We start from the raw sequence: 57,671 nt of genomic DNA, 5'->3' as shown, positions 1-57,671 counted from the left end.
ACCGCATCAAGGTAGAAAACGGCATATCGGTCGCAAAGCTCATGCTGGCACGGCAAATGAACCTGGACAACAGCGAATTCGACCTGGCCGAAACCTCTCTCGATAAAATCAATCCGCCCGAAGAGTACAAGATGTCCGCCGACGAGGCGGTGGAACGCAGGGCCGAAAGCAAACTGCTCGCCGTAAATCGCGAAGTCGCCGAAAAGGAACGTTCCATGGAAAGGGGAAAAGTTCTCCCCACCGTTGCGGTTGGTGCGAGCCTGTTGTACCAGAATCTGCTGGACGACGATGCCGTAAACGGGATTTTGTTTGCTTCGGTGACAGTCCCCATTTCGGACTGGTGGAGCAACAGTTATTCTACGGCAAAATACTACCTGAAGGCACAAAAGGCGGCAATTGACGAAGCCGAGAACAAGAACCTTATCAAGGTGGATATCGATGCCAAGTGGAATACGCTCGAGGAATCCTTTAAGCAAATTGAAATCAGCAAGGATGCCGTTGCCCAGGCCGAAGAAAACTTGCGGATGCAACGAGAATTCTACAATGCCGGTACCGCGACACTCAGCAACATGCTTGAAGCAGAGACGCTACGGCAGCAGGCAAACGACACTTACACCGAAGCGGTAACCGGCTACTACACCGCTATCTGCGCTTATCTAACCGCAACCGGTCGGTAACTAATTCCCGCTGGACGCTTTCCCGCTAGACGCCTTATCGACAAACAGCGCGCGGGCGTTGCCTTCGAGAATCATGTCGTAATAGGGCGCAAGGTCGGCCAGCGTCAAAACAGAGGTTTGCACCTGGGCCTCGTCCATCCATTTCAGGTGGGCGCTCACGTCCCATTTGGGGAGCGGAAAACCTTCATCCAGCAGAGCGTTATGCTTTTGCAAACTGGCCAAATAATCCGCAGGAATCACGTGGGAATGAACGTCGATGGCACCGCCGGCAAAGGCGGCCGCGGCCAGGAATGCGGTCAAAACAACGCTTGCAGTTAAGTAATTCTTAAAATTCATGGCAATCCCGATGATGGTCGACTATGGGTTACGGGTGCAAAACTTCTTCCAGCCATTCTTCGATTTCTTCGCGGCTGGTGCCGATGGCGAAGCGTTTGCTTTCGAGCCAGGTGGAATTGGGCGTGAGTTCCTGCAGCTGTTTGGCGCTTTGGCCCAGCGGGCTTGAAGCCGACGTGCAGAAGGTGAGCAACGTCTTACCCGAAAAGTCGTAGCTTTCGAGGAACGTGCTTATGATGCGAGGAGCAATCCCATGCCATATCGGGTGCGCGATGATGACGGTATCGTATTCGTCCATGTTCTCGACAGCGGTTGCGATTTCGGGGCGGGCGGATTCGTCTTTCTGTTCGCGGTCGGCGCGGCAGTCCGTATAATAGGCGATGTCTTCGTCGGTGTAAGGGATTTTTGCGGTGATTTCGAACAATGTTGCGCCTAGGTGTTCTGCGGCGTATTCGGCCAGTGGCTTGGTGTTGCCCGTTCTGGAGAAGTAAGCCACGAGCGTTTTGCCGCGGGACTTACTCGCCGATGTCGCGGAACTGGATGTCGCCGAACTTGAATTAGCCGAGCTGCTCGAAACGGTTGATTCTGAACTGGATAAAGCTTCGTTCTTCGAAGTCGCGGAACTTGAAGTCGCGGAGTTTTTGCCGTCTTGCGAGACGCTGGATTCGACAGCTTCCCCGGCGCCTGTCGGCGAAGACGAACTGTCGTCGGAACACGCAGCAAAGAGGCTCAAAAACAGAGCCAGGAGCAAAGTCGAAAACAACGCGGGCGATTTCATAGGGCTACTTCCTGATGAACTTTTCGTCGGTCTTTGGCATGGTGTTGTCGGGCGTGTAGCGTTCGACAGTCATTTTCAAGTCGTACTTGTCGCGGAGTTTCGCAATCGTCTTCATCATGGGCGAAGCGTGGTGCGCGTCGATGGCCGCCTGGCTTTCCCACGCGTCAATCAGCAAGATGGTCTCTGGATCGTCCAGCGACTGGAAATATTCGTAGCGGATATTGCCCTTCTCGGCACGGATTTTCGCCACAGTCCCGCTAGAAACCATCTCTTCGGCGAACTTCTTTGCCGCCCCGTTCTTACCCGTATAGCGCAGGTTTACCGTAATGTTGCTCATGGCACTCTCCGCAAACACGCTCGCAGCGAGCGCAAGGATTGAAAATAGCGTTAAAAACTTGAGTTTCACTTTGCCACTCCGAAATACTTTGCATATAATATAAATTTTTTCGGAGCATGCGCAAAATGCTTAATTTTCATGCTCAGTATGCGCAGGACGCATAGTGGAAACAAACGCTTTTTAATATAAGCAATCCGCAGTAAGCTTAACGGGAATTGATTCTGAATATTGGTTCTTTTTCAAAGGACTTGCCGTAATGAGCGTTTTGAATATTCCCTTGCGGGTTCCGGTTTCGCTCACGAACGCTGCAAAACGGCGTTCCATCTTGTTGAATTCCGATTCGGTAAGGGTGTAATCCGTTTCGGAGTATTTCAATTCGCAAAGGTTTATCATTCCGTCGGCCCGGTCAATAATCAGGTCAATCTGGGCAGGTGTTTTCTTGTCTTTGCTGCGCCAAGAATACTGCTGTGTCGAAATCGCATCAATCCTGAGAGCTTCTTTAATTTGTTGAGTATGGAGCAGGCAGACTTTTTCGAAAGCGAGCCCAAGCCAAGTATTCACGACGGGGGTATTGATGTGGTTCTCCCAAAAGCGGGTGTCGCCCTTGGCTTTGCTGTTGAAGTATAGGTGGAATAAGGTAAACGGATCGACCAGCTGATAAATGCCGCTGTTTTCCTTGACGACCTTCTTTTCGCGCACCATGTATTTTCGGATAAATCCACATTCGATGAGATTTTGAATCTGCTCGGAGAGGGTACCGCCTTTTTCAGCCTTCATTGACGCGATGATTTCCTTGCGGGTCATACCCTGTTTTTTTTGAGCGAGTGTTTCCACAATACGCATGTATGGTTCTGCCGCATTGAAAAGAGTCTTGAAAAGTCGCTTGTATTCGCGCCGCATTTCCCCGTTTTCGGAGAAGTAAAGTCGGTCTATGTTTTGGGCAAGGCTTTCGCTTTCGTCGAAGAGGCTGAGGTAGTAGGCAACACCGCCTGTGAACATGTACGACTGCAAGACCATTTGCCTGGACCAAGTGAAGTTTTTTGAGAGTAGATATTCCTCGGTTTCCTTGAGCGTAAAAGGCAAAAGCTTTATCTCGTGTGTAATCCTGTTGTGCAGCCCGGCCTTGCTGTCGATGAGGTTCTTTATCATCCAGGATGTTGCGGAACCACATACGATAAGTTTAAAGTTGTCTTGGGTCGAAGCCCAACTATTCCAAAAATGCCCTAGGGCTTTTGTAAAACCAGAACCCTGTGTATCGAGGCTTGGAATTTCGTCAATGAAAACGATACAGGGGTTGCCGTTAGAAATTCTGTCCGAAAGGGCTTTGCGCAGTTGAGAAAACGCCTCCATCCAATTTTTAGGACGTTCATTGCTCTTGTAACCGAAGATGTCCATGGCGTCAAGGAACGCGTCTATTTGGTCTTCCTTTTTACCTTCCAAGACTCCGGTCATTGAAAAAGCGAATTGGCCTTTGAAGGTCTGGTTGACGAGGAAGGTTTTCCCTACGCGGCGCCTACCATATAAAGCGATGAATTCTGCATTTTTAGAGGCGATATATCGCTCTAGCAGTTCGATTTCAGAATTTCTTCCAATTATACTCATAATCTTAAATTTACAACATTTTTCGCCAAAAGTCAACAAAAATTTAAGTTTTGGCGAGATATCATCTTTATTTTCGCCAAAAATCGCTCAAACGACGAGTTTTGGCGAAAGAAAAGTAAATTTCATCGTTACCCAAGGTTGTGCACCAGGCGTTTGGCTTAAATTCTCACGCTGAGCACGGCGCCTTTGGTATCGTCGTAAAAGAGCGGGGCGATGGTGACCTTGGGCGGGGTCTGCTTTTCGCCGACTTTTTCCTTGTAGAACACGCTGCCGATGTACCAGCCGATGGAGGCTCCCATCAGGGTGCCCGCGACGGCGTCGGAGAACCAGTGGGCCTCCCCTTTTGCGCCGAGCACCATGCTTGTCGCGATGTAGCCTGCATACAGGGCGCAGCCCGCCACGACGAGGGGCTTGTCGCGGTTGTAGCTTGCGATGCTCATGGCCATGGCCGCGTTGGTCATGGAATGCCCCGAGGGCCAGCCGTAAAAGACGCCGCGCCTGAAGAGCCCCCACTTGAAATCGCGGGAACGCTCGCCGCTATTGAGTTCCGCGTCAGGGTGTTCGCGTGCCGAAATCGCCTTGAGGATGTTGTTGTAGAGGAACGCCACGGCGGTAGCCTGCACGGCGACGGCACCGGTGTTGTTCAGCGCGCGGTTGTCGCTGATAAAGTACATGTAGCCCGGAACAAGGATCGGGAAAAATGTCCCCATCATCATGCCGGGAGTGAACGCAATGCCGTACGCCAACTGGTCCTGACGGGCCGCAAAACGCGCCACCATCAAGTCGTTATTTTCCATCGAAAACTTGTACGTAAGTGCACCGCCGAGCATGTGGAACCCGAGCGGCCAGCCGAACGCACTCAGCAACATGTTATGGCCCAGGTGATCGAACGGGGAAAGCTTAAGCTCGGATGTTTCGCTGGAATGGTCGGCAACATTTACGCTGTCGGGAAATTCGGCAGAGGGATCCGCGGCGTACGCCACGGTCGTGAACACGAGCGAAAGCAATACCGTCTTGAATGTCGTCAGAACTTTTTTCATCGATTATCTACAAATTCCCAAAATTTAACAGCCTTGTCAAGCCACCCTTCCGCAACCGTACCCGTTCCTAGGCCAAAACCATGGGAAAGACCCTTTTTTCCCGCATTCCTCCCCCTATTCCGACTTTGCAGAGAGAATATACCTGACAACTTCGGGATTGTTATGGTCGATGATTTCGCTATGGCCTATGTCCAGAGCGTCAATCTGCTTCATATCCTCGGCGGAAAGCGTAAAGTCCCAAATGTCAATATTCTGTTCCATGCGTTCCTTATGAACGGATTTCGGAATAATGGAAACCCCGCGCTGGGCATTCCACTTGAGGGCCACCTGGGCGGCGGTCTTGCCGTACTTTTTGCCAATGGCACTCAGGAGCGGGTGCGTGAAAATGCCGTGTTTGCCTTCGGCGAGCGGTGCCCAAGCCTGCGGGACGGTGCCGTAGCCCTTCATGTTTTCGATGGCGGCATACTGCGAAAAGAACGGATGCATTTCGATCTGGTTCACGTGCGGTTTCACGTCAACGATTTCAGCGAATTCCGTGAACTTGCCGATGCTAAAGTTTGCGACACCGAGCGCCTTTATTTTTCCTTCGTTGTAAAGTTCGACCATCGCCTTCCATGCCCCATAGACATCGCCGTAGGGCTGGTGGAGCATGAACATGTCCAGGTAATCGAGCATGAGCTTTTTCAGGGAACGTTCAAAAGCGACCTTTGCACCCTCGTAGCTCATATCAGACGGCCACAATTTCGTGGTGATAAAGAGTTCCTCGCGCTTGACAAGGCCCGTATCGATTGCTTCCTTGACGGCATCGCCCACGGCTTCTTCGTTCATGTAGATGGCCGCCGTATCGATAAGCCTGTTGCCCACGCTGATCGCATCGAGCACGGCCTGCTTGCATACCGCAGCGTCAGGGACCTGAAACACGCCGAATCCTTCCAGCGGCATCTTGATTCCATTAGAAAGCGTTACATTTTCAACTGTCATATTTTTACCTCTTGTTTATTGTTCTCCCTAAATTTACCTTTGCGCCTTTGCTTGCACAATACAGAAAATACGGCTCTACTTTACAGTTTCTCCGAAAGGAGTACCTGAGCACTAAAGCAGAGGCGGTTGAAATCTGCTTGTTTGCAAACAACTGTTTGCAAAATGAAAAAATTTTGCGAAACAATACTTTTCTACAGAATTGTTTGCTATATTCTACACGACCAGCAAATAGCTGGCCAAGCTCACAAAAGAGCCGTTTTCTATATCGTATTATTTTATATGACATAGGAACGGCTCTTTTTTTGTTTTTTTTACCGCGCGGCGCATGCCGCGTAAAGGAGCATTATGGATCCAAACCACGTTCCGTTCGAGGAACTGCCCATCACGAACCGCTTCATGTTCGCGCTGGTATTCAGCCATAAGCATATCGCGAAGCCTTTCCTGGAAGCCATCCTCGGAATCAAGATTTTTGACCTGCAGGAACCGGAGCCGGAGAAATCCACCGAAACAAGCCCCTTCAACAAGGGCGTCCGCTACGACGTGTTCGTAAAGGAACAGGGCCCCGATGGCGAGATCATGCGCACCTTCGACATCGAGATGCAGATTGAGGACACCCACGAGCTTCCGAAGCGAGCCCGCTACTACCAGGCACTGTGCGATTCAGAAGCCCTGAACAAGGGCGAATCTTACCGCAACCTCAAGGAACAGTACATCATCTTTATTTGTCCTGACGACATCTTCAAGCAGGATCGCGCCGTCTACAGGTTCAAGAATCTGGAAAAAGGGCATCCCGAACATGAATTGGGCGACCTCTGTTACAAAAATTTTTGAGCTTCGCTCCAAATTCGCTGCGGCTCGGAAATGCCAAACAAGTTTGTCACTTCTCTCGCCTTGCAGAATTTATTATATTCAATAAGTACAGGGATGTCGCCGAGCAGTCGGTCAAGGAGTATCTTGAATACTTTGCGACCAACAAGGCAACATCCAAGGGAACAAAGAACATCGAACTTCAGCGGCAATGGTATCTTTCGGACAACGAAACGAGGAAGCGCTATATGACTTGGCAACAGGAATTGGATGACTTGGTGTACGATGAGCGCCAGCGCACTAAGGCCGCCGAAAAGCGCGCCAGCGAGGCTGAAACTCGTGCGGATGAAGAGAAGTCTCGTGCCGACAAGTACGAGAAGATTCTCAAGGAACACGGGCTCCTTTAACTAGGGCCTTTTCAAGAAAATAAGCCCAAAGCCGGTCCGCAGGGGCCGGTTTTGCTGTTTTAGGTCGTTTTTTTTCAACAAAAACGGCAAGTGTCACCTTTTGCCATTCCAAAAATCTATATTTCCTTGCAAATAGAGTTTTCTCTTGTTCTCTACTTGAAACTTCGACAATTTCTGCAACGAGAACAAGGCGACGCTCACGTCTGCGACCGGCTTAGGCCAGCCGCATCGTTTTGGTACATGCATATTTGATAAATCTGCCTGTAGGCAAACGGCCATTTGGGGCGTGAGTTGTTTGCGTTTATTCGTTGCGGGCAGTCGAAGGCCTCAAGTAGGTAAATGCATTCAACTCCACGCCTTTTTTGTATCCAAAAATGACTGGACAAGTGCAGAACGGGGGTAGACTCGCTGAGTTTTGCTCTTGTCCTCTACTTGGAACTTCGACACTTTCAGCAACGAGAATAAGACAATGACTCGCCACAGCCCGTGTATTGCATGGGCGTAGTGTACCCTGGGCGTAGTGTATGTCTTGGGGAATTGTGCCGCGTTATTGCGAGCCTGTCATTCTGGAGCCCTGGAGCGTAGCGATAGGGCGATAGAATCTGGCGAAGCAATCTTCGGCTGGCATGTCGCGAGTATTGTATTCTTTTGAAAATGTCGCGTTTTTAGGCGAGGAGTGAGTCGGCTCCCCGCCCTTTCTTTTTGTCCGCACTCCGGCCAAGCGAATCGGCCAGAACCGCTCCCGCGAGAGTGAACTCGTTCACTTTCAACACGGAGCGAAAAGTGCCGAGTAAAAAGGTTGTTAAGGACGATAAAAGCAAACCGAAGTTCAAGTTCATCGATTTGTTTGCTGGTATCGGAGGGTTCCATTTAGCAATGGAATCTGTTGGCGGTGAATGTGTTTTTGCGAGTGAAATAGATAAATTCGCTCGACAAACTTATCAAACAAATTTTGAACGAAAATCTCCTGAACTGTTTAGCTCAGGAATGTTCAACGAAGATATTAATAAAATCGCTCCTAAAGATATCCCAGACTTTGATTGTTTGTGTGCAGGTTTTCCTTGTCAGCCGTTCAGTTATGCTGGACAGAAAAAAGGTTTTGAAGACAAAACAAGAGGAACGCTCTTTTTTAACATTAAGGAAATCTTGAAAGAAAAGAAACCAAGAATGTTCTTCTTGGAAAATGTCAAGGGACTGGTTTCGCATAAAGGTGGAGAAACGGTTGCCACCATTCTTGACATTCTGGAAAATGAACTTGGATATCATGTATTTTCAACAGTCCTCTCTTCCTTAGATTTTGGACTTCCTCAAAAAAGAGAACGTTGGTACTGCGTTGGTTTTCGTAAGGATGTGAATTTTGAATTTCCTAAGCCTTTAAACAAAAAGGCCGTATTACGAGACATTGTCGATATTGATAATAATGACCCGACATTGAAATTGACTCAATTTGAATTAGATCGAATCAAATATCACTTTGATCATGCTAAAGATGAAGTCAGGGTAAAGCACGACAACTCCAAGTATAAGCCAAATACTAAAAAAGGGAAATACGGCATCTATTCATTCCAAAAGGCTGATGGTTCTTTGAGATTTCATGTTGGCGACCATGCAAAGACGCAGATACAAGAAGCGTTCTACTCTTGCCTGGATACATATGCGTCAACCATAATTGCAAATAGAACACCAAAACTTTGGGATTTGGGTCGAAAACTATCTGTTAGAGAATCACTTCGTTTACAGGGTTTCCCAGAATCATTCAAAATGCCTGTTTCCGATATGCAAGCGTTTAAGCAACTTGGGAATTCAGTAAGCGTTCCTGTTCTTAAAGCAATTGCTCGACAAATGCTAAAGGCATTAGAAGGGGGTAAATGATGATATTGAGTCAGCAAACCGTTCAAAGAGCCTTTGATGAAATTGCTCAATTGGGAATTGATAATAAATTTTGGGGCGTTCTGACAATTGTAAAGAATGTTAAAAAATATTTGAAATTGCCTACATCAATAGGAACCATGAGTCTCATTGTTTGTGATAAAAATGGTGTTCAAAATGATTTAAAAAATTTCTTCTCTCTTCAAAATACAATAGATAATAATAAACAGACAAATGATGATGATTGGCTGTTGTTGCGAAAAGATTTTGCTTCTTGGGTTTCTTATGAATTACTAGCCAATAAAAAGATAAATTTTCTTTCTTTGGCTGTATTTTTATTTCGAAATATATCTTTTCAAGAACGACTTACAAGTGATTCATTAATACAAAAAGTTAAAGACTTTTTGAATATTCCCAAAGAATGGGAAAAAGATTGGTTTAAAGAACTCGCTTCATTTGATATCGAATATGAAGATTCTTTTAATCAATCTTGGAATTACGATTTTTCTGTTGGATGGCGTAAATATAAATTTGACAAAACGCATGGTTCTATTGTATTTAAACCATCTAAAGATATTTATTCTGTTGTTGCAAAACCAGATGAATTAAGTAGAGGGCCTTTTTATCAACCTTTGTATGCCGCTCAAGGAAATGCAATTTTATTTATAAAAAAGGATTTCTTTGAAAATATTGAGGAAATAAAGAAAACTAATGAGAATGTTGGTGAGGTTAAGAAACAGAATAATACATCTTCCTTCACCCCCTCCCAAATCATCTACTACGGTGTTCCAGGGTGCGGAAAGAGCAATAAAATCAGGGAGCAACTGAAGGACGTTTCTGAGAAAAATAAGGTTCGTGTCGTATTCCACCCGGAATACACCAACGCCGAATTCATCGGGCAAATCTTGCCGAAAGTCAACGGTCACGTCACCTATGAATTTACTCCCGGGCCGTTTACGCAAATTATCAAGCGGGCGTACCTTAATCCTAATGAACATTTTTACCTAGTTATCGAAGAAATCAACCGTGGTAATGCGGCTGCCATTTTCGGTGACACCTTCCAGTTGTTAGACAGGCTCAAGACAGGCGAAACGGACTCTCTCGGCAATGACCCTGCAAATGCTTCTGTAAACACGTTTACAGAAGGCTGGAGCCAGTATTTTGTCCAGAATGATGATGTCAACGCCTATATTCGGGGAACTGAAAATAGCATTCAGATTGGGAATATTCGCTTTGATTCGAATACGGCTATCCGCTTGCCGCCTAACCTTTCCATCTTGGCGACGATGAACACCAGCGACCAAAATGTGTTCACCTTGGATAATGCCTTCCAGCGTCGTTTTGACATGGAACTAGTCCGCAACGAATTTGACCTCACTAAGCCTGCCGTCAATGCTCAGTACAACGCAGAAATTGACGATACCGGCATTAAATGGGGACAATTCTGGGGATGGATCAACGCCAAAATTACAGCCACCCTCAAGGGTCTTTCCAGCACCGAAGACAAGCGGCTTGGAGTCTGGTTCGTGAGCAACGTGGGCGGCATTATAGACGACAAGGTCTTTGCCGAAAAGGTCCTGAAATTCCTGTGGGATGACGTTTTCAAATTCAAGCGTCCGCAGATTTTTGCAGATGGTATTGATACCTTGGAAAAGTTGATCAACTCCTTTGAAAAACCGTCTGAAGGGAAAGAACGCTTTGACGTTTTCAAGGACAAGTCGAATCTTGTCGCATTTGTAGCATCGCCAACGCTGTAATCCTTGATGCAAAAGCTAAACGAAATATGTTCCTGCGAATCCAAGGCGAATTCGGAGACCGAGTTCGTCGGCATTCGTTGTGAAAAATCAAAGGAAGATGGAGCGCTGGAAACAAGCATCATCTTTCCTTTGGGATATTTCAAGGACGATTCGACTTTGCGCGAACTTCCCGAAGAAGAATTGCGGGAATGTGTCGTCAATCTTTTTACGGTACTTTCTGATCCTTTGCTGCAGGAACAGATTCATCAGGATTCGTCCATTTCCACATTTGCGGAAGAACATGGCGAATCTGGATTTCCGATGGTTTCGTACTTGAATGTTATCCGAAATTTTCTCGATTTCGGTTACCTTGATGAAAAGGAAATTCTGTACAAAAAGGGCGCGAACGGAAAAATCAGTTGGGAACGGACAATCAAGGCCATGCAACCTGTCATTACCGAAGATGCCCAGAATCTTGTGTACCTGGATTTTATCGCCCGTAAAGTCAGTTATAACGAAGATACGCTCATTACGCAAGTCCACAAGTTCTGCGTTCATGACGCTCTTGTGAAACTCGGATTTTTATTCGGCATAGAACCGTCCGAAGAACCGCTGCTGGATTTTGATTATGACCTGTTCTGCAACGCAATTCATTCTAAACTTGCGAAGACGTTTAATGACCGCGATTTACGCTTGCTTGCTGATTTGGCGCGAATTGTGGAGTATCTTGCCGGGCATAGAACCGAAGACGGAAAGATTGCAAACGATTTCTATTTTGGCGTAAATACCTTCGCCCCTGTGTGGGAAGCGATGGTGGATAAGATTTTCGGGAAGTTGCCGCAGGGAGTTGCCAAGGATAAATTTAATCCGCATTGTGAATGGGATCTGAGTTCTGGAGCCCGCGGATACGAAAATCCCAATTATGCAATGCGTCCCGATACGATTATGTGGGATGAGGAAGGCCATCGTCTTTATGTTCTGGATGCTAAATACTATAAGTTTGGCATGACTGGTTCTGCGGCAGATTTGCCTTCATCTGGTTCAATCTGCAAGCAAATTGCTTATGCGGAATATGTGGAAACACATTGGAAAACGATTTTAGGAGTAGATTCTATCGCTACGCCTTCGGCTTCGCCCCAGAACGACACTCTGCCAAAGCCTATCTACAACGCGTTCCTACTGCCGTATTGTTTTGATGCCGACAACTTGAATCTGCCACCGGACGACGGATTTGAAACGCGTCCTTGCAAGATGCGCTTTATAGGCTTTTGCCATGGGAACTGGAAAAATCTTGACGCAATGCCGGGTGAAGACGATTATCGTCCTTACCACCGAATCGCGGGAGTCTTGCTGGATGTAAGGTCCGTGATGGAGAACTATGGTGCGTTTGGTGAGGCTCAAAAGACGTTGGCGACGTGTATTTTGAGGGAAATCACCAATCTTTCTGAGTGAAATAGACGATTTTTTCAAAAAAAACTCTTGCCTTTTTGACCGAAATAATATATAATTGTTAGAAATTAGCGAACATATTACAATTTAAAGCGAGGATACGATGACTTTTGGAGATTTTGTAAGGGAAAAACGCTTAAAAGAGGGGGTAAATCTAAGGGCATTGGCCAAAGAATTGGATATAGCCCCGGCCTATATGAGCGACATCGAAAAAAATCATCGTTATCCGCCTGATAAGGAAAAAATTTACAAGATTGCGGAAGTTTTGAAATTGTCGGAAGATGAAAAAAATCAAATGTTTGATTTGGCTGGCGAGGCCAGAGTCGGGACAATCGCTCCGGATATTTCGGATTACGTCACAAGTCAAAATGCAGCTCGTGTTGCACTTCGCAAAGCAAGGGACTTAAATCTTGGCGAAAAGGAATGGGTCCAGATTTTAAAGAGCATTGAGAAACAAGGACAAAAAAAGTAGATGAATGTGAAAATCTATACATCGTCACAATTGGAAGAATTTGCGTGTGCCAAACGCAAAGAGTTTTCTTCCTGGAGACCGCAGAGAAGTACTGCGATTGATGTGTATGATTTTGTCGATTTTGTGGGATGCGAGCCGGACTGGAAGTATATAACGCCCGATCAAAGTATTTTAGGGTGTGTTTGTTTTAGCGACACTACCTTGCCAACATGGGAAAGCTACGTTAATAAGCAATCAAAAGAGCCTGAATTCAATAATTTTGCTCGTGGCACTATTGTCATAGACCAAGCCTTGAATGAAGGTAAAGACCGGGGAAAAGAGAATTACACTGTTGTACATGAATGCTTCCATTGGTTACTGCATCAATATTATTTTTCTAAAAATGACTCCGATGCGTTTCATTCATGTAGCAAAGACTCATTTACAATTTTTGGTTGCTCCGAAGACGATTCTGCGATAAATATTCTTGAATGGCAGGCAAACTATGCTGCCGCATGTTTCTTGATGCCACAAGAGGATGTTTCGCAGGCTTTTATTAAACGTTTGCGTTTAAAGGGCTTTCCTCAGAAGCCGCTAGAAATGAAGCGCTGGGTGAATGCTCATATTTCTATGTTGGCGAAGCAATTTGGTGTGAACTTTAATCCGATGAAGTATCGGTTGCAGGAACTAAAACTTATTCAAAAATAGGAGAAAACTATGGAGTGGAAAGAAGATGAAACACCTTTATTTGTAGATGTCCCGTTGGATGAAATGGGTCGAGAGGCTCTTGAATACGGATACGATGAAGATGAAACGTATAAGCCTCATTTCAAAAGATTGGTGCTAAATCACCAGGAATTTAATTTAATTGATGCGTTTTTATTGACTTTCGTTGATAAATTCAATGTGTTCATCGATCGAGGCGAATTCTCTACTTTGCTGAATAAAGATGTACTCGCGGCAAAAACTTTGACAGAGAAATATGCTCAACAGCATCCTGAAACCAAAGAAGTCTGCGACAAACTTATAAAGCAATTTGATGTCGCTATTGAATCTGGAAGTGATGTGGAATTCGCGTAGATGGAAATTTTTTATTCAATTTGTTAGAAATTAGCGAACAACAAACGGTAAATGTATGAAACTAGACAAGTATGCTATTGTAGCCAAATTGGAGAAAATACTAAAGGAAAAGGGCGTTCCTTTTGTTGACGGATTTCCAACTATTTCGCAGAATATGCTCGTTCGAGAAATACCAAATGAGATTCTTCCCTTTCCAAATCACTTAAAGGCGAAGAATCCCGCAAGGGCTTTGCTCACGAACTTTTCTAACGATGAAATTTTATACACATCTTTTACACGTATTGATGAGCGTGTGGAAACAGCCAAGAATTTTTTAGGGATGACTGGATTTGATTTCAGCGCAAGAGAGGGAGATGATGAAGTAAATCAAGACTTTTATCTCTATCTAAACAAGTTGTTGGATGCTTATTTTGCTTCGTGTGGTGTTAAAATTCTTCCGAATTTTAGGATTACTGGGGAATTGTCATCCTTAAAAGTTTTTCACATCTATCCGCCTAAAACTTGGTATGCTGTCGGAACGCTAGGATGTGCAAAGGGCCATGTAGCAGAAAACGAAATACTGCTTCGCTATAAACTGATTTATGCACGTCCGGGCCACCTGCTTGTTTATGGTATATTGAAAGATGAATACAGAAAAATCCTTGTATCAAACGAAACCCCATATACTGTTTTCGAGGACTACGCTAGACGTTCTAGAGGAGGAAAAATATAATGGACGCGAAAGGAAAATACACGAGACTTGTTCAAAATGTCAAGGAAAACATTGATAGGAATGCCGCTTTAAAAAAGCGAATCGAAAATAGAAATCAACATCAGTCGAAGAACAAGGATCTTTGGCAAAAGGTCAATTTAGATACGCTTGTAGAAAAGTTTGCTCCTAATTCTGTTCCTGAAATCAATGATAGCGGGAAAATCATTTTCCATACTCCCGGAAGTAATGTTCAGCTGGTGGCAGAAGCTACAATAGGATGTGTCAGAATAGAACGTCTTGATATTTCAGGACAAAGACGATATTTGGATTTGGACGGCGTCCTCAGAAACAACATTACCATTAATGGCAAAACGCGTGGACGAACAAAAGAGGAATATGAATTGGCTACCCATTTTAGAATTATGAAACTCGAAGAAATGGGAAAAGAATGAAGCAATACCAGCATCAAAAATTTCTGCTTCAATGCGATTATGCGAAACTGGATATGAAGAACTTTTTCCAGAGTATGCCCGCCGATACACCGCTGTATTTACGAGAATACAATTTATTTGATTATCCGATATATAGAAGAAATATTCCTCTATCTGTATTGGATGGAAAAGTTGATTCGCAGCAAGATTTTGATGCGGTTGTCAAGAAAGTGAAGTATGTGGATGAACTCTATCTTGTGGATGATAGGAGAAAATCAGAGAGTATTTTTGTTCAGAATCACGCCTCCGCCACAAAGAGAGCTTTTCTTTGGCATTTCTTAAATGCCGGTATCCGGTGCTTTATTGCAAAATGATTCATGGACAACGTTCAAGATGAAATCGCAAAGCTAATTCCTCATTACGTTTTGCCTTGGAATATCCAGACTTTCCATTTTTGCAAGCAAGACTTGCAAAATTTACGGAGGCTTTATGGCTAAAAGAAAGAGAATGTCCCTGCAAAAGCGGTGGAATCGTTGTTCAACAAGGTGTCGAACTTGATTGAGCAGGCCCGCGTGCGTGTGGCTGCGGCAATTAATGTCGCCGAGGTTTACACGAAAATTTCTTTCACTTTTTCGCCCATTTTTCGAAAGTTGCCTGCGCTTTTTCTTCGCTGAGTGCGCCTACGATACTGTGGGGTTTGTAAGGTTCTTCCAGGTAGCAGATATCTTCGCTCGCAAGTTCCAAATCTATGGCCCGTACGGCATCATCGAAATGCCTTGCCTTGGTTGCCCCGACAAGCGGAGCGCAGACGCCCTTGGCGTAATGCCAGGCGAGGGCGATTTCGGTCATGGTCACGCCGTATTCTTCGGCAACCTCGGCAACGCGTTCTACAATCTGCATGTTGTTTTCTTTTTCGCTGTCGTACTTGTCCTTGAGTACGTTATCCGTATTGCTGCGCTTGCTGCCCGATTCCCACGCCCTGTGCGTCAGGTGACCACCGGCAAGCGAGCTATAGGGAATCAGCGATACGTTGTAGCGCCTGCAAATTGGAATCAATTCCCGCTCGTCTTCGCGGTAGAGCAGGTTGTAATGGTTCTGCATGGTCGAAAATTTGGTCCAGCCATTTTCTTCGGCGCATACCTGCATATTGTGGAACTGGTAGCCGTACATGGCGGACGCCCCGATGGCGCGAACCTTCCCCGCTTTCACAAGTTCGTGAAGCGCCTCCATGGTCTCTTCGATTGGAGTGGAATAGTCAAAGCGGTGAATCTGGTATAGATCCAGATAATTCGTCCCGAGCCTTGCAAGCGTTCCGTCGATTTCGGTATGGATAGCCTTGCGCGAGAGTTTTCCTTCGTTAAAATACACCTTCGAGGCTAGCACCACCTTGTCACGGGGAATCCCCAGGTTCTTCAAGGCGCGGCCAATGTAGATTTCGCTTGTGCCAAGGCTATAGCAGTTTGCCGTGTCAATAAAGTTTACGCCAAGATTATAAGCGTGTTCAATCATCGTCTGAGTCTCGGCCTCGTTCAAGGTCCACGGCTGGAACTTGTCCGAAGGCTCGCCGAAACTCATTCCGCCAACGCATATTCTGGACACTTCTATATCGGTGTTCCCGAGTTTCATGTACTTCATAGAAATCTCTCTGCGGTTTTTTCTGTGGTAATTACAGGCCCTTGCTTTCGAGCCATTTTTCGATGTGCTCGGCAATTTCCTTGTTGTTCAGTTCCTGGAACATGAAGTGGGAATTGCCCTTGATGCCGATTTCGGGCAGGTAGATGACAGTTGCGTCGCCACCATCCTTGTTGTAGTGTTCGGCAAAGTCGCGGACCTGTGCAAGCACCATTTTCCAGAATCCGGTGCTCTTGATGTCTTCGGGACCGTTGTCGATGTAGTCACCGAAATAGAAAATCATGGGAACCTTTGCGGCAACGAACTTCTTGTAGGTTTCGCTGCCGACTTCGGGCGCGAAGCCGGGCTCAATCGCGATAACTGCGGCCATGTTTTCGGTATCGGTAGCCCAGCCTACGCGACCGCCCTGGGAATGCGTCATGTAAACGGGCTTCTTGCCGGTCATCTTACGCGTGTCGGCAAGGACTGCACTCATGGATTTGCCGAAAAGTGCCTCGTCGTACTCGCCCGTGCTGGGGGTCATCTGGCGCAGGAACTGGTTAAGCGCCTCGTCGCCTGCGGGGAACTGCGAACCTTCGTAGCGGTTCGGGGTTCCGCGTCCGATGCGGAAATGGGTGTACCACGCCTGATCGCCGGGATTGTATTCCTTGCCCCCGTTGCGGGTATCTTGCGGGTTGGCGACAACATTCACCGTGTTGCCTGCGGCACCCCTGCGGGGTTGGTCCACCAAGAATGCTGCGCGACCTTTCTTGAGGAAGATGTCGCTCCATCCTTCGCGTCCATCGGGAGTCGCCTGCCAGCCTGTGCGGGTTTGACCGTAGCCGTGCAGATACACTATGGGTGACCTGTTTTTGCCTGCGGGAATCTGGAAGAACGTGTTCGCGTGATCTACATGGGCGGTGTTCCCAGCTCGACTAAAATCCATCCAGTTTTCAGTAACGTTGAATTCTCCGGGAATGGGCTCGGTAACGCTTCCGCCCGACGCGAATACGCCTTGCCGTTCAATGACCAGGGCATCCGCTGCGGTGTTGTCGTTGCAGCCCATGACAAAAATTGTAAAGGCCGATACAAGTGCTACAGGAGCGATTTTAAAAAGTTTTTTCATATTTACCTCTTGTTTGTTCTAAAATTACCTTCAACGTGGCGTTTGTACAATATTTAAAGTGCGGTTCAACTTATGCCTTTTTCGCCCCCGAAATTAATTTGGTTATATTTCCAATATGCAAGATTTAGGCCAGTCCGTCATCATCGGCGAGAGCGTTTCTGAAATAGCTTCGGAAAACCGCAGTGAATACATTTCCCACGTCTTATGCGAAAAAGGCGAATGTTCCTTTGTTTTTAACGACACGGAATTCACTCTTGTCGCCGGCGAGAGCATGATTATCACGCTTCCGAGACTGTTCATGCAGGCACGGCAATCCCGCGATTTCAAGGCTACTGTCATCTTTGTGCACACGGACTTTATGCATGCTCTCGAAACCATGAACAACTACGGCATCCAGGGCACATTTAGGCTGTTCCTGAAACCGGTTCTCAAATTGAACGACGAGGAACGGGAGCGCTGCAAGCGAGATTTCGAGAATGTCAAGTGGAGGCTTTCGAACCGGAATCACGAATTCTACACGGAGTCGGTCGGCTGCGCCCTGCAACAACTATTCCTGGATTTTTTTGATTTTCAACTTTCGAAACTTGACGAAAAGGAACGCGTGGCACCGCAAAGTAGCGAACTGGTCACAAGGTACCTGGCCATGCTAGAATCCGGCGAATACCGTGACCATCGCGACCTAACCTATTATGCAGACAAGCTCTGCGTTACCTCGAAGCACCTCTCCGAGACATGCAAAAAAGTAAGCGGGTTTCCGGCCCGCTACTGGATAAACCGCTTTACCGCCATCGAAATTACGGAACTTCTCAAGAACAAGAGTCTTTCCATCTCCGAGATTGCGTACAAGCTTAATTTTTCTTCGCCGGTGCACTTCAACAACTTTGTAAAGAGCGTATTCGGCGTTCCGCCCCAGCAATTGCGGGGCTAGATTTATATTCGGCCTACTCCGTAGGGAGCTTGTTGTATTCGTCTAAAGGCAGACGGTCGAACCATTGCACACCAGGCTTGTCCGGGTTTGCGTTTGCGGCGAGGTGCGCAAATTTTGTTTTGGCCGTTGCCCCGTGCCAATGCTTAACTCCCGGCGGGCAGAGGGCTACATCGCCCGGGTGCAGGATTTCCAACGGCTGCCCCTCGATTTGATGATAGCCGATGCCGTCGGTCACTATCAGGACCTGGCCGCCCGCATGAGAATGCCAGTTGTTGTAAGTTCCTGCGTCAAAGACAACGTTGTGAATGCCCGGTGCTCCGGCTTCGTTCTTGGCATTCAGCACATCGCCGAGATAGACGTTACCCGAAAAATTTTCTGACGGGAATAGCGTCCCGTTTCCGAACATAAATGCGTCCTTTTCGGTCAAAGTGCGTCCTGCATAATCTTCCGTTTCGAGGTTCGCATACCATTCGTCCGTCACCGGTTCTGCACCATGAGCGCTGTGGGCGTCGCCAGCCTCGGGTTTCCATTCGGCATCGTAAATCACAATCTGGCTGAACCAGCTGTCGGGTGCGGCCCCGTGCCAATGCTTGACTCCGGCAGGAATGTGCACCACGTCACCCTTGCGGATTATCTGAGCCTTTTTCCCTTCTTCCTGATAAATGCCCTTTCCTCCTGTTACCAGGATTTCCATGCCGCCGTGAACATGCCAACTGCTACGCGCCCCAGGAGCAAAAGTAATGTGGTTTGTGATAGGAAAGTTGTAAACGGAATCTTTCTGGATAAGGTTCTTGAAAAATACCTTGCCCGTAAAGCGTTCGCTTACATCGTCACCCAGCGGGAACGTGATTTCGGAAGGAACGGCAACGGCCTCATTCTTGGGAATGTTCAAGCCTTTCACCCAATCGCGGACAACGGTTTCGGAATCCTTGACCTTGCTTCCGCGCACAGAAAGGGCGGTTTTCTTGTCAAATGCAGCACCCTTCGCCTGCATCAGCTTTTCGAGCGTAAGTAGGCTCCCGGCACCGTCAGAGGAGCCCTCGTGAGAGAAGAACGCATAGACATTTTTGCCTTGCAGGTTCGCCTGCTTCAGGAATGTCATCACGGGCATCGGCACGTCGTACCACCAGACCGGAAAGCCGACAAACACCGTCTTGTAACGTTTCATTTCTTCGTCGCTCAAGGAGAGGTTTATCTCGGGATAAATATTTCCGTCCTTTTCCTTTTTGGCGACATCGGCGGTCTCGTTGTAGCTAACAGGGTATTCTTCCTTGCGCAAGATGCGGGCGTAATCGGCTCCGACTTCGTCGGCAATCCAGTGCGCCATGCTCCGCAGATGCCCAGACCAAGTAAAATACACGACCAGTACATCGCTTTTTTTCGAGAAATCCACATCGGCGTTCTGGTCGGTCCTGTTGCGTTCGGCACAGCCCACCAAGGAGAGCAGGGTAAGCGCGAACGTTAAGACAAGAGTGTAAATTCTAGCGAGTTTTTTCATGGAATGTTCCTTTTGGGCTATCTTTCTTAAATATAAACTAGATAAAAAAATACTGATTCGCAATAGTAAAAATACGGCCAGGATTAACGGTTTTACGGTTCGGATTTTTTATATTGTCAGCATGAAAATCGTCCCTTACAACCCCAAGTACCGCAAAGACTTTGTCGAAATGAACCTGGCGTGGATTTCGTCCATGTTCAAGGTGGAACCCGAAGACGAACGCGAACTTTCAGGTATCGAGACCGCCATCGCGGCAGGTGCGGAAATCTTTTTCGCCGTTGACGACAGCGACAACGTAATGGCATGCTGCATGGTCGCCCCACGCAGTGCAGGGGAATGGGAAATTATGAAATTCGCCGCCAAGGGCATGTACACGGGAACCGGTGCGGGCAGCGCCTGCCTCAAGGCCTGTATCGAGTACGCCCGCGAAAAACAGGCGAAAAGCATCGTTCTCGTTTCCAACCGAAGATGCACACACGCAATTCACTTATATGAAAAATTCGGCTTTGCGGAAATCCCCGTCGACAAGGAAAAATTCCCCTACGACCGTGGCGACATCTCCTTTGAAATGAAATTATTCGAGTGAGCGCACGTTTTTTACCTTTAATAGTCATGAAAAGTTCACTTTTGGCAGATTTATGGTAGTAAAATCGCCAAAACTAATTCAAAGCGATGATTCACTTGGTTCGCCGACATTAACACAAACTAAATAATCAGGAACTTATAGAAAGATTGTAACCGATTCCAAGAACGATGATTGCCGCCGTAACCGTTCCGAAAAAAACAAATATCAGCTTAAGTGTCATGACCTTTTTCAAAAGCATGGCTTCGGGGAGAGAGAGTCCCACAACGGCCATCATAAAGGCTAGTGCCGTTCCAAGAGCGACACCCTTTTGAACAAGAACCTCGACAATGGGAATAACTCCAGCTGCATTTGCGTACATGGGAACGGCAAGAATTACCGCCAGGGGAACGGCAAACCATTTGTCTTTTGACAGGTATTCTTCAAAAAATCCCGAGGGAACATAACCGTGCATTAATGCGCCGATTGCAATGCCAGCAAGCACATAGGGCAAAACCGAACGCGTTACACCAAGGGCATCCCTTGCTACTTGGGGTATTTTCTGCAGTACTTGAACGCCCCTTTGCTTAAGGCTACATGGCATTGCATCGTTGTTGACGGATTCGTTTGTCCGCTGCAAATTTTTCACCCAATCGCTTAGAAATCTTTCTAGCTTGAACCGTTCCAGGAACATCCCTAAAAATGTTCCAAGAAACACGCCGGAACTTACATAAATCACAGTCACTTTCAATCCGAATGTTCCCGCAAGCATAGCAACAGCGACCTCGTTTACAAGTGGCGATGTTATAAGAAAACTGAACGTGACGCCAAGGGGGATGCCGCCCCTGACAAAACCGATGAACAGGGGAATACTGGAACATGAGCAGAAAGGGGTAACCGCTCCGAAGATTGCGGCGAGGAAATATTGGATTCCGTACAAACGATGCGACGACAAAAAATTGCGAATCGCCTCAATCGGGAAAAATGTATTCAGCAGCCCCATCAGAAAACTAATAAAAAGCAATATCAGGATAATTTTGAGGCTGTCGTAAACGAAGAAATTTATCGTCGAGCCCAAAGGAGACGAGCCATCCAATCCAATGATGTTGTAAACAAGATTATCGGCGAATGATTGTATCATAGAAAGTCCTTACAGCCATGTCGATTTCATCCCTTACACGACGAAATTCCTGCAGAATTTCGGTTTTTGTTCCTCCGAACGCGTCAGGATCATCAAAGCCAAGATGAATTCTGTTCTTGACGCCCCCCAAAAAAAACGGACAACTTTCTTTCGCCTTGTCGCAGACGGTGACAACGTAGTCCCACGATGTATCAAGGTACTGCGACACATTTTTGGGCTTATTAAGGGAAATGTCAATCCCTCGTTCCTTCATCACTTCGATTGCAGTCGGATGCACGTTCTTTGCCGGAAACGTTCCTGCAGAACATACGGTCAACGACGAATCCAGAGCCTTGAGAAATCCTTCGGCCATTTGACTACGGCACCTGTTGCCTGTACAAAGAAAGAGTATCTTCATATTTCTCCTTTGATAAGTTCTTTTATTTTATCTTCGCTAATTTTACCTGTGGACACAAGGCGTTCATCGACAACAAGCGCGGGTAAAGTCATGACATTGTACGGAAGCATTTGGACAACATCGTCAATGCGGGAAACAGAAGCTTCTATGCCCGATTCCTTAACGATTTTTTCAACAGATTCGGCGAAAGCAATGTTACAGCCACACTGGCTCATGAGTATTTTTATGTTTTTCATTTTTCCTCTTTTCTTGTTTGTAGTTCGTAGAATAACGAACATATATAGCAAAATTTTTTAGCAACCGCATTCCCTATCGCAAAAATCTTTATTGAAAAAATCACTGAACAGTGCCTGAGCCTTTTTCCAGTTTTTTTTGTTTATACAGTACTTGACCTTGGGCGTTTCGATTTCACCCTGGATCAAACCGGCCTCTTTTAGCTCCTTTAAATGCTGGCTAACCGTGGCCTTCGCAATGGGCAGTTCTTCGTGGATATCGCCAAAATAGCAGGTATTGCGCTTGGCCAAGAACTGCATGATACTTATGCGTGCGGGATGCGCCAAAGCCTTGGCATACCTCGCCAAGGTCTCGGTTTCTTCACAGTATTTGCTTTTTTTTGCCATTTCGGTTCCTGTTCGTTGTTCGTAAATATACAAACATTATTTTTGAAAAGCAAGAGAATAATTGCATTTTTTTGAGGTGACAAGAAAACGTTTATTCCACCGAGAATGTCGCCTTCACGTTCCCTTGGCCGAGGAATTTTCTTCGAGCGTCGCCGTGAAGGTGGTATCGTTCACATGGATTTTGAGTTTCACGAGAGCCTCCGTTTGAGCGGATGAATTGGCGGACGATTTCGGCGTCTGAGTTTCAGGTTGCGACGGGGGCACCGACTAGAGCACTAGAAGAGAGCCACAACAACCTCGCCGATATCGCCGTCGACGCATAACGAGCGGGTTCCGATATCGTCGGGAGCGTAGGCCTGTCCGTAGTTGATGCAAGCGTAGGTGGCGTTCGAATTCAGGGCGGTCATTTGCCAGAACGGGTACTTGATGATTCCGGGGGTGTTCATGCCTACGCCCAGTTCCAGGAACAGCACGTTTCCGCCGCACATGGCGTTACATCTGTCGAGAAATTCGCGGTAACGTTTTGCAGCACGATGCCAACCGTCGTCTTCTACGAAGGTGGAATCGGAACGCAGGTTCATGGACATGGGGCGGCCGCAAATGGGGCACCTGGGCAACAGTTCCGCAGGGACGGTCATGGCGGCGAACAAGCCCGTCTCTTTTGAAAATCCCTGGGCGTCGAACATGGCACGAATCTGCTTTTCGTTGTCGTAGGTGCAGGGGTGGCACGGCTTACTGCATTGGAAAAGCCCGTAATCGCCCTGGGTGTAAAAAAGCCGATCCTTGTCAAAGCCCGCTTTCTGGAAACAATGGTCCACGTTGGTAGTAAGGACAAAGTAATCCTTATCCCGTAGGATTTTCAGGAGGTTTTCGTAGACGGGTTTCGGGGCGGCCATGTAGCGGTTTATCGTGACATAGCGGCTCCAGAAGGCCCACATTTCTTCGGGTGTGCCGTAAGGGAAAAAGCCGCCGGAATACATGTCCGAAAAGCCGTACTTTACAGAAAAGTCAGCGAAGTACTTGACAAAGCGTTCCCCGGAATAGGTAAATCCCGCCGATGTCGAAAGTCCAGCACCCGCGCCCACGACGACGGCATCCGCCCTTGCCAGCGCCTTTTTCAGTCTCGACACTTCGGCAGAAAAATCATCCGTTAAACTTTTCGAAAATCCGCGCATAGATAGCCTCGTCCTTTTCGCTGAAAACGTTAAAGACAACCTTCATGGGGCTTTGTGTACGGCGCTTCCATTCCAGCACCGTATCCACCGCGATTTGGGCGGCACGTTCCGGCGGAAAACGGAATACGCCTGTAGAAATGCAGCAGAAGGCGATAGATTCCACACCGTTCCGGGCCGCAACTTCGAGACAGTTCCTGTAGCACGATTCCAGCAACTCGCAGTCCCGTTCCGTAAGGCCGTAGCCCACGATTGGCCCCACCGTGTGCAGCACGTATTTGCAGGGCAGGTTGTAGGCCGGCGTGATTTTGGCCTGTCCTGTGGGTTCGGGGTACCCTTGCCGTTTCATCAGGGCGTCGCAAGCGCTACGGAGGCGGACCCCCGCGAAAGTGTGGATGCAGTTGTCGATACAGCTGTGGCAAGGCTGCCAGCATCCCGTCATGCCACTGTTGGCCGCATTCACGATTGCATCTACCCTGAGGGTGGTGATGTCGCCGCGCCACAAAAACAGGGAATCGCCAAACAAGTCCGGCGCACCTGCGCTGAAGCGCCTGCCGATACTTTCAATGTCCGCGATGTCCGTTATTCCGCGGTCACGGATGGATTCCTGCAGGTATTCGTCCTGAATCCTGTAGAATTCATCGCTTGCGGGGGCGGCCTCCCGCACGTTCATCAAGGAACGCAACAGGATTTTCTGTCCTTCGGCGTCCGCGGGGATGGTCGTGCCGCTGTACCTGGGACTTTCCGCCAATAGATACTTTATCAGGAATAGTCTGCGCTCTGCTTGGTTCATGATTCCTCCCGGATGACTCAGGGACGGTCTTGAGTTGTGCGGCGAGTCCGTTCAATGTCGTCTTTTCCAGCTCCCTTTCCAGAGCCGTCTGCGCCGAATTCAGGGCCGGGTCCAGCAGGCGATGGATGTTCCTGCCTACGGGACACAGCGGATTCGGTTCCGGGTGGAAACTGAAGACGATCCGTTCCTCGTCGTTATCGTTGATGGCCTTGTAGACATCCAGGAGCGTTATCTTGTCGGCAGGACGCGCAAGGTGAGAGCCCCCTACGCCAGGAGCCGTCTCTACCAGGCCCGCCTTTTGCAACTGCAAAAGGACCTTGCGGATGATGACCGCATTCACGCCGGTGCTGCCCGATATGAATTCCGAGGTCACCCGTTCCGCACCCTCGAAGAAGTGGATGCAAAGCAAGGTATGGACCGCCGCCGTAAAACGAACGCTGACTTTCATAATCCACAATTTAACAATTGTTGCCTGCGTTCACGCGTGCCTTGGCCTATTTGTAGAACATTCCCGCCGTCATGTCCAAGTAGTTTTCGCCGGAGTAGTTCGCGAATTCCTGCTTCATGGCGCTCTTGAATGCCGCCGGGTTCACGTTCTTGAGGGCGATATTCTTCATCACCTTCAGGTACTGGATTTTAGCACGGGCATCTTCCAGATTTTCCACCGTGTAGTGTGACGTGAGAATCAGGGAAATTCCGCGGTCGATGTAATCCGTGAGCTGCGCGATGATGGCATCGGCGTGCTTGCTCCCTGCCACGATGGAATGGACGTCGTGGCCCATCATGTGGGTATAGACAACGTTGATTTCGGGAAACTCGATATCGAATGCCTCCTGGGTCGCGACAATGCGCATGTCGATGCCCGCCAAATTCAAAGTCTCGCCTTCGATAAAGTCCGTCGTCGCGTAGATGGAAGCGTCGAACGCATCGCCAAAAGCCGCCGTGAAATTCTTGACCAGGGCCGCCCCTCCCCCGTTATGGTTGTAATCGTCGGCATGGCGGGTGCTGTACACGGGAGCCCCCTTCATGAAGGTCGCGCCCGCGCCATGGTAGGCAATCACCGTTCCCACGAATTCTACCGAAAGGCCCTTGATGTAGGCTTCCAGTTCCTTGATGTTGTCGAAGAAACAGGGGGCTTCGACCATGAACATCTTGCCGCCCTTTTCCAGCAAGAAACATTCGTCGGTTATCAGGTCGTTTGTCTTGTAGGCATGCAGCTTGACCGCGCCGAAATCGTAGATTTCCATGACACCCTTGCCAAGATTTACGGTCTTGAAGTTGTTCTTTTCCATTTTGAGTCTCCTTGGGCCATGCCCTTTTTTATTTTTGTTGTTCTTTAATTGTTACAACACTAAATATATCCAATTTTTGTTGTAATGTCAATAGAACAACTAGAAATTTAAAGTAAAAATTTAGTTACAAAAAAAACAAAGGTTAGTTACAGCATTCGCTGTTTATTCCACCGAAAATGTCGCCTTCACGTTCCCTTTGCCGAGGATCTGCTGGAGGCGTTTCTTGTTCACGTTGTCGATACGTGCGAGGCGCGTGAAATTCCAGGAATTCTTGTCGTAGTAGATGGTGATGGAATTGCCCTGGTAAAGGATGATGTCGCCTGCGTCGGTGTCGATTTGCTTGTCGTTACGCGGGAAACTGCGCGGCAGGTCGGCCACCTTCTCGAAGCTGCCATAGTCGCGCATGTCGAGCGTCATGTCGCCCTGTGCGAGAAATTCAGCGAAGGCCTTGGCGGAGGAATTTTCTTCGAGCGTCGCCGTGAAGGTGGTATCGTTCACATGGATCTTGAGTTTCACGGGAGCCTCCGTTTGGGCGGATGAACTTGTTGGTACTGCGCCGGGCGTTTTACTGGCGGACGATTTTGGCGTCTGGGTTTCGGGTTGCGTCGAATGGCTTGCGGCATCGCTGCAGGCTACCAGAAAGAACAACGCTACAAGGACAAAGTTTCGCATATACACAATATAAATAATTGTGCGAGCGATTCAAAATACTTATTTGCTATGACTCACTATGCCTTTTGCGCATAGTGGAACAGAATTACTGCATGTTGGCGAACCGCTCGATAGCCTTGGTAAAGTTGTCTATCTGGGATTGGTCGCCCTGCTCTATGGCATCGCGGATACAGTGGTTGATATGCCCCTGCAGCACTACCTGTCCCGCCTTGTTGAGGGCGGACTTCGCGGCACTAATCTGGGAAAGCACATCTTCGCAGGGCACGTCTTCGCTGACCATACGGTCGATGGCCTTGATCTGGCCCATGATTTTTGCAAGCCTGCGGTGAAGGTTCTCTGAATCCAAGCATTTCTTCATGACTAAAGTTTAGCAAATTCTGGGCGGGAGTCAATGGCTCACATGGGGTTGTAGGTCATGTTCATGTAAAGGAGCAGGCCAGAGAAGAAGATGAGCTGCCCGCCCGACACGGTGGTAACTACGTGGACGGCCGCACCCCACCTGTGGGCGACTCCCGTGCGGTCGATCCCCTTCCGCATGGCGACGGCCGCAATGCCGCATATCGCCTTGGTACACATCATGCCGAGACAAATGGCGAAAGAAGAGACGATCGCCCAACCGGGCATTTCGTTGAACAGGCAGAACAGCACGATGAGCGCCACTGCCGGGCAGGGGACGACTCCTGCGATTGCCGACAGCAGGAGCATCTCTTTGGTTGACGCGTTTTCGCCGAAATGTTCGTGTTCATGGTGCAGTCCATGCTTTACACCGTGACGGATTCCGGCAACGGCGATAACCGCCCCGACAAACATCACGAGAATGTAACTCACCTTTTCGATGCCAGCGCGACCAATTTCAAAGGCGGGGAAAACGGCATTGTGCAGGATTGCGTAAAGAACAAGCAGCAACACCACAGAACTGAACGAGTGGACCACCGTGACACCGGTCCCGAGGAACAGCCCCTGCAACCAGCCGCCCTTCCGGGAAAGGAAATACCCTACGACAACGGACTTCCCGTGCCCCGGGTAAAACGCGTGCAGGAACCCATAGACAAAACTGAAGAACAGGAACGCCAAAACCGTGGTGATGTCGCCGTCCTTAAGGTTCTTTATCTTGTCCGTAACCATTTCGCGGAGGTTCTTCTGGGAAAGGAAGGACTGCGTCGCGGGCTTTTCACTTTGAGCATCTTCTACAACCGCGGGAGCGTCGGCCCCGGCTTGCGAACCTTCGACAGCGAATCTCTTCTTCGATACTTCGGCAAAGAGCAGCACCGAAAGGAGCAACAGCAGCAGTAACGTTTTCTGGGCCATAGGCAACAAGTTACAATTTTTTCCACTTCAAAAGCAGCGCGGAATTCGCGATAACGGCGACGCTACCTGCATTGTGGACCAGGGCTCCGATGATGGGGCTTAGCATGCCCGTGACCGCGAGGGAAATGGCGACAAAGTTCAAGGTCATGGAGAACACGAGGTTCTGCTTGATGGTCCGCATCATGCGTCTGGAGACGGCGAACAGGTGCGGGAGTTCCTTGATTTCGTCATCGACCAGGGCGATGTCCGCCGCCTCTACGGCGATATCGCAACCGTTCTTGCCCATGGCGATTCCAACAGATGCCGTTTTCAGTGCGGGAGCGTCGTTGATGCCGTCACCCACCATGCAGACGGGATTTTTCCACTGGGCGTTGCGGACAAATGTCAACTTGTCTTCGGGCATGCAGTTCGCCTTGAATTCCTTGATGGAAACCTGCGATGCAATGTTCCTTGCGGCACGCTCGTTGTCGCCAGTCAACAGCACCGTATGAACATCTAGGGCAGCCAGCCCCTCGACCATGGAGGCGGACTCGGGACGAACCGTGTCGGCAAGGTAGATTCGCCCGGCGAACACGCCATCTACGGCGACCAGGATGACGGTTCCCGCAAAATCATCGTCGCTGTTTTCGGCGGTGCAGGCTTCGATTGAAACCCCGTTATTCTGCAAAAGTTTCGCGTTCCCCGCCAAGACGCTTTTCCCGTCTACTACGGCAGAAACGCCAAGCCCTACTTTCATCGTAAAATTGCGGACATCGCAGTCGAACTTCCCGAATTTCTTGTTGAAACTACTGACGACCGCCTTTCCTAGCGGGTGTTCCGAAAATTTCTCCGCGGCGGCAACGATTTTAAACAAACTATCTTCCGTAAACTCTTGAGCAGGCTTGACTGCAATAACTTCCGGGAGACCGAAGGTCAACGTGCCCGTCTTGTCAAAGACCACTATGGCCACTTGAGAAAGGCGCTCCAGGGCATCGCCTTCGCATACCAGGAAACCATGCTTTGTCACGTTCCCGATAGCCGCCATGATAGCCGTGGGAGTCGCAAGCACCAGCGCACAGGGGCAGAAAACCACAAGGACGGTAACAGCGCGAATGATTTCGCCCGTAAAAAGCCAGGTAAGCGCCGCCGCAAGGAGCGCAATCACCACAATCCAGGTCGCCCAGCGGTCCGCAAGCCGCACAATCTTCGCCTTGCCCGCATCGGCGGACTGCACCAGACGAATCATCCGCTGTATGGAACTGTCTTCGCCCGCCTTGGTAGCCCGCATTTCGAAAGCGCCGAACTGATTTACTGTCCCGCTGAACACGGTATCGCCCGGAGCCTTGTCCACGGGCAGGGATTCGCCGGTCATCACCGCCTGATTCACCGAAGTCTGCCCCGAGACCACGACTCCATCCACCGGCACCATCTCGCCGGGCAACACCCGCAACAGTTCGCCCACCTTCACCGATTCGGCAGCGACGACCTCTTCGGCATTCCCCCGCAAAACCCTAGCGGTACGGGGCGTCAAGTGCACCAGTTTTTCGATACCCGCGCGGGCACGGGCTACGGTCAAGTCTTCCAGGAGCGCGCCAAGCTGCATGATGAACGCCACCTCGCCTGCGGCAAAATCCTCATGGATGGCGATGGAGGCGATTAGCGCCATGGCCACAAGCACGTCCGCCTTGATGTCGAAACGGGCCAAGAGCCCCACCGTTGCGTCGACAAGAATCGGGATGCCGCAAACAACGATGGCCACCCACGCGATATCGAAGGGCAGCGGGATAAAGTTCCATTTCGAGTTCACAAGGCTAAGCACAAGGGAAATCCCGCCAAGGACAAGCAGGGCGACATCCTTCTTGAACCCGCCGATTTCCATAATCTCTTCCAATTTTTCCAATCGCTTGAACATAATGCTTCCTTTTTTGCCTGGCGGTTTTTAATATACCTATACCCCCATAGGTATAAAATAGAATGAATAAAGCCGAACGTCAAGGGGAGAGATGAAAAAAAAGCACGTTTTAGTGCGACTAATGGCGGGGAACCAGGCCTACTTTGAATAAAATACCGATCCAAGTGTCAACACTGCGCCCACAAGAAGCACGATTGATGCACTCGTGGCGATGTCGCCCATGCCCACCAGCGGAGAGACGATTCCGCCCATCAAGAAGCCCGATGCCCCGATGGCCGCGGCTGCGGTGCCTGCATTTGCGCGTTCCGCATTCAATGCCAAGGCCGTTGCAGGAGGCTGGCTCATGCCGAACATGAACGTAAGCCCCATGAAAGCGACTTGCAGAAGCGGGAGTAAAGCGTGCGTCATGAGGGCGGCAGCAACGGCAATCGCGAAAACGAGCATCCCCGCGCCTGCGATTTTCAGGACCCCGCGTTCACTGCCGACCTTGCCCGACAACGCACAACCGATGGCCGTGAAAACGGCATTCAGCGCAAAGCAGAGACTGAAGCCCACAGGCGAAAGTCCGTAGATTTTCTGGTAAATGAACGGCGACGACGCGATATACCCGAACAAGATGACCATTGGGAATGTGCATACCAAGAAATACGATACGTAAGCACGGTTCTTGAATACTTTTACATACAAGCTAAAACTTGCCAAGACAGACTTTTTGCTGCGGCGTTTTACCGGGAGCGATTCCTGGAATTTCCCTGACATAAAGAGCAGCAGCGCCCCATACAGGAGCAATACCGCGAAAGTCCCTTTCCAGCTCATGAAATTCAGCAAGAAACCACCCAGCACGGGGGCTACAATCGGGGCGACTCCGTTCACCGCGCTCACCATGGCAAGGAACTTGGTGAGGACGGGGCCACGGTAGGAATCCGCTGAAATGGAACGTGCTATCACGATTCCGCCGGATGCCGCCATGCCCTGCAACAAACGAAACACGTTGAAGGTTACGATGTTCGGTGCGACAATGCAGGCGACAGTCCCGCAAACAAAAAGCAACAGACAAACTAGCAGCAACTTTTTGCGGCCGTACTTGTCGCTCAGCGGGCCTACAAAGAGCTGCCCCACCGAAAGCCCAAGCATGCTCATGGTGAGGCTCAGCTGAGCCATCGAGGGGCTTGCCGCAAAGTAATCGGCAAGGCTCGGGAGGGCCGGCAAGTAAAGGTCTGTCACGAAGGGGCCAAACGCCGAAAGCAGCCCAAGCAACAGCATAAGGAAAGTGAATTTCTGTTTTCCGCTCATAAATTCCTCTTGGCGAAGCAGCGTAGAATCGCCATAAAAAAAGCCCGCAAAGCCTTACAACTGGACTTATGCGGGACCGCTACACGTTGATTTCGCAAGCGAATTTAGGAAAAAATTTTTCTGTTGGCAAGTTCTTGACAAAGGCAAAAAAAATTTTTATTTATGGGCACGAAATTTCATTGCGTATAATGGTTCAGCGTGAAACTCAAACATCAGGGTTTTGCGCCTTTTTTATTGCGCAGGGCCCGCAACAAAAGAGGTTAATATGGACTTTTACATGAAACTCCCGCGCGGCAAACGCGAATTCACCCTTTTTCTCGTGACACTTTCGATTATCTCGATGAACATCATCGCGCCGCTCATCACCTGTTTCGAGATGGGCTTTAGCATGGAAAGCTGGGCGCACGTATTCCCGATTATGCCGATACTCTGGCCATGCGTCATCGCGACGGTCCTTGTCACATATAAGCCTGCGGCGTTCCTGACTTCAAGGCTTACGCAGAAGGGCGACAGTTTCCATGCGGTGATTACACTCAACATCATGTGCACGGTTTTCCTGATGTCCATCATCTTGACGATTGTAGGTACCTGGGTCGGAAACCGCGAAATCACAATGGAGCCGCTGGTGAATTTCTTTTACAAGTGGCCTCGCAACTTTGCCATTTCGCTCGCGGTAGAAATCTTGATCGCGCAACCGATTGCCCGCCGCGTGATGCTAGGCCTGCACAAGTACCGCGACGCCCGCCGGGAAGTCGCAATTTCTAACTGAGCCGTAAATAATTTTATCTATCTTTTCGATCGTGACAGGCATCGAAGAACAATTCAATGGCAAGAAACTCCTTGTAAAGAAGCTCATTCCTTTCGGGTTCACGAAGGAAGGGCCAAACTATGCGCTCGTCCGCGAAATACTTGGCGGACAGTTCCGTCTGGAAATCAGAGTGGGACGGGGCAAGAAAGTTTCAGTCAAGGTGTTCGATAACGATTCCGGCGAAGAATACCTACTGTTTTCGGTGCTGTCAGTGCAGGGGGCCCTCGTGGGCCGCATCCGCAAAGAAGTTTTCGCTATTACGGATAAATTTATAGGCGAATGTTTCGAGACGCAGATTTTCAAAAGGAAATCAGCGAGCGACCTGATTGGCTACGCGGAGCAAAAATACGGAGACAAGCCCGAATATCTGTGGGAACGGTTTCCGCAATTTGCCGCCATCCGCAAGCACGGAAACAAGAAATGGTATTGCCTATTGGGGACTGTCGATAAATCAAAAGTTGGCCTCAAGGGCGACGAGATTATCGAAGTGGCGAACTTCAAGATAGTCCCGAAGGAATTGCCGGAACTCCTGAAAAAGCCCGGCTACCTCCCCGCATACCACATGAACAAGAAAAGCTGGGTAACGGTCGTCCTTGACGGGACCGTGCCACTAACCGAAATCAGGAAATTGCTGGATAAAAGCTATACGCTGGCGTGAAAAACGGCCCTAGTTCTAGCTTTTATTTAATATCAATCAAATCAAAATACATCAGACGCGTGTGCAAAGGTTTTTCGCCCAGCGTTTTTACATTGATTCCAAGAGCCCTTGCTTCGTTAATTTCGGAACTATAAAGGAATTTGAAATTGTTTTTCTGATAATAATGGATGACTTCCGGTTTATTAATCGCGTCAACGATGATAAACCGACAACCAGTCTTGTTTTCGTCGCTACGGAACCAAGCTTTAATGAAGTCCATTACTGCAGAGCCAAAACCTTGTTTGGCAAATTCAATATTCGTCCCCAGGCGACCAACCAAAACTCCGGGATAGCGGCGAAGATTCTTCTCGCCATTCTCCGTAACATATTCAATCTTCGCCTTGTCTTCAGGAGCAAGTTGTTTGATTCGAATTGAATCGTTTGATATTGTAAATGCAGCAACGATGCTTTCGGGACGCTCTCTTAGACGAAAGACATAAGTCTTTCCCAAAAGTTTTTCACCGTATAGTCGAAAATCCTCTCTGAAAAATTCGTCAAGGTCTTCATTTCCGCATTTGAAGGGGTTGCAACTTTGCAGCAATTCCGAAGAAAGCCGAGCAAACGAGCATCGGTTCAAAAAATCGGCAAGGGTCATGTCTAGAAACCTTGTTCGCGGAGGAAATTCCTAACGAGCAGGATTTTATCACCAAAATCCTGTTTACGCTCGTTCTTTTCGGCGTATTCGGCTTCCTTGAGAAAGCGTTCAGCGTCTTCCCCTTGAAGCGTTGGTATGGATCTTATTGCCACTGCCATAGTGTTTATTCCTCCGCTTAAAAATAGGTTTTGAATGTCTAATTGTCAATATGACATTTACGCACATATCCCTAAAATAGCATTTAAAAATGGCAAAAAATGACAAAAAGCAACCAAGGTCACATTTGTGACCTTGGACAGCAGCGAGAATCGTCGCGGTTTTGTGTCTTTCGCTTACTTCAAGTTCGTCTTGAAGAATTCGTTCAGCTTTTCGAAAGGGATTTTTTCCAGGTTGTCGTAGAGGTCCACGTGGGAGGCTCCGGGGATAACGAGGAGTTCCTTGTTGCCGACGGTCTTGCTCCAGTTCTTGGTGGCGTCGAGTTTTGCGGGGACGTTCGCCTTCTTGCCGGTCATCTTTTCGAATGCGCCTTCGCCGAAGTAGCGGCTATGGGCCTTTTCGCCGTGGATGATGAGCACCGGGTTACGGATTTCGTCGGCGTATGCGAGGAGCTTGGTGTTCATGAGCGAGGTGCCTGCGGAGGCGGCCCAGCCCTTATTGCTGTTAAGGGAACGCTTGTGGTAGCCGCGCGGGGTCTTGTAGTAGGCGTAGTAATCCTTGACAAAGTAAGGAGCGTCGTCCGGGAGCGGGTCCACCACACCGCCGGCCAGGTCGTAGGTGCCGTTCTTGAAGTCCTTGGTGCGCTGGGCCATCAGAGCCTTGCGGGCCTCGTTGCGGGCGTCGGCGTTGTTTGCCGCATCGAAGTAGCCGTTTGCCGAGACACGGCTCATGTCGTACATGGTCGAGGCAACCGTCGCCTTGACGCGGGTGTCGATTCCGGCAGCATTAATCGCCATGCCGCCCCAGCCGCAAATACCGATGATGCCGATGCGTTCCGGGTCAACGTTGTCGCGTGTTGAGAGAAAGTCCACGGACGCCATGAAGTCTTCGGTGTTGATGTCCGGGCTGTTCATGTAGCGCGGTTCGCCGCCCGATTCGCCAGTGAAGCTCGGGTCGAATGCGATGGTCAGGAATCCGCGTTCCGCCATCTGCTGGGCGTAAAGGCCGCTGGACTGTTCCTTGACGGCGCCGAACGGGCCCGAGATTGCGATGGCGGGAAACTTGCCGTTCACCTTGAGGCTCGTGTCCTTGGGTACGAACATGTCGGCGGCGAGTTCAATGCCAAAGTGGTTCTTGAAAGTGACCTTGGAATGTTCGACCTTGTCGCTCTTGGGGAAAACCTTGTCCCATTCGGCGGTGAGCGTGAGCTTGTTCATATTTTCTTCCTTTGTCTGTTGTGCTGCTTCTGTTGCCGGTGCGGCAGTTCCTTGTGCAGCGTTGTTTTCTTTTTCGGGGGAGCATGCCATCAGGGTGCATGCGGAAGCCACGGCAAGCGCCGCTTTTAAGAATCTGGATTTCATGATTTATCTCCTATTTAAAAATTCAACTCATCTCGTCATGTCCGCGCAGGCGGACATCTTAAGATTCTCGCCTTCGCGAGAATGACGAACTACAATTTCGCCTTCGCGAGAATGACGAAAAGCAATCCAGCCTTCGTGAGAATGACTTTATTGTTAAACTTTTTTTCCCATGGCAAACGCTTTTTTCAGGAGCGCGGAATTCTTCTTGACGTCGCCGGCGCTTTCGGCACCCGTGGCGCAGAGAGCGCCCTTGAGCTTCACGCCGTCAAAGCAGGCAATCCACCCGCCAATGCCGCGCTTTGCGATGTTCATGGCCTTCGCATCGGTGTCGGCGGCAGATGTGAGCAGGTAAATTTCGCGGAACTTGTAATCGCTGGAATAGAGGGAATTGGCGCGGTCGAGCATCGTCTTGAGCTGGCCGCTCATTTCGTAATAATAAATCGGCGTTGCAAACACGATGACATCAGCCGATTCCATCTTCTTGGTGATGGCGGGGGCGTCGTCCTTGATGACGCATTTGCCCTTCTTCTGACAAGCGAGGCAGCCCATGCAAAAACCGATCTTCTTGCCGCGCAGCGACTCGAATTCCACCTTGTTGCCCGCCTCGGCGGCACCCTTCGCGAACTCCTGCGCCAGGGTTTCGGAGTTGCTACCCTTACGCAAGCTGCTGGACAAGACCAATACTTTTTTCATGGGTTCCTCTCGGTTGAAGTCTTTACATGTCCAAATATACCTTCATTTTTCAGATATTGCAAATACTTTGTTTTCATAACTAGATATGCCTATAAGGCATAGATTTAAACAGCATAAAAAGGCGGGGCATTTTTTAGCATCTACTTCTCTTCGATCAATTCTATCAACTGTTCCTTGTTGGGTAACACAGTTTGATACTTGCTGGCAAAAATCTGCGAATTGCCTTCGGGCAAAGTGATTTCTACAAGGGAGTCCGATTTCTTCTTGCAAAGAACGATGCCGATAGTGTTATTTTCGTGCGGAAGCTTTACAAAGCGGTCATAGTAGTGCACATACATCTGCATTTGCCCCAAATCCTGATGCGTGAGTTCGCCAATCTTCAGATCCACCAACACAAAGCACTGCAGAAGCCTGTTATAAAGAACCAGGTCCACAAAAAAATGCTTTTCGTCCAGCGTAATCCGCGACTGCCGCCCCACGAAAGTATACCCCTTACCCAGTTCAAGCAAAAAAGACTCCAACTTGTCGATGAGCTTGCTTTCCAGTTCGGTTTCCGAATATTCGGACTGTTCTGGCAGCCCCAAGAATTCCAAAATATAGGGATCCTTGACAATGTCCGCCGGAGACTCCACGATACACCCTTTTTTAGACAGTTCTCTCACCGATTCCTTATCCTTGCTTACAGCGAGCCGTTCATAAAGCGCGGAATCGAACTGTCTTTTGAGTTCCCGCAGGCTCCAATTCGAGTTTTTCGCCTCAATTTCGTAGAATTTCCGTTCGTCGGGATTATCGATACGCATCAGGAACAAGTAATGGGAGTAGCTGAGGGTGAATTCCGCAGACACTGTCTGCGAAATCTCCTTGGAGTAAATCAAGAAAAACTGACGCATTTGCTCCAGGTTTCTCTGCGAAAATCCCTTACCATAATTTGCAGTAAGTCTGGCAGAAAGATTTTTGAGAATTTCCTTTCCATATTCTGCGCGGATGCTACCCTTCTGCTCGTTTTCGACAATCGAACGGCCGATTTCGTAATACGTGCGCACCATCGCCGTATTAACGGCAACAGCAACAAACTTACGGTTCTGTTCGAGAATCGACGCAATTTGAGAATAAAGAGCATCTTCCCTATGATTAGCCACTTTTTTAGCCATATAGCCTCCGTTTGGTTGCAATTTGCGACGCCGCTTTCGCGGCTGGTTAGTGTTAGAGGCGTCTCTTGTATTCCGAAAACCCAGAATAAAAAAAAGACGCATTTTTCCATTAGACGGAAAAACACGTCGGGCATTAATGTACCTAAATCTATCAAAATTGGCAAGGGGAGCAAGAAAATTTTACATAACCACTGGGGTTATTCGTATTTCAATACTATGAACAACAAAGACCTTGTGGAAGCTCTTGATTTGAACCTGTCGGAATTTCCGACAGGTTTGCCCGAATTTGTAATTTGCAAAAAATGCAAAATGGTATACTGAAGAGAAACAAAATCAAACAAGTTTGATTTTGCTTCGTTCGCCTTGCATGCTTTTCCGCCTACATGCATAAAAAGGCGGGGCATTTTTGTTGACATCTTTAGTTAGTAAGGAAACCTTACATGCTGAGATTACTTCCGATTCATATCCTTTTAGTACTTTCTAGCAGAAATACGATATTTCGTTGAAATGGGCAATCCATTTCGCAACAACTTCCTCATGACGAGCTTCAATAATCCGAAGAATATTTTGCAAGACATGTACCGGTTCCAGAGGAACACCTTCGTTGGACCAGAAATAAACCCAGAAAGATCCTATCTTAAAGATTTGCGGCATTGCTGAACCCACCTTTCTGAGAGAATTCCATTATCAAATGAGCCGTAGATTCAATCACCTTCTTATAGCGATCGATTTCCTCATCTGAAAAACCGAATATATCTTCCCATGTATAGGAGGGTAAATAGCATGTCGCCCGATGGAAGCCGTCTTTTGCGTCGGGCTTTTCGATGTACACCTTAACGCGGCCATCCTTGCCCATTTCGGAATGGACAATTTCCGCGTTGTCGTCAAGTGTCATGAAGGGGTACATCATATTGCTTGATGGCAATATAACATTTTCAGGCCTTGTTTGGCTAGTATTCATCTTTCCTCCCTCCGCCTACATGCATAAAAAGGCGGGGCTTTGATTGTTTTACACCGTGCGCGAAAAGCTGCTTTCTACACACTTGTGCACTAAATATAAATTACTAAATGGCGGTTGTCAAGAGGTTTTGACAAAAAAGTAATTACGCTTTTTTATCGAGTTCTTGCATCAAATTGTGGGTTTCGATAAGGATAGCGATGATTTTGCGGTAATGCGAGATGTCGTCGTAGGTAAGGGTGCGGTTCTTGCGGTCCTTAAGCCACTTCTGCGCGGGTTGGTAGCCACCGATGTAGAAGTTCCAGGCTAGTTCAGGAACGTTGCCGAAATATTGAGTCTTGTTAATGTAGACTTTTTCTTTTTCAAAGCGCAATTCCGTTACGGCGTTATCGCCTTCGATGTCGAAGGATGTCGCCTGCGGAGGAATTTCTTCCATCAGATGCAATTTGCGGAGCTTGTTGCCAATGGAAACGACGCGTTCGAAATCCGCTTTGCTTTCGGGATAAGGAATACGCGGAAAATCGATTTTCAGGAATTCCTTGTATTTTTCACGATAAAACGGTGTATGGAGAACGCCATAGATGTAATCGAAGACTTGTTCCGGAGTCGTTTTGAGTTTGGAGCACTTGTCTATTTTACTCCAGATTTTTTCGTCTAGGTTGGGCTTGCGAGTTTCACCAAGTTTTTCCTCACCTTCTGTTGGGTAAAGGTAGAGAGGGAAAACATAAGACTGTTCCTTCGACTGCAAAGATATAGAATTTAAATCCGAAATATGCGTCGTCACAAAAATATGTTGAAAATCAAACGTACTTAATTGTCGACATATAACAAGAGAAATATTTTCTTTTTGAATAATATTAAAGTTTGTTTTATATCTTGGATAACCCATTATCCCTTTTGTTTTTCCAGTGTAATTTGTAAACCTAATGTCAAATGGTCTATAATCAATTTCATTCGTTAGAACTTTATTTTTTATTAAATCATTTTTAGCCAAGTCAAGTTGCCAATCTCTTCCATCTTTCACATGATACTTTTTTTGTAATTCTTGAATAGGCATATTAACAAAATCATTCTTCAAAGAATCAGCATCTTTTTTTTGATAAAAAATATTCAAATAATCTCTTTTTGTTTGAACACCTGAATTATAGTTAATTATTAATTCAGATAATTTAAACCCCTTTTTATATTCTTCCTGCACAGAAAAATCTTTAGGTACAAAGAAAAATTGCGGTGTGTGTGGAGAAAGTTCTTTCCAAGGAATATCGCTGAACGATGTTTTGGTCAAAAATGCATATTTTTCATAGCGTTTGCCGAAGAGCTCGTAGTGATATACTCTGGCTAGAGATCCTTCGACTTCGCCCTTGCGGGCATCGCTCAGGATGACACTCTGTTTTCTCTTAACAAAGATATTAATGCTTACGCCTAAAGTAATATCAAAGACATTCTCGTCATTTTTTTGAATAGTTTCTCCCTTCTTTTGGCTTCCATGTAAATCAAGAATGTAGATTTCATCAAAAGTATCCATCAATGAATGTCTCATTTGCCGATGCGTTATTCCATCAATGAAACTGTTGTTTGAAATATAGGCAAGAATTCCTTCACCATTCTTTTCTACATAGTGTTGTCCTAAACGAATGAATTTAATATAATCATCATCAAGATTTATTTTTTTCTCATTTAGATTTTGTTTATATATTTTCAGAAGGTCCAAAATCCATTTACTTTTATTAGAACTACTATTGCTATACGGCGGATTACCAATCATCACCATTACGGGTGTATCACGTTTGACAAGGTTCGCCTCGCTCGCTTCCTGTGCAAGCCATTGTGCAAACAGCGTTCCCGTGTCCTGGTCACATTCTTCGAGGGAATTGGTAAGGAATATGCGGAGTCGCTTGTTCTGTTTTGCCTTGTAACCTGTCTGCGCTAACACTATGTCCAATTTCAAGTGCGCAACGGCATACGGAGCCATCATGAATTCAAAACCATTTAGCCGCGGGATTAGGTGTTCTTCCACATAGTTTTGCCAAGCGCCCTTCTGGTTCTCCATGCCGGAATATATCTTGCGGACCACTTCGGCAAGAAATGTTCCCGTTCCAGTTGCAGGATCAAGAATTTGGACTTTATGGTATTCTCGCGTTTCGTATTTCTTGTGGTCTTTGGTGCGATTGTCCGTATATAGGTTTGAAGTTTGGCGAATCGCCACCTTGCTTGTGTCGGCGAGACCATCACTCAAATTGAATCGGGATTTCAGAATTTCATCAACGGCATTGACGATAAAGTGGACAACGGGTTCAGGCGTGTAATAAACGCCGCAAGCCTTTTTCTGCTTTGGGTCATAATAGCGCAGAAAATCTTCATAGAAATGAATCATCGGATCGGCCTGACCAGTAGCCTTTCCAAAATTCTTCATGACCTTCGACATGTCCGTCACTCGGAATGTTTCTGCCAGGTCATCTACAATCCATGCGATGCTGGTATCTACATCGAATGCGGCAACATTCTGGAAAACTTTGCGCAAGAACGGGTTCGTCTTGGGAATAAGGGTCGCGGCCTCTTCACGACTGAAAGTGTCGGGAGTATCATCGTGCAATCTCGCGGCAAACATTCCATAGCAAATCGTCTGGGCGTAAATATCGGCAAATTGCCGCTCCGTCAAATCGTGAATCAATACCTTCTGGAAAGACTTCCATTGCCCCGCCAGTTCACCTGTCTTTTCGCTATCAGTTTCGAGAGTCTTTTCAATCACTTCGGCAAGGAGTCGCGCCTTGGCGGCCATCATCTGCGCCAATTTTGTAGAACTCGTAATTTTTTGCGGTGTTGATTCCGCGAGGTGCACCACCATTTCCAAAAACATCGGGACATTGGTGTCTATCAGCGCAATCTTATTTCCTTTGATTTCCGCAATACGAATGCTATTGATGAATTCGCCGTTTTCATAAAGATGAAAATCAAGGTAATCCGTGAAAAGGATATGGTCTAGTGAGTTCTTGTAGCGGTTGAACTGTTCCTTGTGCTGACGGTTGCCATCCAGGTCGCTATCGCCAATGTCCTTAGCCTCTACGAAGGCAACAGGAATGGATGTTGCACCTTTCCCTTTCGCGATAATGTAGTCCGGAGCTCCGCACTGGATGCGGCTCGGTTCGTTGGTGATGGTGAATTTGGGGAGCAAGTCGCCAAGGAGTTTCGCAAGTGCCGGGCGGTAGCTGTGCTCTGTCGCCTTGCCCGTAGAAAACTGCTTGGAAACCTCGTCGATGTATTGTGCGACGGCTTGAATCTTGCTCTTGTCCAAATCGGCCATGGTGGCTCCAGCGTTGCGAGAGCCGTTCCATTCTAAGCCATGATTAAGCAATGGATTCTATCGCTACGCCTAACGGCTTCGCTCCAGAATGACATTCCACACATTTCCATAAACAAAAAAGGCGTGGAGTCGTAGGCTTACGCTACTGAGGCTCTGGAACAAGCCGACCGCATATAAGCACAAACGACCCACGCCCAATGCGGGCGTGAGCGTTCGTCTTACTCCTAGCGGTCTATTGAAATGTTCCAGATTTCAGTAGCTAGAATAAGAGACGAATCTCAAAATTTCCGGTCGCCCATGGCTTCTATCAAGGTTGGGCCGGCCCTTCGGCAGGCTCAGGGTCCTTGAAAAGTCACGGGCTATGTCTGTGGGAAATATATATAAATATGCGAGAGGAAGATCCCCACCTTGGTGGCCATGCGCACTAAACAACAAGTTGTTAAGTGCTGTCCGCCCGCCTACGCGAGGATGACGAGAAAAGACGCGGGGATGACGCTTGGAATGGAGATGCAGAGTGGATCCTATCGCCGCATTGCGGCTCCAGGATGACTGGGGCATGACATTTGGGCGGGCGGGCGGGGTAAGCCGGGGCGTTGCGGGGCGGCGAGCGCCCGCAGAGGGGGTGCTGGAAGACGGCTTGGACGCGCAGAAAAGATCCTCGCCTACGCGAGGATGACGAGAGAAATCGCGAGGATGACGAGAAAAGACGCGAGGTTGACGAGAGAAATCGCGGGGATGACAATCAGCAGGACACGCGGACAAGGCGGCTGCAAGCAGGGGGAGGCTTCCCCCGTCAAATCAATCAGTTATTCCTTTCGGGCATTATTTTTACAAATTCATACCCGCGGGGCTTGAATTTTATTAGTTTTCAGGTATGGAACTTCGAGTTTTGCGGTATTTTCTGGAGGCGGCGCGATTGGGGAATGTCTCGCGCGCGGCGGATAATCTTTGCGTGACGCAGCCGACGGTGAGTCGCCAGCTCAAGGAGCTGGAGGAGGAACTGGGCGAGAAGCTTTTCGAGCGCACGAATTACGCGATTCGGCTGACGCCTGCGGGGGAACTCTTGCGGGAGCGTGCGGAGGATATCCTTTCGATGGCCGACAGGACAGTGCAGGATTTCAAGTCGCTGAAGGAAGACGAGGTGGTGGGTGAAATTGCCATTGCCTGCGCGGAATCGCGGAACGTGAATTTTCTTTCGAAGTGCATCGGGATTCTCCGGGACGACTATCCGAAGATTAAGTACAACTTATATTCGGGCGACAGCGAGCGCGCCCTGGAAAAGCTGGACAAGGGCATTTTTGATTTCGCGGTGGTTGTAGATAACGTCGATTTGGAAAAGTACAACTGCCTTGCGGTGCGTTCGGTGGACCGCTGGGGCGTGGTGATGCGTCGCGACGACCCTCTGGCCAAGCGGGATTTCATCGAGCCGAAGGATTTGCTCGACAAGCCGCTGTTGGCGTCGCGCCAGGCGATGGTGGCGGATTTGCCGAAATGGTTCGGCGACGATATTTCGAAGCTGAACGTGATTGTGGGGCTGGATCTTTCGTACAATGGTTCGGTGCTTGCCAAAGAGGGCACGGGCTACTTGCTCACTTTCGACGGCCTTGTAGATACGAGCCGCAGTTCGCGCCTGTGTTTCAGGCCGCTCATGCCCGAGCTCACCACCAACATGTACATCATTTGGCGGCGGGGCCAGCAGTTCACGCGGGCAGGCGAACTTTTCCTCGACACGCTCCGGCACGTGCTGGGGGAATAGGCGCCCCCTTCGCCGGTATATGAAACGCACCGTTTCATACAAAGGCATTTTTATCAATTTTTCAAAAATGAAAACACAATTTTTGCTTTAAAATCATTGATTTTGTTTCATAAGCAAGGTATATTTATAAAAAACGCAAGAAGGAGAAGCCTTATGAAAACGAAAATCCTACCCATACTGACAACAGCATTCACGTTGTTGTGTGCCGCATGCAGCGACGACAGCACCAGCAACGCAATTACCGGCAACGATGACGATCACGGCTCCGTAATCGCAGGCAAGGAGACCGTCAACACATTCGAGACTCCCGGCACCGGTAAAGAATATGAGTGGGGCGGCGAGATAAGCGAATCAATTACATCGGATTTCTCATCCAGGGATGCGGATATTGCCGGAGCCGCGCCCTCGACCGACGCGAAGAACTCTTTTGATGTTGCTGAACCTAGCCTCGATCTTGGAGAGCCTGGAGACATCGAAGGGCACTGGGGCGGAGTTTCAAACGAAAGGATGTCGGGCCTGCTCACGGCCGGCGAGTGGAACGACCTGGACAATTGGAACACCTGGATCGAAAAGCTCGACAGCAACAGCTACGAGACCATGCCGGATTACTGGGAATTTTTCCCGAACAAACTAGTTGCCGTGAAGGTCATAGACGGCAGCGAGTCGGGCATCGCGAACGTGCGTGTAGAACTCCTCAAGGGCGACAAGGTGGAATTCTCCACCAAGACCGACAACTCCGGGTTCGCTTACTGCTGGGCAAGTTTGTTCAGCAACGACGCACAGGCCACAGGAGAAGAAGAATTCTCGCTGAAGGTCGACGGCAAGGTTTCTGAAGCAGCAGTCAAGGTGACCAGCAAGGACGACGAAACCATCAATGTCAACATCATCACGAGCGACGCCAAGAAGGCCGAAGCCTCTGCAGACATCGCGTTCATCGTGGACGCCACGGGGTCTATGGGCGACGAGATTGCCTTCCTCAAGTCCGACCTCGAATACATCATCGACCACGCCAGCACCGGCAACAATGTGAATCTGCGCACGGCGGCGCTTTTCTACCGCGACCAGACCGATTCATATATCACACGCGGTCAGAATTTCGCCAGCGACGTCACCACGACCCGCGAATACATTTCCAAGCAGTACGCAAACGGCGGCGGCGACTACCCCGAAGCAGTCCACTCCGCGCTAGAATCTGCACTGCAGGACCTCTCGTGGAACGAATCCGCACGTGCACGCATCGCGTTCCTCATCCTCGATGCACCCGCGCACCACGAGAGCGACGTAATCGAAAGCCTGCAAAAATCCATCAAGGAATTCGCGAAAAACGGTATCAAGATTATCCCGGTGGCGGCAAGCGGTGTCGACAAGGATACGGAATTCATGCTGCGCTTCTTTGAAGTCGCAACGGGCGGCACGTACGTGTTCATCACCAACGACAGCGGAATCGGCAACGACCATATCGATGCCAGCGTCGGTGACCACGAAGTGGAAAAACTCGCCGACCTGATGATTCGCCTTATCAAGAAGTACACAGAATAACCGGAATCTAGCCGCTAGCGGCCGGACTTGATTCCGAGCTTATTCATGCGGTAGTTCATCATACGCGGGGAAACCCCGAGATCACGGCCAGCGGCGGAAATATTTCCGTCGTTGCTTTTTATTGCCTCGGTAATTATTTCGCGCTCGTAGTTTTCCATGAGAACCTCGAGCGTCGCGTTCTTTTCGCCAAAGCGCGCCACGTTGCCCGTACTCAGGCTCGTCTGGAGCGAAGGCGGCAAGTTGTAACTGTGCACGCAATCGTCCGTCGCAGTAAGTACAGCACGTTCCATGCAGTTTTCGAGTTCGCGCACGTTGCCCGGCCAGTGGTAGCTCATCAGCAGGTTAATCGCAGTCGTAGAAAGACGCACGATTTTCTTGCCGTAGCGCAGGTTCATCTTCTCGATAAAATGTTCCGCAAGCAAAATGATATCGGACTTGCGCTTTGCCAGGTCGGGCATCGATATCGGGAAGATGTTCAGGCGGTAGAACAAGTCTTCGCGGAACTTGCCCTGCGCGATGAGTTCCTCGAGGTTACGGCTTGTCGCCGCAAGGAATCGCACGTCGGAACGGAGTTCCTCGTTACTGCCCACACGGCTGAAGGTACGTTCCTGCAAAAAACGCAGGAGTTTCACCTGGGTCTGCATCGTAAGGTCGCCAATTTCGTCAAGGAACAGCGTACCGCCATTTGCCGCTTCGGCACGGCCAATGCGGCGATTCACCGCGCCCGTAAACGCGCCCTTCTCGTGGCCAAAGAGTTCGCTTTCCACAAGGTTTTCCGGAAGAGCCGCGCAGTTGAGAGTAATAAAAGGCTTATCCTTCCTTGCAGACAAGTTCACAATCGCGCGGGCAATCATTTCCTTACCCGTACCGCTACCGCCACGGATAAGCACGGTCGCATCGCTCGGGGCCACCTGGCGCACCTGCTCGTACACATGGCGCATCTCGCTGCAGTTGCCCACGAGGTCGCCCGGGTTGTTCGAGAGCATGTCGCGGAGTTTGCGGTTCTCCTCGAGCATGGCCTCGTGCTCCTTGTGCATCTCGAGGCATTCGTTCGCCGCATCGCCCGTGATGTTCGCGATAATCTCGAGCAGGGCAACGTCGCGGTCCAGGTCAGTCGTGCCGTCCACGGGGCGGTCGATTGATAGCGTTCCGATAACCTCTCCATCGTGAATGAGTGGCACGCAGATGAACGCCACCTGAAAGTCGTAATGGCGGCTCCCCGTGCGGTTCAAGAAGCGGGAATCCTTGCGCAGGTCAGGAATCACGTGACTCACACCGCGTTCGGCAACATGGCCCGTAATGCCCTCGCCCATGCGGTACAGGCCTTTCTGTTTTTCGGATTCGTCAAGACCGCGCGAGGCTTCAATCTTGAGGGTGTCGCCGAACAGGAGCGCAAACGTGCCGCGCAACATGCCGAGTTCCGTTTCCAGAATACCAAGAACGTTTTCCAACAACTTCTCCACGTTGCGTTCGTGAATAATCGCAACGCTAATCTTTTGGATAACCGAGATTTCTGGACCTATGGGTGTTGACATATGTGACATAAGATAGCAATTCCTACAATTTTTGCCGGATTCTCTTGAGGGCCTCGCAGGTGCGTTCGTAGTCGCCGAAGGCGGTCAGGCGGAAGTACCCCTCGCCGCAGGGGCCAAAGCCGCTGCCGGGGGTGCCCACGACTTCGCAGGTGGCAAGCAGGCGGTCGAAGAAGTCGAAGGACTTTTCGCCGTCAGGAATCTTCCACCAGATGTACGGGGCATGCTCGCCGCCGAACACCGTGTAGCCCGCCGCGGCAAGTTCCTTGCGGATAACGCCCGCGGTCTTCATGTAGCCCGCAATAACGGCCTTCGTCTGCTGCCAGCCTACCGGGCTGTAAATGGCCTCGGCGGCTCGCTGGGTCACGTAGCTCACGCCGTTGAACTTGGTGCACTGGCGGCGGTTCCACATGGAATGGAGTTTCGAAAGTTCGTGGGGGATGACCGTGTAGGCGCAACGCACGCCGGTAAATCCGGCAGTCTTGCTGAAGCTCCTAAACTCGATGGCGCAGGTGCGGGCACCCGGAATCTCGAAGATGGAATGCGGGAGACTCTCGTCCTGGATATAGCAGTTGTAGGCGCCGTCGAAGAGTATTATCGCGCCGTTCTCATTCGCGTAGTCCACAAACTTCTGGAGCGTCTCGCGGCTGAGCACCGTACCCGTCGGGTTGTTCGGGCTGCACAAGTAAATCATCTGCACCGGGTTCTTGGGCAGGTCGGGCTGGAAGTTGTTTTCCGCTGTCGATGCAAGGTAGGTGACCTTAGAAAAATGTCCGTCATCTTGCAACACGCCGGCGCGCCCTGCCATCACGTTCGAGTCCAGATAGACCGGATAGACAGGGTCCGGGATGGCAATTTTTACATTTTCTGTAAAAAGTTCCTGGATGTTCGCAACATCGCACTTGGAACCGTCACTCACGAAGATATCGTCCGGATCCATCTCGATACCGCGGGAGGTGTACTCGCCCGCGACAATCGCCTTGCGCAAAAAGTCGTAGCCCTGCTCGGGCCCATACCCGCGGAAACTCCCCTTCTCGGCCATCTCGTCAACAGCCTTGTGCATGGCCTTGATGACCTCAGGGATAAGCGGCGTAGTCACGTCGCCGATACCCAGGCGCACGATGTCGGCATCGGGCTTCTTTGCCTGGTATTCGGAAATCTTCTTTGCGATGGTAGAAAACAGGTAGCTACCTGGCAGCAAGTCGTAGTTTGTATTTATGTAGGAATCACTCATAATTAATGTGAAATGTGGGATGTGAGATGTGGGGTGAGGCAAATGTGAAGCGTGAAATGTGAAATGTCAAATGAGAGATTATTCATTAAACATTTCACATTACACATCACACATTCAAATTACTCCTCTGAATACTTCCTGTGCGGGGCCGGTCATGAGAACCGGGCCATCGTTTTCGTGCTTGATGTGGAGCGTTCCGCCGTCGAGAATCACGTCGGCTTCTACGCCCACGCGGCCCGTGCGCTGGGCCGCAACGAGGGTTGCGCAGCTCCCGGTTCCACAGGCCATGGTGACGCCGCAACCCCGTTCCCAAACCCGCATGCGGATTTGGGTGGGCGCCCCCTGAACTGCTGGCAAAACCTGCGCGAATTCAATGTTGCAGCGGTCCGGGAACTGCCTGTCGCATTCGAGCACGCGCCCCCAGTCTTCCAGCTGAATCTTCTCGATGTCGTCCACGAAAATAACCGCGTGCGGGTTCCCCATCGAAACCGTCTCCGCGGTAAAGTCATAGCAGTCCGCCGTAAGCTTGATGCTCCCGAGAAAATCCCTCGGGTTCCCCATGTCGACGCACACGCGGCCATCGTCCAGGAGCGCAGGCTTCACGAGCCCGCTTCTTGTGTGCAGGTTGAAAACTTTCTGACCCGGCTTTGCAAGCCCGCGGCTCACGATGAACTTCGCGACACAGCGGGTAGCGTTACCGCACATCGCCGCCTCCGAACCGTCGGCATTGAATATGCGCATCTCGAAATCCACGCCGTTCGGAACGGAACCGGATGCCGGCCCCACGTTTGCGCCGACACCCGCATCGCCAAGCACCAGGCAACCCTCGGCATCCATCGGCGTCACGATAACCACACCATCGGCACCTATGCCAAAACGGCGGTCACAGAGGCGAACGACCTCACTCTCAAATGCGGGCCCGAACTCTACCTTCTGACCCGGCTCCAGCAGCACGAAATCGTTGCCCAGCCCGGTCCACTTTGAAAATTCCATAAAGACGTCCTTTTACACTATTTTTGCCCCTATAATGCAAAGAACGTGCCATTTTTACAAAATTTGTTAAAAATTGCGAAATTTTATAAAAATCACCAATTTCTCGGAAAATAAATGAAAATCAAGCATTAGTATGTTTTACATTTTATGTAAAATATATCTCTTTCTTTTACATTTTATGTAAAACATTCCCTTCCAGCAATTCTTTTAAAATCCAGGCACACCGAAGGTGTGCCCGTGCACTTAATCGCCCCTACCCCAAACCCATATCCCTCCTCTAGGTTATTATGCGCGCGTCAGGAGGGTCTTAGGGAGGGGCGTCGTACGACCCCCGCCCTAATCGCTTAGGCAGCGGATATAGCAGGTTGCTGTTTTCGATACTGTGTCGTAGGTGAAAGAGAGGTCCGTAGCCAGGCGCCAGCGGCGCACGGAATTCGCCGTAGGCAGCCCCTTCGAACACATGTACAAGGCTCCACCGGCATAGCCTTCCGAGCCCAGCGAACCCGGAATCACCGCATTAAACCCGAAGTAGTCATTGCCACCGGAAGCCTTGCTCTTAAGCACCGGAGAAAGCGATTCGCCCGAAGGGCGCCACTGCGACACAAAATCGGTGAACGCCTCGAACTCGTCCTTGTCCGGCACATGGAACCCCTTGGGGCACAGGAGCGAATCCTCCTTGACTGCCGCGGCCTCGGCCAGGCGGTACAGGCGACCATACTTGTCGCAATTTTCAGCCGACTCGTTAAAGCACCAGCTACTGTCGGTCGCATAATTCAGGTTGGCCGCAAACCAGAGTTGCGAACCCATGCCGATAAGCGGGTACTTCTGCCCGTCACGAGCATCGGTAACCGTATCGCGGTAGAGCGAATCCTTGTAGTACTTCCACTGCCCACGGCAACGGTAGATCGAGTATTCAATCTTCGCGATTTCGTCGTAATTGTAACTCGTGCAGCCGCGATTCGCCTTCGCCTCCAGGTCAGTTACAGTGCGCAGGTGGCCCGCATCGCACACATACTTGGTCACGGAATCGTTACCCAGCATCAAGTCGGGCACGGTATCGCACTTGAGGCCGTTCGTGTTGTAATACAAGGTGCGTTCAGCATCCGTCAAGGAACGCAGGGTACCGTACTCGCAGTAGAAGGGAGTCGTGGAATCGCTCGCAAATGTGATGTACCTCTCGGCAGAATCGCACTTGATAAAATTCGCGTAGTACTCGTCACGCGGGACATCCAGCCACAAGCGGTTATAGCAATAGTAGAAGGCACTGTCGTTTATGGCTCCGTATTCGCCCTCACGTTCCTCGTAGCACATGCCTATGACGCTTTCTATTTCATCGCATTCCTGCCACCTCTCGAAAAAATCGTGATAATAGAACCACTCGGTGGTATCGAGCGCACCCCTGCGCATCTCGTAGCCTTTCGCAGGCCCGTAAGTGCAGGTATTGCGTAACACTTTCGAAGAAATGTGCCAGCCGAGCGAATCGCAGACGAACTCGCCACCGTCGAACCTACTCAGGGAATCCTTCAGCGTCCTGATTTCACAAAGGTTGTCCTTTTTGCAGGCCCCCAGGCCGAGGATCTTCGCGAAGAACTGCCGCCTAAAAATTTCCCCGGCGACAACGCGCTTTTCTATTGTTCCGTCATCGTAACCGTAAATAAACGAGCTGTGCAGGGAGGAATCTGCAAGATTGTCCGCAGCGCCGGTAAACACGTCGAAATACGTGAAAGAGCCTGTCGAGAAAAAGGCTTCTTCGAACGCAGACTTCACGTCGTCGTACATTTCCGCCGGAATGAACGGTTCAAAGGCCTTCTGGATGACATACGCCGCTTCATTCGCATCGGAATAATTTGCGGACGAAAGTATCGATTCGTTCCCTACGGAATCAGAAACGAAAGAGAACACGTTGAGCAGTTCAGTATTCGCGAGCCTCACCGCAGAATCGGGAGAAACGCCCTGCGCCACAAGGAAACGCGCACGACCGGTCACGAAATGCCCCGCAAGCGATATGAACGCCGGTACCGTATCCGAAAGGTCTACCAGTATGTCGAAGGACAGCTTCCTGTCGGGCTTGTATTCCGCACCGGGTACACGGATGTACCGAATCTCGAAATTCTCGGAACGCAGTAAGGCATAGTCCCCCCTCAGCGGGATGGAATCAACAAAAAATCCCTTACCCTCTTCCTTCTCCATACTGAATTCTCGCCCCGTCTCGTTCAGCAGGGAATCCAGTTCCAAGACATGCACCGAGGCCGTCTGGCCCGAAAAAGAAAGTTCGGACCAAGCCCTGATGCTACGGGCGGGCACCTGCTCGGACACCTGCTTGTCGGCATCCTTGTTCGGGTCGTCGATTTCGGAGGTCACGTCGCCCGACTTTGAGCAGGCCCCCAGACAAAGTAAAATCACTGCCACGAGCGGCAAGACCTTGTTCTGTAAATTCGTCATGTACTTCACCTACTTTGCATCTTCCACACAACGCACAGCGGCACCCCAGTCCGTATCGCCGAACGAACTTTCACCGATATCGGGCTCAGCGTATGTCATGTAGTAATACGGCAGTTTCTTGAATGTTTCGGCAGTGTACCAGAAATAGGCATTCCGGTATTCACCCTCGTAAGTTCCGTCCACCTTGCGACGGCCCGACGGGAGCGCGTCAAACCCGAACGTGTTCAGCGTCGGCGTATGCGCACCGCCGGCCCAGTCCTTTTTGCCCATCAACGTGAGGGCGAGTTTCCCTTCGGGGCCGTACTTCTCGACAAAGGCAAAAAGCGTGTCCCAGTCCGCCTTGGAGGGCACGTGCCAGCCCTCGGGGCAAATACCCCTGTGCGGCAGCTTGAGTTTCACGGTATCGGCCTTGATGTCATCGGGCAAGTCCATCGCCGCAGTCCAGGAATACAACACGCCGTAGGGCCCGGAGCAGTACGATTCCCAGTTCTCGAAGCACCAGGTGTTGCTGGCCAGGTTCGGCGTCTTTACGGAATCCCTGTACCTGAGGTTCGCGCCCATCCAGCGCTGGCTCCCCATGGGTACAATCAGGTACGACTTGCCGTCGCGCGGGTCCTCGACCCATTCATCCAGCGTGTCGGCAGGGATGACCTTCCAGGCACTGTCGCAAACGAAGGAAGAATACCCGACGTGCACGGTATCGCCGCGGGTATCACTGTTGCAGAAGGCTCCGAGATTCTGGTCGAGCTTGGGCATTTTTACCCAGCCGGAGTCAGAGCAGAAATACGCGTCTTCAATCTTGCCCTTGCGGGACTTGATACAACCCACTTCCAGGTCGAGTTCCGCCTTTGTAACATAGCGCCAGCCGCTATCCTTGTCGAACACGTAAGCCTTACCAAGTTCGTCGTACACGAACAGGCCGTCCTCGGCATCGGGGTAACGCAGCGGCATGCTTTCTATCCCGGCAAATTTCCACTTTGTGCCATCGCAGGTGTAATACTTCGGCACTCGCACGGCAGAATTAGTTACGGCAAATTTTGTTTTGTGCACGGAATCCTTCAAGTCGACGGAACATTCCGTTTCGCCCATGAGAGACAGCCAGAGCAAGTGCGCATACGTCCGGAATTCGCTAGATTCCGGATAGAAATCCGACCCATCCATACACCATTGACCGCGACCATAATCCAAGTCAATCGCATACGCGAGGAACCCTAGCGAATAGAAAATCTCGTCATCCGAAAGGTTGTCCAACGTTGCAAAGAGGCTAGATGCGCCCTGGCGGATTTCGCCAAAGTCCAGCGCAGTTGTTGTCGGGAAAAATTTCTCGAGCAACACCGTTGCCGTAAGCAGTTCCACCGAGCGGTTGCTGCCGTCAATGTGGAGAGACTTGAGCGACGGGCTATCGCTCCCAAGCGCGAACCACTTGCGCACGTCCTTCTCCGCCTGTTCCCAGGCTTCCGCAAAAGTCTCGCCCTTGTCCTTCACGAGCTTTTTCGCCTTCGCGGATGCGAGGTCGGTAAACATGTTCAGGTTCACGGAAGAATCCTTCGCGAGATCGACAACGCTAGAAATCGACGACTTGTATTCACGCCGCATGCAGGGCCACTTGGCCATCCCGGATATGACAATCTCCGCATACGGGGAGGTGAACGAATCTGCGACAACCGTATAGTTCCCCGCGGCATCGATATCTCCGGTAACCGACTTGCCAGTCCGTTCCATGTCGTCCGAAAGTTCAAACAATTCTACCTTCGCACTATCAAGGTACTTTTCGCCTTCGACGCTGCCACTGACAGATCCGGCGTAGAACGAAGTCTTTTCCGGATTATCTGGATTCTCGGGAGTCTCGGGATTGTCGAGAACCTTCGTGGAAGCAGAATCGCCGGAACAGGCGGAAAGCGCCGCCGCGGTGAAAAGCGACAAACTAATACATGCAAAGAAACTCTTCTTCATATTCAATCCTCCCTACTTGGCATCTTCCACACAACGTACGCTTATGCCCAGGTCAGGCCCAGCGGACTTACCCACAAAGACATCTTCCTTCGAGTTCCACAGGTAGTAGTACTGGTACTTGTTCTCTTCCTGAGTCACGAACCAGAAATAGGCATGCGACGCGTCGTTCTTGTACGCTCCGTCCAGTTCGCGACGGCCCGTAGCGACAACGTTGAACCCGAAGGTATCAAGGGGTTTCATCGCATCGCTCACGACGCCCCACGAGATACCTCCCATCAGGCTATGCGCGAGCTTGCCCTGCGGGCCAAACTCTTTGGCAAACGCGAAGAGGGAATCCCATTCCGCCTTGGTAGGCATGTGCCATCCCTCGGGGCAAATGCCCCTGTGCGGCAACGTGAACTCGTATGTAGCAGGGTCTGTGCCTTCGGGCAGGTCCATCGCCGCAGTCCAGGAGTAGAACGCAGGCCTCCAGAGATTGCCCGCGAGGTTCGGGCTCGCAGTCGAATCCACATACTTGAGGTTCGCGCCCATCCAGCGCTGGCTACCCATGCGCACGATCGGGTAGCTGTTTCCGTCACGGGAATCCTTCAGCCATTCGTCCAGGGAATCCGGCGGGATAAGCGTCCAGTCATCCCTGCAAAGGAAGGGCGTGAGCCCGGCATACGCGGTATCGCCGAGGGTCTTCTTGGTGCAGTAGCGGCCAAGCTTCTCGTCCATTTCCGTAACCTTGTAAAAAGAACCGCCTTCACACACATAAGCCGCATGTGTAAACCGGCCATAGACCAGCGAGTCATCCGCGACGCATTCAAGACCTTGGGTATCCGAAGTCGATTCGGGAACCGAGACCCAACTCCCGCCCATGCATACCGCAGTCGAAAGGTAAATCCCTTCGCGGGACTTTGTGCAACCGGACTTGTACTGGTCCTCGGAAGGATCCGCATACCGCCATCCTGTTACCTCGTCATAGACATAGGAGTAGCCCTCCCGCCTGAGATAGTCCCCGTCGACCCGACCGGCCGTATCCGTAACATTCATCCTCTCGTAACCGAACGCATAGTGCCACGCTCCCGAGTCACACTTATAGACGGGAAAACTCTCCTGCACGTAAGTGAGCGATTTCTTCGGGTCAAATACCGGGTGGATTTCGCCCTGCCGTTCTTCCGTACATTCTTCCGCGTCAAGTATCGAAAGCCAAAGGGTGTGCATGTAGGCCTGGACCGCCTTTTTTTCAAAGACTTTATTCTTGATGTCGCGGCACCAATCCAGTTCGCCTGCAGAAATGTCATAGAAGAGAGCAACCCCGCCAATAACGCGGATAGTATCGTTCTTGGTAAAATCACCGCCATGCGAGAAGGTTTCGGCAAGTTCGCTGCGCCACTGAGGAGCGCTCTTCGCGATAGCCCTTTCTCCAAGACGATCCATAAGCGCAGAGGCGGCAAACGCTTCAAGAGCCACGTCACCTTCGGGCAAGGCAAAGAGCGTACGCACTTCCTTTTCGGCCTGTTCCCAGGCCTTCAAAATTTCCATATTACTGTTCTTCACGAGTTCCTTCAACCGTTCCGAAAAAAAGTAAGAGAACAGGTTCAAGTTTACGGTAGAATCCTTGGACAGGTCGACAATGACCGATATCTTGGAATCAACTTCCTTGCCGGAACAGGGCTGCACGGACTTGCCGGACACGATGAGTTCTGCATACGGGGAAGTGAAGCCGGTAGTGGAGACCGAGTAATGGTCTTTGGAGTCAAGCATCCCCATCATGGCAGTCCCCGTCTGGACCAGATTTTTATCAAGCTCAAACAGCACAGCACTTGCTTCCTTGAGCGATTCCCCTTGCACGCTCCCTGCAAGAATCGTCACGAGAGCGCCTTCCTTGGAAGAGTCCTTGGGGGCGTCCTTGGATGGTTCGAGTTCTTCGGGAAAATCAAGAGACCCAGGGGTACTGGATTCATCTGAACAAGAAAGAGAGAGAAGTGCCACGAGCAGTGACGGCAACAGATACTTTTTCACAAGTCCTCCTTTTGTAGTACAAATTATAAAATTTTGATTATTTGGGATAGGCGAAATTTTTAAATTGCACACGCAATTGAGGTCTACCCATGAATTTTAGGGATTTTGGAAAGTATAACCAGTTCAAGGAACAGTTCGCCGGCATGTCTCCCGAGATGAAGGAGCAGATGATGAAGATGGCGAAGGAACAGATGAAGGCGAAAACACGCGAATTTGTTCAAAAATGGCTTTCCACGCCCATCCTTACGGCGGTGGCCCTCGTATTTGGCGCCATCGTTGGCGTGCTTACCGCATTTTTCGGGTCAGGGCTGCTTTATCTCAGCAATCTGCGCGATGCGCACCCGCTTTACTGGATTCCGGCACTCGCGATTGCGGGTGTATTGATTGCCTTTGCATACAAGAAGTTCGGCAAGGGAACCGAACGCGGGATGGACATGGTGTTCGCGGTCGCCCATGGCAAGGAAAGCAATATTCCGCTCCGTATGATTCCGATGGTGATGGCGAGCACGTGGCTCACTCACCTGTTCGGGGGCAGTGCCGGCCGCGAAGGCGTCGCGATGCAGATTGGCGCCACTCTCGGGCACAACATCAGCACCAAGTTCCATTTCGAGAACGCGAACCGCGTATTGCTTGTCGCAGGCATGGCGGCAGGATTCGCGGGGCTGTTTCAGACCCCGCTCGCAGCAGTCGCGCTCGCACTCGAGGTGCTGCTCGCCGGCCACCTGGAGCTGGCCGCACTCCTGCCCGCAACGGTCGCCGCATTTGCCGCATGCAAGGTATCGCAGATGTTCGGGGAAGGCATCGCCGTCGCGATGAACGACATATTCCCGGCCGACCTCCCGGGCATCTGGGACGATTACGGCCTCGACATCAACTTCATCCTGAAACTTGCGGTCCTTGGAGCGCTCTTCGGGATTGTAGGTGGCGGGTTTGCCAAGGCGCTCTCGCTCGCGAAATCGTTTGCCAGCAAAAAATTTCCCAACCCCATCAAGCGAATCGCCATCGGTGGCATCGCGATAAGCGTTTTGCTTCTCGTATTTTTCCAGGGGCGCTACGCAGGCCTCGGCACGAATCTCATCGACATGATTTTCTCGGGGTCTGCGGCAACTGCGACAAACGGCATCTACGCGTTTGACTGGTTCCTGAAATTCGCGCTCACGATTTTGACCATCGCCGTCGGGTTCAAGGGCGGCGAGGTAACCCCGCTATTCGCCATCGGGGCGACATTCGGCACATTTGTCGCGACAATGGTCGGCATCCCGCTCCCGCTTGCCGCGGCCCTCGGGTACGCCGCCGTGTTCGGGGCTGCGACCAACACGCTCTTTGCCCCGATGCTCATTGGCGCAGAAGTTTTCGGATTTGAAATGCTCCCCGCATTCTTTGTCGTTTGCGTAGCGGCTTACACCTGCAACGGCGGGCAGTCCATTTACCAGCAGAAGAAGCTGCGAATTCGGTAGGGTTCACTTTAGTATCAGTACTGGCGTCTCTATCGGGAGTTTTCCACGCTCCGCTTCTTCCAGCGGGGCCCTGATGCGATCAAAGAGCGCCCTGAACGCCTGCGGGTTTAAGGATTCGTCCGTCAGCGATTTAAAATGAGCACCGGGCGCTCTACCGGAATCTCCGGCTTTTGCCTGCAGTCCTTCACCTGTTTCTTCAGGCGGTCAAAGAACGCCTTGACCGCCTGCGGATTCGAGGATTCCCAAAAGCCCCCTGCACCGAAGTCGCTTTCGAGAAGGTGCTTTTCGAGACCTTTGCCATCACCGAAGTTTTCCAGGTACAGGATTTCCACGGAATCACGAAACATCCTGACCGTAACACGGGGCAGGCAAAGGCAGCCCCCGGAAAAAGATTCCCTCTTGGTATTTTGCAAAAGCGAAATAAACTCTTGAAGCTGTTCCTCCGTCAATTCCGTTGTCCTGGGGCGAGTGCAGGACAATCCCCAGCTGATTTCCGCACGATCCGCATTCTTGGCAATTTCATAGAGCGGCGTCCTGATAGCGGTATCCTGTTCAAGGATCATGCTTTCCAGCACACCCGACACATCCGTGGAAGAATCCTTGATAGCACAGGGCCTGAAGTTCACGCCCTGGTGACGTATGAACTGGTTTATTTTCCTCATGACAACCGGTCTCTCGGGTTCCCACACGCCGATATCGTCTCCGACACGCCCGATTTTGTCGGCGACGCGCAGTTCCGCTACAGACAAAGTATCGCGAAAGAGCTGTATGCGCACACCCGTCGCACATTCCGTATGGAAGGTATCGAGAAGCGTTTCCTTCGCATCGGCAAGGCGCAGCAGCTGAACAAAGTTCTGGTAGGTACGTCCGCTAATCACCTTGCCCTTCGCATGGTCGCCAAGACCCACCGGGGTCACGAGCATCATGTTCGCGCTGTCGAGCACATCGAAAAGCGGCCTGGTCTCGTGCGGTTCTTCGTCGGCGGAAGCCCCCCGAGCGCATAGCACCGCAAAGACAACCGCCGCAACCACGCAAGCCGCAACCGCAACCGCAATACCGATAAATCTCTTGTTGTTTCGTTTATTCACGCTCAAAATATAACTTGATTTTCGGCCCGTGCGGCCTTCGCACCCCTTCTAAAAAACTATCTTTTACCGAGAAAAAAGAAAACATAAAAGAGGTCTATCATGACGTTCGAAGAAATGTACGCACTGGCGTGCCAGCGCAAGAAGGAAATGCCCGAAGGCAAGGGAACCACGGAACTGTTCAAGAAGGGTCCGCACGCCATCGGCAAGAAGCTCGTGGAAGAAGCCGCCGAAAGCTGGCAGGCCGCCCGCTTCGAAAGCCGCGACGCGCAGTGCCTCGAACTTTCCCAGGTGCTCTACTACGTGGCCGTGATGATGGCCGAAAAGGGCTTAACTCTCGAAGAGGTGTACGCCAAACTATGATCAAGGTAGCTCTCCCGAACAAGGGCATGCTTTTCGAACCCACGCAGGAACTCCTGAAGGCCTGCGGCTACAAGGCATCCAAGCCCTACAAGACTCTGACTCAGCTCGATACCAAGAACGGAATCGAATTCTTCTTCCTCCGCCCGAGCGACATCCCGATGTACGTGGGCCGTGGCATCATCGATGCGGGCATCACCGGCATCGACTTCAACGCCGAAGCGAAGAGCCCCGCGGTGAAGGTTCTGGACCTCCCCTTCGGCGCCTCCAAGATGTGCGCCGCCGTCCCGAACGAAAGCCCGGTGCAGAGCCTCGACGAACTGAAGGACAAGACCATCGCCACCAGCTTCCCGAACATCGTGGAAGGCTTCTACAAGAAGCCGATGGATTTCGTGGTGCTCGAGGGCGCCGTTGAAATCTCCGTGAGTCTCGGCGTGGCAGACGCCATCGTCGACGTGGTGGAAACCGGCACGACCCTCAAGCAGGCAGGGCTCCGCATCGTGGGCGACCCGCTGTTCCGCAGCAACGCCGCCCTGTTCTGCAACCCGCAGAAGACCGAACTCGAAGAAGTCAACACGCTTATCCGCCGCATCGAGGGCAAGCTCGTGGCCCAGTCGTAC

The 57,671-nt window shown here is 50.1% G+C and carries 56 protein-coding genes and 4 pseudogenes (2 of these 60 cut by a window edge); 21 read left to right on the top strand and 39 right to left on the bottom strand.

Going from position 1 to position 57,671, the window contains the following annotated elements:
- A protein-coding gene (locus BUB22_RS06670) for a TolC family protein (protein ID WP_175547254.1) crosses the window boundary here: on the top strand, positions 1-677 show its 3' portion. 646 nt of this gene lie to the left of the window's left edge; 677 of the gene's 1,323 nt are visible here — the last part of the coding sequence; the start codon falls outside the window, past its left edge; it ends in the stop codon at positions 675-677.
- Here the strand turns inward: BUB22_RS06670 and BUB22_RS06665 are convergent, their stop codons facing one another.
- The 6 genes from BUB22_RS06665 to BUB22_RS06640 all read right to left on the bottom strand — a co-directional run bounded on the left by BUB22_RS06665 (position 678) and on the right by BUB22_RS06640 (position 5,748).
- The gene (locus tag BUB22_RS06665) at positions 678-1,013 is read right to left on the bottom strand and encodes a hypothetical protein (protein ID WP_139258799.1); all 336 of its coding nucleotides are present in this window, start codon (positions 1,011-1,013) and stop codon (positions 678-680) included.
- Between the two features lie 28 nt (positions 1,014-1,041).
- Positions 1,042-1,788 (bottom strand): flavodoxin, encoded by a 747-nt coding sequence (locus BUB22_RS06660; protein WP_073114445.1) that lies wholly within the window; start codon positions 1,786-1,788, stop codon positions 1,042-1,044.
- A 4-nt stretch (positions 1,789-1,792) separates the two neighbouring features.
- Positions 1,793-2,125, bottom strand: a complete 333-nt coding sequence (locus BUB22_RS06655) for a putative quinol monooxygenase (protein ID WP_073114497.1) — start codon at positions 2,123-2,125, stop codon at positions 1,793-1,795.
- A gap of 180 nt (positions 2,126-2,305) precedes the next feature.
- Entirely contained in the window at positions 2,306-3,727 is a 1,422-nt protein-coding gene (locus tag BUB22_RS06650) for an AAA family ATPase (RefSeq protein WP_073114444.1), read from the bottom strand.
- Positions 3,728-3,885: 158 nt separating this feature from the next.
- Positions 3,886-4,767, bottom strand: coding sequence for a phosphatase PAP2 family protein (locus tag BUB22_RS06645; RefSeq protein ID WP_073114443.1), 882 nt, complete (start codon positions 4,765-4,767; stop codon positions 3,886-3,888).
- Positions 4,768-4,881: 114 nt separating this feature from the next.
- A complete protein-coding gene (locus tag BUB22_RS06640; RefSeq protein ID WP_073114442.1) occupies positions 4,882-5,748 on the bottom strand; it encodes an aldo/keto reductase in 867 nt (288 codons plus the stop codon).
- A gap of 345 nt (positions 5,749-6,093) precedes the next feature.
- Here BUB22_RS06640 and BUB22_RS06635 point away from each other — a divergent pair, with 345 nt between their 5' ends.
- From BUB22_RS06635 to BUB22_RS06585, 11 genes are all read left to right on the top strand, one after another.
- Entirely contained in the window at positions 6,094-6,579 is a 486-nt protein-coding gene (locus BUB22_RS06635; RefSeq protein WP_073114441.1) for an Rpn family recombination-promoting nuclease/putative transposase, read from the top strand.
- On the top strand, positions 6,576-6,962 hold the full coding sequence (locus BUB22_RS06630; RefSeq protein WP_073114440.1) for a hypothetical protein: 387 nt from the start codon (positions 6,576-6,578) through the stop codon (positions 6,960-6,962). The genes BUB22_RS06635 and BUB22_RS06630 overlap by 4 nt, the downstream gene beginning before the upstream one ends.
- A 783-nt stretch (positions 6,963-7,745) precedes the next feature.
- Complete coding sequence (gene dcm / locus BUB22_RS06625; RefSeq protein WP_073114496.1) at positions 7,746-8,834, top strand: DNA (cytosine-5-)-methyltransferase; 1,089 nt, start codon at positions 7,746-7,748, stop codon at positions 8,832-8,834.
- A complete protein-coding gene (locus tag BUB22_RS06620; protein WP_073114439.1) occupies positions 8,831-10,588 on the top strand; it encodes an AAA family ATPase in 1,758 nt (585 codons plus the stop codon). The genes dcm and BUB22_RS06620 overlap by 4 nt, the downstream gene beginning before the upstream one ends.
- Positions 10,589-10,594: 6 nt before the next feature.
- On the top strand, positions 10,595-12,019 hold the full coding sequence (locus BUB22_RS06615) for an LlaJI family restriction endonuclease (RefSeq protein ID WP_073114438.1): 1,425 nt from the start codon (positions 10,595-10,597) through the stop codon (positions 12,017-12,019).
- Positions 12,020-12,119: 100 nt separating this feature from the next.
- The gene (locus BUB22_RS06610; protein WP_073114437.1) at positions 12,120-12,488 is read left to right on the top strand and encodes a helix-turn-helix domain-containing protein; all 369 of its coding nucleotides are present in this window, start codon (positions 12,120-12,122) and stop codon (positions 12,486-12,488) included.
- 6 nt (positions 12,489-12,494) lie between these two features.
- Positions 12,495-13,175, top strand: coding sequence for an ImmA/IrrE family metallo-endopeptidase (locus BUB22_RS06605; RefSeq protein WP_175547253.1), 681 nt, complete (start codon positions 12,495-12,497; stop codon positions 13,173-13,175).
- 9 nt (positions 13,176-13,184) lie between these two features.
- Entirely contained in the window at positions 13,185-13,547 is a 363-nt protein-coding gene (locus BUB22_RS06600; protein ID WP_073114435.1) for a hypothetical protein, read from the top strand.
- 55 nt (positions 13,548-13,602) lie between these two features.
- A complete protein-coding gene (locus tag BUB22_RS06595; RefSeq protein WP_073114434.1) occupies positions 13,603-14,259 on the top strand; it encodes a DUF4417 domain-containing protein in 657 nt (218 codons plus the stop codon).
- Positions 14,259-14,690, top strand: a complete 432-nt coding sequence (locus BUB22_RS06590) for a hypothetical protein (RefSeq protein ID WP_073114433.1) — start codon at positions 14,259-14,261, stop codon at positions 14,688-14,690. Before BUB22_RS06595 ends, BUB22_RS06590 begins: the two co-directional genes overlap by 1 nt.
- On the top strand, positions 14,687-15,043 hold the full coding sequence (locus BUB22_RS06585) for a hypothetical protein (RefSeq protein WP_073114432.1): 357 nt from the start codon (positions 14,687-14,689) through the stop codon (positions 15,041-15,043). Before BUB22_RS06590 ends, BUB22_RS06585 begins: the two co-directional genes overlap by 4 nt.
- Before the next feature lie 250 nt (positions 15,044-15,293).
- On the opposite strand, the gene BUB22_RS06580 is transcribed toward BUB22_RS06585, so the two are convergent.
- Together BUB22_RS06580 and BUB22_RS06575 are read right to left on the bottom strand one after the other, a co-directional pair.
- Positions 15,294-16,304, bottom strand: coding sequence for an aldo/keto reductase (locus BUB22_RS06580; protein ID WP_073114431.1), 1,011 nt, complete (start codon positions 16,302-16,304; stop codon positions 15,294-15,296).
- 31 nt (positions 16,305-16,335) lie between these two features.
- Complete coding sequence (locus BUB22_RS06575; protein WP_073114430.1) at positions 16,336-17,406, bottom strand: alpha/beta hydrolase; 1,071 nt, start codon at positions 17,404-17,406, stop codon at positions 16,336-16,338.
- A 115-nt stretch (positions 17,407-17,521) separates the two neighbouring features.
- Here BUB22_RS06575 and BUB22_RS06570 point away from each other — a divergent pair, with 115 nt between their 5' ends.
- Entirely contained in the window at positions 17,522-18,334 is an 813-nt protein-coding gene (locus BUB22_RS06570; protein ID WP_073114429.1) for a helix-turn-helix domain-containing protein, read from the top strand.
- A gap of 13 nt (positions 18,335-18,347) precedes the next feature.
- On the opposite strand, the pseudogene BUB22_RS17320 reads toward BUB22_RS06570, so the two are convergent.
- The 3 pseudogenes from BUB22_RS17320 to BUB22_RS17310 form a co-directional block, all read right to left on the bottom strand.
- Positions 18,348-18,620: pseudogene (locus BUB22_RS17320) on the bottom strand (cupin domain-containing protein); the annotation flags it as partial.
- A gap of 168 nt (positions 18,621-18,788) precedes the next feature.
- Positions 18,789-19,220 (bottom strand): annotated as a pseudogene (locus BUB22_RS17315) (cupin domain-containing protein); the annotation flags it as partial.
- Between the two features lie 156 nt (positions 19,221-19,376).
- Positions 19,377-19,832, bottom strand: a pseudogene (locus tag BUB22_RS17310) (flavodoxin); the annotation flags it as partial.
- Between the two features lie 121 nt (positions 19,833-19,953).
- Here BUB22_RS17310 and BUB22_RS06550 point away from each other — a divergent pair.
- On the top strand, positions 19,954-20,418 hold the full coding sequence (locus BUB22_RS06550) for a GNAT family N-acetyltransferase (protein WP_073114428.1): 465 nt from the start codon (positions 19,954-19,956) through the stop codon (positions 20,416-20,418).
- 127 nt (positions 20,419-20,545) lie between these two features.
- On the opposite strand, the gene BUB22_RS06545 is transcribed toward BUB22_RS06550, so the two are convergent.
- The 14 genes and pseudogenes from BUB22_RS06545 to BUB22_RS06485 all read right to left on the bottom strand — a co-directional run bounded on the left by BUB22_RS06545 (position 20,546) and on the right by BUB22_RS06485 (position 30,973).
- Entirely contained in the window at positions 20,546-21,535 is a 990-nt protein-coding gene (locus tag BUB22_RS06545) for a permease (RefSeq protein WP_073114427.1), read from the bottom strand.
- Positions 21,513-21,932, bottom strand: a complete 420-nt coding sequence (locus BUB22_RS06540) for an arsenate reductase ArsC (RefSeq protein ID WP_073114426.1) — start codon at positions 21,930-21,932, stop codon at positions 21,513-21,515. Before BUB22_RS06540 ends, BUB22_RS06545 begins: the two co-directional genes overlap by 23 nt.
- Entirely contained in the window at positions 21,929-22,168 is a 240-nt protein-coding gene (locus BUB22_RS06535; RefSeq protein WP_073114494.1) for a thioredoxin family protein, read from the bottom strand. The genes BUB22_RS06540 and BUB22_RS06535 overlap by 4 nt, the downstream gene beginning before the upstream one ends.
- Positions 22,169-22,225: 57 nt before the next feature.
- A complete protein-coding gene (locus tag BUB22_RS06530; RefSeq protein WP_073114493.1) occupies positions 22,226-22,552 on the bottom strand; it encodes an ArsR/SmtB family transcription factor in 327 nt (108 codons plus the stop codon).
- Between the two features lie 114 nt (positions 22,553-22,666).
- Positions 22,667-22,816, bottom strand: coding sequence for a hypothetical protein (locus tag BUB22_RS16675; RefSeq protein WP_175547251.1), 150 nt, complete (start codon positions 22,814-22,816; stop codon positions 22,667-22,669).
- Between the two features lie 11 nt (positions 22,817-22,827).
- Entirely contained in the window at positions 22,828-23,727 is a 900-nt protein-coding gene (locus BUB22_RS06525) for an SIR2 family NAD-dependent protein deacylase (protein ID WP_073114425.1), read from the bottom strand.
- Positions 23,696-24,517, bottom strand: a complete 822-nt coding sequence (locus BUB22_RS06520; protein ID WP_073114424.1) for a protein-ADP-ribose hydrolase — start codon at positions 24,515-24,517, stop codon at positions 23,696-23,698. The genes BUB22_RS06525 and BUB22_RS06520 overlap by 32 nt, the downstream gene beginning before the upstream one ends.
- Before the next feature lie 31 nt (positions 24,518-24,548).
- Positions 24,549-24,965: pseudogene (locus BUB22_RS17080) on the bottom strand (Rrf2 family transcriptional regulator); the annotation flags it as partial.
- Between the two features lie 46 nt (positions 24,966-25,011).
- Entirely contained in the window at positions 25,012-25,809 is a 798-nt protein-coding gene (locus tag BUB22_RS06510) for a hypothetical protein (RefSeq protein WP_073114423.1), read from the bottom strand.
- 162 nt (positions 25,810-25,971) lie between these two features.
- The gene (locus tag BUB22_RS06505) at positions 25,972-26,481 is read right to left on the bottom strand and encodes a cyclophilin-like fold protein (protein WP_254794660.1); all 510 of its coding nucleotides are present in this window, start codon (positions 26,479-26,481) and stop codon (positions 25,972-25,974) included.
- A gap of 85 nt (positions 26,482-26,566) precedes the next feature.
- On the bottom strand, positions 26,567-26,839 hold the full coding sequence (locus BUB22_RS06500) for a metal-sensing transcriptional repressor (RefSeq protein ID WP_073114421.1): 273 nt from the start codon (positions 26,837-26,839) through the stop codon (positions 26,567-26,569).
- 38 nt (positions 26,840-26,877) lie between these two features.
- A complete protein-coding gene (locus tag BUB22_RS06495; protein WP_073114420.1) occupies positions 26,878-27,789 on the bottom strand; it encodes a nickel/cobalt transporter in 912 nt (303 codons plus the stop codon).
- 10 nt (positions 27,790-27,799) lie between these two features.
- Positions 27,800-29,680 (bottom strand): heavy metal translocating P-type ATPase, encoded by a 1,881-nt coding sequence (locus BUB22_RS06490; protein WP_073114419.1) that lies wholly within the window; start codon positions 29,678-29,680, stop codon positions 27,800-27,802.
- Between the two features lie 138 nt (positions 29,681-29,818).
- The gene (locus BUB22_RS06485; protein WP_083535429.1) at positions 29,819-30,973 is read right to left on the bottom strand and encodes a Bcr/CflA family efflux MFS transporter; all 1,155 of its coding nucleotides are present in this window, start codon (positions 30,971-30,973) and stop codon (positions 29,819-29,821) included.
- Between the two features lie 265 nt (positions 30,974-31,238).
- Here BUB22_RS06485 and BUB22_RS06475 point away from each other — a divergent pair, with 265 nt between their 5' ends.
- Positions 31,239-31,742 carry a DUF2798 domain-containing protein gene (locus BUB22_RS06475; RefSeq protein WP_073114417.1) on the top strand — a complete coding sequence of 168 codons (504 nt, stop codon included), beginning with the start codon at positions 31,239-31,241 and terminating at the stop codon, positions 31,740-31,742.
- A 31-nt stretch (positions 31,743-31,773) separates the two neighbouring features.
- Positions 31,774-32,439 (top strand): MmcQ/YjbR family DNA-binding protein, encoded by a 666-nt coding sequence (locus BUB22_RS06470; protein WP_175547252.1) that lies wholly within the window; start codon positions 31,774-31,776, stop codon positions 32,437-32,439.
- Positions 32,440-32,461: 22 nt separating this feature from the next.
- On the opposite strand, the gene BUB22_RS06465 is transcribed toward BUB22_RS06470, so the two are convergent.
- The 7 genes from BUB22_RS06465 to BUB22_RS06440 all read right to left on the bottom strand — a co-directional run bounded on the left by BUB22_RS06465 (position 32,462) and on the right by BUB22_RS06440 (position 40,693).
- Positions 32,462-33,073, bottom strand: coding sequence for a GNAT family N-acetyltransferase (locus tag BUB22_RS06465; protein WP_073114416.1), 612 nt, complete (start codon positions 33,071-33,073; stop codon positions 32,462-32,464).
- Between the two features lie 2 nt (positions 33,074-33,075).
- On the bottom strand, positions 33,076-33,231 hold the full coding sequence (locus BUB22_RS16670; RefSeq protein ID WP_173352310.1) for a hypothetical protein: 156 nt from the start codon (positions 33,229-33,231) through the stop codon (positions 33,076-33,078).
- A gap of 174 nt (positions 33,232-33,405) precedes the next feature.
- Complete coding sequence (locus BUB22_RS06460) at positions 33,406-34,590, bottom strand: alpha/beta hydrolase (RefSeq protein ID WP_073114415.1); 1,185 nt, start codon at positions 34,588-34,590, stop codon at positions 33,406-33,408.
- Between the two features lie 153 nt (positions 34,591-34,743).
- Positions 34,744-35,283, bottom strand: a complete 540-nt coding sequence (locus tag BUB22_RS06455) for a flavodoxin family protein (protein ID WP_072977139.1) — start codon at positions 35,281-35,283, stop codon at positions 34,744-34,746.
- Positions 35,284-35,423: 140 nt separating this feature from the next.
- Positions 35,424-36,434: a PDDEXK nuclease domain-containing protein gene (locus tag BUB22_RS06450; RefSeq protein WP_073114414.1), complete on the bottom strand. Its 1,011-nt coding sequence runs from the start codon at positions 36,432-36,434 to the stop codon at positions 35,424-35,426.
- A 637-nt stretch (positions 36,435-37,071) separates the two neighbouring features.
- Positions 37,072-37,344, bottom strand: a complete 273-nt coding sequence (locus BUB22_RS06445; protein WP_073114413.1) for a hypothetical protein — start codon at positions 37,342-37,344, stop codon at positions 37,072-37,074.
- 193 nt (positions 37,345-37,537) lie between these two features.
- Positions 37,538-40,693 carry a type ISP restriction/modification enzyme gene (locus BUB22_RS06440; protein ID WP_073114412.1) on the bottom strand — a complete coding sequence of 1,052 codons (3,156 nt, stop codon included), beginning with the start codon at positions 40,691-40,693 and terminating at the stop codon, positions 37,538-37,540.
- Positions 40,694-41,567: 874 nt separating this feature from the next.
- Between BUB22_RS06440 and BUB22_RS06430 the strand changes: the two genes are divergently transcribed.
- Entirely contained in the window at positions 41,568-42,449 is an 882-nt protein-coding gene (locus BUB22_RS06430; protein WP_073114410.1) for a LysR family transcriptional regulator, read from the top strand.
- Positions 42,450-42,602: 153 nt separating this feature from the next.
- The gene (locus tag BUB22_RS06425; protein WP_083535427.1) at positions 42,603-43,988 is read left to right on the top strand and encodes a vWA domain-containing protein; all 1,386 of its coding nucleotides are present in this window, start codon (positions 42,603-42,605) and stop codon (positions 43,986-43,988) included.
- Between the two features lie 14 nt (positions 43,989-44,002).
- On the opposite strand, the gene BUB22_RS06420 is transcribed toward BUB22_RS06425, so the two are convergent.
- From BUB22_RS06420 to BUB22_RS06395, 6 genes are all read right to left on the bottom strand, one after another.
- Entirely contained in the window at positions 44,003-45,523 is a 1,521-nt protein-coding gene (locus tag BUB22_RS06420; RefSeq protein WP_083535426.1) for a sigma-54-dependent Fis family transcriptional regulator, read from the bottom strand.
- A 22-nt stretch (positions 45,524-45,545) separates the two neighbouring features.
- The gene (locus BUB22_RS06415; RefSeq protein WP_073114408.1) at positions 45,546-46,754 is read right to left on the bottom strand and encodes an LL-diaminopimelate aminotransferase; all 1,209 of its coding nucleotides are present in this window, start codon (positions 46,752-46,754) and stop codon (positions 45,546-45,548) included.
- A 114-nt stretch (positions 46,755-46,868) separates the two neighbouring features.
- Positions 46,869-47,747, bottom strand: a complete 879-nt coding sequence (gene dapF, locus BUB22_RS06410) for a diaminopimelate epimerase (protein ID WP_073114407.1) — start codon at positions 47,745-47,747, stop codon at positions 46,869-46,871.
- A 336-nt stretch (positions 47,748-48,083) separates the two neighbouring features.
- The gene (locus BUB22_RS06405) at positions 48,084-50,189 is read right to left on the bottom strand and encodes an FISUMP domain-containing protein (RefSeq protein WP_139258797.1); all 2,106 of its coding nucleotides are present in this window, start codon (positions 50,187-50,189) and stop codon (positions 48,084-48,086) included.
- Between the two features lie 9 nt (positions 50,190-50,198).
- Positions 50,199-52,142 carry an FISUMP domain-containing protein gene (locus BUB22_RS06400; RefSeq protein WP_083535425.1) on the bottom strand — a complete coding sequence of 648 codons (1,944 nt, stop codon included), beginning with the start codon at positions 52,140-52,142 and terminating at the stop codon, positions 50,199-50,201.
- A gap of 12 nt (positions 52,143-52,154) precedes the next feature.
- Positions 52,155-54,149: an FISUMP domain-containing protein gene (locus BUB22_RS06395; protein WP_139258795.1), complete on the bottom strand. Its 1,995-nt coding sequence runs from the start codon at positions 54,147-54,149 to the stop codon at positions 52,155-52,157.
- A 191-nt stretch (positions 54,150-54,340) separates the two neighbouring features.
- Between BUB22_RS06395 and BUB22_RS06390 the strand changes: the two genes are divergently transcribed.
- Positions 54,341-55,606: a chloride channel protein gene (locus tag BUB22_RS06390; RefSeq protein ID WP_073114491.1), complete on the top strand. Its 1,266-nt coding sequence runs from the start codon at positions 54,341-54,343 to the stop codon at positions 55,604-55,606.
- Positions 55,607-55,728: 122 nt separating this feature from the next.
- On the opposite strand, the gene BUB22_RS06385 is transcribed toward BUB22_RS06390, so the two are convergent.
- Positions 55,729-56,694: a hypothetical protein gene (locus BUB22_RS06385; RefSeq protein ID WP_139258794.1), complete on the bottom strand. Its 966-nt coding sequence runs from the start codon at positions 56,692-56,694 to the stop codon at positions 55,729-55,731.
- A 99-nt stretch (positions 56,695-56,793) separates the two neighbouring features.
- Between BUB22_RS06385 and hisE the strand changes: the two genes are divergently transcribed.
- Positions 56,794-57,054, top strand: coding sequence for a phosphoribosyl-ATP diphosphatase (gene hisE / locus BUB22_RS06380; protein ID WP_072812962.1), 261 nt, complete (start codon positions 56,794-56,796; stop codon positions 57,052-57,054).
- On the top strand, positions 57,051-57,671 hold the 5' portion of the coding sequence (hisG, locus tag BUB22_RS06375; RefSeq protein ID WP_072812960.1) for an ATP phosphoribosyltransferase. 219 nt of this gene lie beyond the right edge of the window; 621 of the gene's 840 nt are visible here — the first part of the coding sequence; the start codon lies at positions 57,051-57,053; the stop codon falls past the right edge of the window. The genes hisE and hisG overlap by 4 nt, the downstream gene beginning before the upstream one ends.

This window comes from Fibrobacter sp. UWCM (assembly GCF_900129735.1).
Lineage (GTDB): Bacteria > Fibrobacterota > Fibrobacteria > Fibrobacterales > Fibrobacteraceae > Fibrobacter.
The sequence above is the reverse complement of the archived record's forward strand: the minus strand, read 5'-3'. Positions and strand labels throughout refer to the sequence as shown.

Coding starts and splice junctions, on each gene's coding strand:
- BUB22_RS06450 (WP_073114414.1), bottom strand. CDS start 36,434: ATGGCTAAAAAAGTGGCTAATCATAGGGAAGATGCTCTTTATTCTCAA.
- BUB22_RS06610 (WP_073114437.1), top strand. CDS start 12,120: ATGACTTTTGGAGATTTTGTAAGGGAAAAACGCTTAAAAGAGGGGGTA.
- BUB22_RS06500 (WP_073114421.1), bottom strand. CDS start 26,839: ATGAAGAAATGCTTGGATTCAGAGAACCTTCACCGCAGGCTTGCAAAA.
- BUB22_RS06530 (WP_073114493.1), bottom strand. CDS start 22,552: ATGGCAAAAAAAAGCAAATACTGTGAAGAAACCGAGACCTTGGCGAGG.
- BUB22_RS06460 (WP_073114415.1), bottom strand. CDS start 34,590: ATGAAATCCAGATTCTTAAAAGCGGCGCTTGCCGTGGCTTCCGCATGC.
- BUB22_RS06615 (WP_073114438.1), top strand. CDS start 10,595: ATGCAAAAGCTAAACGAAATATGTTCCTGCGAATCCAAGGCGAATTCG.
- BUB22_RS06520 (WP_073114424.1), bottom strand. CDS start 24,517: ATGAACCAAGCAGAGCGCAGACTATTCCTGATAAAGTATCTATTGGCG.
- BUB22_RS06650 (WP_073114444.1), bottom strand. CDS start 3,727: ATGAGTATAATTGGAAGAAATTCTGAAATCGAACTGCTAGAGCGATAT.
- BUB22_RS06420 (WP_083535426.1), bottom strand. CDS start 45,523: ATGTCAACACCCATAGGTCCAGAAATCTCGGTTATCCAAAAGATTAGC.
- BUB22_RS06645 (WP_073114443.1), bottom strand. CDS start 4,767: ATGAAAAAAGTTCTGACGACATTCAAGACGGTATTGCTTTCGCTCGTG.
- BUB22_RS06585 (WP_073114432.1), top strand. CDS start 14,687: ATGAAGCAATACCAGCATCAAAAATTTCTGCTTCAATGCGATTATGCG.
- BUB22_RS06400 (WP_083535425.1), bottom strand. CDS start 52,142: ATGAAGAAGAGTTTCTTTGCATGTATTAGTTTGTCGCTTTTCACCGCG.
- BUB22_RS06540 (WP_073114426.1), bottom strand. CDS start 21,932: ATGAAGATACTCTTTCTTTGTACAGGCAACAGGTGCCGTAGTCAAATG.
- BUB22_RS06485 (WP_083535429.1), bottom strand. CDS start 30,973: ATGAGCGGAAAACAGAAATTCACTTTCCTTATGCTGTTGCTTGGGCTG.
- BUB22_RS06490 (WP_073114419.1), bottom strand. CDS start 29,680: ATGTTCAAGCGATTGGAAAAATTGGAAGAGATTATGGAAATCGGCGGG.
- hisE (WP_072812962.1), top strand. CDS start 56,794: ATGACGTTCGAAGAAATGTACGCACTGGCGTGCCAGCGCAAGAAGGAA.
- BUB22_RS06620 (WP_073114439.1), top strand. CDS start 8,831: ATGATGATATTGAGTCAGCAAACCGTTCAAAGAGCCTTTGATGAAATT.
- BUB22_RS06660 (WP_073114445.1), bottom strand. CDS start 1,788: ATGAAATCGCCCGCGTTGTTTTCGACTTTGCTCCTGGCTCTGTTTTTG.
- BUB22_RS06590 (WP_073114433.1), top strand. CDS start 14,259: ATGGACGCGAAAGGAAAATACACGAGACTTGTTCAAAATGTCAAGGAA.
- BUB22_RS06505 (WP_254794660.1), bottom strand. CDS start 26,481: ATGCGAAACTTTGTCCTTGTAGCGTTGTTCTTTCTGGTAGCCTGCAGC.
- BUB22_RS06430 (WP_073114410.1), top strand. CDS start 41,568: ATGGAACTTCGAGTTTTGCGGTATTTTCTGGAGGCGGCGCGATTGGGG.
- BUB22_RS06635 (WP_073114441.1), top strand. CDS start 6,094: ATGGATCCAAACCACGTTCCGTTCGAGGAACTGCCCATCACGAACCGC.
- BUB22_RS16670 (WP_173352310.1), bottom strand. CDS start 33,231: ATGGCAGTGGCAATAAGATCCATACCAACGCTTCAAGGGGAAGACGCT.
- BUB22_RS06390 (WP_073114491.1), top strand. CDS start 54,341: ATGAAGGCGAAAACACGCGAATTTGTTCAAAAATGGCTTTCCACGCCC.
- BUB22_RS06465 (WP_073114416.1), bottom strand. CDS start 33,073: ATGACCCTTGCCGATTTTTTGAACCGATGCTCGTTTGCTCGGCTTTCT.
- BUB22_RS06455 (WP_072977139.1), bottom strand. CDS start 35,283: ATGAAAAAAGTATTGGTCTTGTCCAGCAGCTTGCGTAAGGGTAGCAAC.
- BUB22_RS06440 (WP_073114412.1), bottom strand. CDS start 40,693: ATGGCCGATTTGGACAAGAGCAAGATTCAAGCCGTCGCACAATACATC.
- BUB22_RS06425 (WP_083535427.1), top strand. CDS start 42,603: ATGAAAACGAAAATCCTACCCATACTGACAACAGCATTCACGTTGTTG.
- BUB22_RS06510 (WP_073114423.1), bottom strand. CDS start 25,809: ATGGAAAAGAACAACTTCAAGACCGTAAATCTTGGCAAGGGTGTCATG.
- BUB22_RS06495 (WP_073114420.1), bottom strand. CDS start 27,789: ATGGCCCAGAAAACGTTACTGCTGCTGTTGCTCCTTTCGGTGCTGCTC.
- BUB22_RS06445 (WP_073114413.1), bottom strand. CDS start 37,344: ATGATGTACCCCTTCATGACACTTGACGACAACGCGGAAATTGTCCAT.
- BUB22_RS06545 (WP_073114427.1), bottom strand. CDS start 21,535: ATGATACAATCATTCGCCGATAATCTTGTTTACAACATCATTGGATTG.
- BUB22_RS06665 (WP_139258799.1), bottom strand. CDS start 1,013: ATGAATTTTAAGAATTACTTAACTGCAAGCGTTGTTTTGACCGCATTC.
- BUB22_RS06550 (WP_073114428.1), top strand. CDS start 19,954: ATGAAAATCGTCCCTTACAACCCCAAGTACCGCAAAGACTTTGTCGAA.
- BUB22_RS06640 (WP_073114442.1), bottom strand. CDS start 5,748: ATGACAGTTGAAAATGTAACGCTTTCTAATGGAATCAAGATGCCGCTG.
- dapF (WP_073114407.1), bottom strand. CDS start 47,747: ATGGAATTTTCAAAGTGGACCGGGCTGGGCAACGATTTCGTGCTGCTG.
- BUB22_RS06575 (WP_073114430.1), bottom strand. CDS start 17,406: ATGAAAAAACTTTTTAAAATCGCTCCTGTAGCACTTGTATCGGCCTTT.
- BUB22_RS06655 (WP_073114497.1), bottom strand. CDS start 2,125: ATGAGCAACATTACGGTAAACCTGCGCTATACGGGTAAGAACGGGGCG.
- BUB22_RS06600 (WP_073114435.1), top strand. CDS start 13,185: ATGGAGTGGAAAGAAGATGAAACACCTTTATTTGTAGATGTCCCGTTG.
- BUB22_RS06595 (WP_073114434.1), top strand. CDS start 13,603: ATGAAACTAGACAAGTATGCTATTGTAGCCAAATTGGAGAAAATACTA.
- BUB22_RS06405 (WP_139258797.1), bottom strand. CDS start 50,189: ATGACGAATTTACAGAACAAGGTCTTGCCGCTCGTGGCAGTGATTTTA.
- BUB22_RS06580 (WP_073114431.1), bottom strand. CDS start 16,304: ATGAAGTACATGAAACTCGGGAACACCGATATAGAAGTGTCCAGAATA.
- BUB22_RS06570 (WP_073114429.1), top strand. CDS start 17,522: ATGCAAGATTTAGGCCAGTCCGTCATCATCGGCGAGAGCGTTTCTGAA.
- BUB22_RS06535 (WP_073114494.1), bottom strand. CDS start 22,168: ATGAAAAACATAAAAATACTCATGAGCCAGTGTGGCTGTAACATTGCT.
- BUB22_RS06415 (WP_073114408.1), bottom strand. CDS start 46,754: ATGAGTGATTCCTACATAAATACAAACTACGACTTGCTGCCAGGTAGC.
- BUB22_RS06525 (WP_073114425.1), bottom strand. CDS start 23,727: ATGCGCGGATTTTCGAAAAGTTTAACGGATGATTTTTCTGCCGAAGTG.
- BUB22_RS06475 (WP_073114417.1), top strand. CDS start 31,239: ATGGACTTTTACATGAAACTCCCGCGCGGCAAACGCGAATTCACCCTT.